Origin of the sequence: Nocardioides salarius (assembly GCF_016907435.1) — a bacterium.
GTDB classification, from domain to species: domain Bacteria; phylum Actinomycetota; class Actinomycetes; order Propionibacteriales; family Nocardioidaceae; genus Nocardioides; species Nocardioides salarius.
In genome coordinates this window covers 1,292,945-1,349,793 of record NZ_JAFBBZ010000001.1, presented here as the reverse complement: position 1 = coordinate 1,349,793, position 56,849 = coordinate 1,292,945, and the positions used below count along the sequence as shown (strand labels likewise).

The window sequence follows — 56,849 nt, the reverse complement described above, 5'->3', positions numbered from 1 at the left end:
GCCAGCCGTTCCTGAGCGGTGCGATCTCCAAGACCGTTAACCTCCCCGAGACCGCCACGGTCGAGGAGATCGAGGACATCTACTTCCAGTCCTGGAAGCTCGGTCTGAAGGCGACCGCCTGCTACCGCGACTCGTGCAAGGTCGGCCAGCCGATGTCGTCGGGCAAGGGCGAGAACAAGGGCACCGACTCCAACAAGGCGGCGGACTCCGCGGTGGAGACCAAGGTTGTGGAGAAGGTCGTCTACGCCCCCACCCGCAAGCGCCTGCCGAAGTCGCGGGTCTCGCGCACCACCTCGTTCACCGTCGGTGGCGCCGAGGGCTACATGACCTCGGGCGCCCACGAGGACGGCGAGCTCGGCGAGATCTTCCTCAAGCTCGGCAAGCAGGGCTCCACCCTGGCCGGCGTGATGGACGCCTTCTCGATCGCGGTCAGCATCGGCCTGCAGTACGGCGTCCCGCTGGAGACCTACGTCTCGAAGTTCACCAACCTGCGCTTCGAGCCCGCCGGTCTCACCGACGACGCCGACGTGCGGATGGCGCAGTCGATCATGGACTACATCTTCCGCCGCCTGGCCCTGGACTACCTGCCCTTCGAGGAGCGCGAGGCCCTGTCGATCTACTCGGCCGACGAGCGCCAGCGCTACCTCGAGACCGGCTCCTACGAGCCCGTCGAGGAGACCGGCGGCGCCGCCGAGCTGGTCACCCCGCCGGCGCCCGAGGCCGACGGCGAGACGGTGGTTGAGGAGGGCCGCCAGGCCCGTCTCGAAACCAGCCACGACACCGACGGCAGCAACCAGCGCGAGGTCCCGGCCCAGCGCGACACCTCCGGTGCCCACACCTCGGCCGAGCTGATGGAGAAGATCACCGGCACCGCCGTCGACTCGCCGCTCTGCTTCACCTGCGGCACCAAGATGCGCCCCGCCGGCTCCTGCTACGTCTGTGAGGGCTGCGGCAGCACCTCCGGCTGCAGCTGATCCGACGCCGTACGACTGCCCCGGCACCTCACGGTGTCGGGGCAGTCGGCGTTCGTCAGGGTTGTCGGCGGTGCCCGGTAGAAAGGGAAGGTCAGCGCACACCCCAGGGTCGGGACGGGAAGTACGCCATGGCCCAGCACGAGCCTGCCCCGACTTCGACGAAGGCGCCCCGTCGGCGCCGACCACCAGCGGCCGCGATCCTGCCCACGAGCATGATCTGGTGCCCGGGCTGTCAGCAGGAACGACCAGCGGTGGACTTCAACAGGGAGACGCGCCGTTTCAGCGGGTTGTCCACCCGGTGCCGCAAATGTCAGGCCGCCGCGCGTCAGACCCCGGAAGGTCGGGCGAAGACCAAGGAAAGCAACCGCCGGCGGTGGGCCAACCCGGACTACCGGCAGAGGGGGTTGGCCGCTGCCCGTGCGCGCCGCAAGGTCAAGGGGCAGGAGGACCTCCGCAAGGCACGGGCGCGGCTCCAAGCCGTGGTCGATACCTGGAAGGCGCAGGGCTGTGTCGATTGTGGCTACAGCGACATCCGGGCCATTGAGCCAGACCATCGGCCGGGCACGAGCAAGGTTGGCAACCTCAGCCGCATGGTCCAGATGTGCGTCGCCCTGGAGCGGCTCCGCGCCGAGCTGGCGAAGTGCGATCCGCGCTGCGCTCGGTGTCACCGCCTCATGACCATGAACCGCAGGCCGAACAAATGGCGGACCGCGCAGAGGCTTCCTGCTTCCTGGCAGTCCCGCCTCGACCGCCAGGACTTCAACGACCGGCTGAAGTTAAGACTGGGGTGCGCCGACTGCGGGTGGGCAGGGTGGGCAAGGGGCTTGGACTGGGACCATGCCCGCGGCCAGAAGCTTCACAACATCGCCACCCTGATCAACTTCGGGTGTCCGGCCGAGGAACTGATCACCGAGCTCGGCAAGTGCGATGTGGTCTGTGCAAACTGCCACCGGCTCCGCACCGCGTCCCGACGGTCTGACGTCAGTCTCGCGCGGCTGCGGCAGTGAGCCCCACGTGGTGACGGAAAAGGGAGTGCTGAATCGGCGCGCAGAGTGAAGGGAATGATTGTGGCATCGACGCCGGAGCCGACGCGCCTCAGAGGACCTAGTGGTTGCAGTTCAGGCGACCGGGGCGGCGAGGAATTCGACGTAGCGCTCCTCGAGTCTGTGCTCGTCGGGGTGTTCCAGGCGGTTGCGCGGCAGGATCGCAAGTCGAGTGTCATGGACGCCCTGGATGCCCCCCTTGAGCATCCACCCATCGACTTCTTCAAGCACGTCTTGTCGGATGTGAATCGTCAGATCGGGACGGATGCCGAGTAACTGATGGTCGAACGCGGCGTGATGAATTTTGCACAAACTTAACCCGTTGGGCACCACGGGATGGCCGTTGGGTCGGCCGTCGGCGACAATATGGGCGGCGTCCAATAGTTCGGCATGCCGGATCTTACAGATCGCGCAGCGACCGTTGTATGCCAGCAGGACCTGGGATCGAAATACGCGCTGGTGAAGTCGCTGCTTGGTTCGACCCTCGGCCCAGCGGCGGGTGTCCTCGTCCAGCCCAAAGTCTGGCCGGAGGAATCTTTGGCCTTCATCGACGGCCAGAGCGAACTGCAGCGCCTCTGGGTCGTCCCCGACAACCCAGACAGGGAAGATGGGCTCGTAGCTGCCGGGAGCGACTCCGACAAACCAAATGATCGGGAGCCCCATCTTCATGGCGTTACGTAGAGCAATATTCTCGGGATGCTGGGGGTCGTCTCCACGATATTTGTAGCGTTGCAGACCATCGTCTCCGATCGCGTCTACGTAGGGGGGCAGTTTGCCCGCAGCAGTGAACGTAGTGCGAATGGCGAGCGCCGCCTCGAAACCGGCGGGTTTGCGAATGCCTCGCTGCCGGTCCATGAGCGGAATGCGAGAGCCCTCGTACTCGAAGCTCGAAACCCAGGAGTAGTCGACCCGAGAATCAGGGCGCTTTTCGAGCCATTGCATCGCTGCTCGGCGGAAACCGTCAGGTTCAGTCACGAGCCTAGCTAAACACGGGAATCTGACGCTGCGCCGCTTGCCGAGCGACTGAGGGCGGCCGTCTCGGCTCCGGGCATCCCTTCGAAGCGCATCTGCCGGGTTCGTCCGGTCCCGTGTATAGAGACTTCGAGGTAGGCCGCTAGGTCGGCCCGATGGACCCCCAGGACCCCGTCGCCGGCACGCACCTGGACTTCGTCCTGGACGACACGGCCGGCGCCGTGCGAGGGCTGTACGCCGAGGGCAATCAGTGCACCTGCACTGCATGGCGGCTCAGTAGCGCACGCCCAGCGTGGCCGTCGCTTGCTCGGTGCTGCTGGGTCACGACCTCGAGGAGGCGCGCGGCGCCGTGCGACGCCCGCCGCCGAGCACGAAAGGTTCCGGTCTGGCGCGGGAAGCCGTGGCGCAGATGGCCCGCGCCTCCTCCTGAACGGGACGGCCCCGCCGCGTGGCGATGAGAAAGCGTGGAGCCCCGAACGCAACAGGTTCATCCAACCCTCCACACTCTGCCGTCCCAGTGGGTAAAGATGAGCGCCACCATGACCGACATCCCAGGCGTGAGTGAACCTGTAACCGCACCAGCCGACGCCACCAGCCCGGCAGCCTGGGAGTTCCGCCGGTGGCGACGCTTCGGGCACGACCGGCTGTACGTCGCCCGCGCGGACGGCACCGCACTCGGTCACTGGGACCTTGCGGCAGACGTCGGCTCTCCCGAGACGGAGGAGTCGAAAAAGGAGCTGCGTGCGGCTCTGACGAGGTGGCGAGCGGATCAGGGCGCGGCCCCGCCGGAGCCGGTTACGGCCATCGTCGAGCCGGTCGAGGACGCAGCTGTCGCGGCTCCCGTGCTCGCCGAGGCCGCCCCGACCGACCTGGCCGACGTACGCGCCGGCGCGGCTGCGCGGGCCGAGGCGCGGGCCGCCAAGGAGGCGGCGCCGGTCCGCACGATTCTTGCCAGGGTGCTGCGCGTGCACAACGACGAGCGAGCGTGGCGCATCGGTGCGGACGGTGAGGAGATGGTGGCGGCGCGACTCGCCAAGCTCGCCGGCAAGGACCCTCGGTGGAAGTTCCTGCACGCCGTCCCGGTCGGTGAGCGCGGCTCGGACATCGACCACGTCGTCGTCGGCCCAGGCGGGGTCTTCACGCTCAACGCCAAGCACCACCCGAAGGCGAAGATCTGGATCGGCGGGGACACGATGATGGTCAACGGCCAGCGGGTCCCGTACGTGCGGAACTCACGGCACGAGGCGAGCCGCGCCGCACGCCTGCTGACGGCCGCCTGCGGTTGGCCCGTCGAGGTGAGGGGAGTGGTCGTCCCGGTGAACGCCTCCGAGATCACCGTCAAGGCGGCCCCGCAGGACGTGGTGGTCGTGCCGCGGATGCAGCTGCACCGCTGGCTGCGCAAGCAGGAGGTCGTCCTCAGCGACGACCAGGTGAAGCAGGTGTACGCCGCCGCACGCCTCTCGACGACCTGGCAGCCCGCGCGCTGACCTCAGCCGCCACGCGTCACCGGCTCCCCGCAGGTCGGGCAGAGCACCTGCTCGACCAGCTCGCCCGGCCGGTTCCGGCCACGCTGCCCGCAGAAGTCACACACCCAGGTCTCCATCCGATGAGCGTCTCCGACGCCGCGGACAGCCCCGCGGGCGCCTCGACGTGACCTGCGAGCGGTCGCGACGCGCCGGGCCGATTCAAGCAATGCAGTAATCTCTATAAAGTTAGGTTACTTTGGTTACTCACTCATCTTGAAGTACTTAGGAGCACGCTCATGTGGTTGGTCGCAGCCTTCGCCCTCGCCGGCGGTTTGGCCCAGCTCGTCGACGGGACGCTGGGGATGGGCTTCGGGGTCACCTCGGCCACCGTGCTCCTGGCGCTCGGGGTCGCTCCCGCTACCGCCAGCGCGGCGACGCACGCCGCCAAGCTGCCCACGACGCTGATCTCGGGGCTCTCCCACTGGCACGTCGGCAACGTCGACAAGGCCGTGCTCATCCGGGTGGCGATCCCGGGCGCGATCGGCGGCTTCCTCGGTGCCGTGGTGCTGACCTCGATCAGCCTGGCGGCCGCCAAGAGCGGGATGGCGGCGCTGCTGCTGTTCTTCGGCGCGGTGATCCTGCTGCGCTTCGGCTTCGGCCTGCGCATCATCCCGACGCCCAAGTCGGGTCACACCGCGCGCTGGCTCGCCCCGATCGGGCTGCTCGGCGGCTTCGTCGACGCCACCGGCGGTGGTGGCTGGGGGCCGGTCGTCACGCCCAGCCTGATGACCGTCACCAGCCACGAGCCCCGCAAGGTCGTCGGCACCACCAACGCCGCCGAGTTCGCCGTGGCCGTCTCGGTCTCGCTCGGCTTCATCACCGGCGCGGCGCACCAGGACATCCCGTGGCTTCCGGTGCTCGGCCTGGTCCTCGGCGGCGTCATCGTGGCGCCCATCGCCGCCCGCCTGGCCGGCCGGCTGCCGCACGCCCCGATGGGCGTGATGGTCGGCGGACTGATCATCCTGGTCAACAGCGTCGTCGTCCTCGCGGCCTTCGCCGACCTCCCGCTGGCGCTCGACCTGGCCCTGATGGTGGGCTGGCTGCTCCTCGTCGGGCGCATCGCCCGGGCCGCGTGGCGCCGCGAGCGCGCCGAGCGTCTCGCCGCCTCGACCCCCGTGGCCGAGCCCGCGCTCGTCTGAGCCCTGCTGGGCCTCGTCCACAGGCCCGTGGTCACCGGTGAGCAGGTGTCGGCGCCCGCCTCTAGCGTGCTGAGCAGGAGGCCGACATGAAGGTACTGGTGGCAACGAGCAGGACACAGGGCGACGTGGAGGGGGACTACAGCTTCTGCGTCCCCGGAGAGCTGCTCTGGATCACGATGGTCTGCGACACGGACCGGTTGTACCCGGAGAGGGGGTGCGGCTGCGGGCGCGGCTTCGGTGGGCTGACCAGCCATCGCGCGACGACGACCGCGGAGGTGGCAGAACTGGACATCACCGAGACCCAGCTGCGCCTCGCAGTGACCACCAGCCTCACCGACCAGGGGTGGCTCGTCCCGGAGACGGCGGAGCTGCACCACGAGCTCGTGGCCGAGACCGTCGATCTGATCCACGAGATCGCCGAGCCTCTGCCTGCAGGCACGATCGTGCGTCGGTGGATCGACGACTTCCACGCCTTCCAGCCACCCGCGCCCCGATGAGCACGACCCGCCCGCGACGCCCCGGGTTCGCTGCAACCATGCGGGTTTGGGCAGACTGACGCAGTGCGCACCCCCGCCGCCGTCGAGGCCTTCGCGCCCTGGCTGAGCGCCGAGGGGCTGGCCTCCGTCTACGACCCGGCAGCCGTCGGGCGGGCGCGCGCGTACGCCTCGGACGGGTCGGTGCTCCGGCTCGACGTCGACGTGGTCGACAGCGAGTTCCTCGCGGTCGATGGTGAGGTCGCCGGAAGCGGTGCTCGGCTCTACCGCACGTCGGTCTCCATCGAGCTCGACCGGGGTCGGGCCGTCGTCACCGCGGACTGCTCCTGCCCGGTCGGCTGGGAGTGCAAGCACGGCGCGGCGCTGCTGCTCTGCCTGGGCCGGTCGCTGACGACCGACCACCCCGATCCCGGCACTCCCACCGACGACGGCTCCGCCGGCTGGGCCGGCGCGCTCGACACGGCGCTGCGCGACCTGGAGGCCTCCCGGGGCGGGGAGGCCGGGCAGGACGCCCTCGCGCTCCTGCTCGACCTGCACCTGCCGCGCCACGGTGGCTTCACCGGCCTGGCCCCGCCGGTGGTCCGGATGCGCCCGGTACGCCGCGGCGCGAGCGGGCGGTGGGTCCGCGGCGGCGCGGCCTGGAAGGACTTCACCCCCCACGGCGGCCACCTCGGGCGCACCCGTCACGACCCCGCCCACGTCGCCTCCGTGTGCCGGCTGCGCGCCCAGATGGGGATGGCGGCGTACTGGAACATCACCGACCTGCCGCCGCTCTCCGACTTCGGACCCCAGCTGTGGCACCGCCTGCGCCAGGCACGCGATGCCGGCGTGGCGCTGCTGCCCGGCTCGGGCCTGGCCGACGTGCAGCTGGTCGACGAGCCCGTCGAGGTCGTCGCCGACGTGCTGCGCGACGAGGCGGGGCCCGGCGCCGCCAGCCTCCGCTTCGGGGTCCGGTACGCCGACCGGTGGTGGCCGGCCGACCAGCTGCTGCTGGTCGGGGACGAGGCCCACGGCGTGGTGCTGCTCGACCGGGTGCCCACGGCCACCACCCGCGACACCACCGCCCTGCTGGCACCCCTCGCGGCGCCGATCCCTCCCGCGCTGGCCAGGCTCGTCAACGCCGGCGACACCGCCGTCCCGCCCGAGCACCTCGACGCCTTCGTCACCACCCGCCTGCCCCGGCTCACGCGGCACCTGCCGGTCACCTCGAGCGACGACTCGATCACCGTCCCGGCCCCACCGGCCCCGCGCCTGGTCCTCCTCGTCGAGTGGGACCGCACCCCGGCGGCCGCGCTGCGCTGGCAGTGGCGCTACCGGGTCGGCGACACCGACCTGGCGTGCGCCGCCGGCTCCGCCGACCGCCTCGACGGCGTCCGCGACCGCCCCGCCGAGCGGGCCGAGCTCGCCCGCCTGACCTCCGACGGCGTCCTGGACGCCGACGCGCCGGCGGCCGACCGCGACGTACCGACCAGCGGCGTGCTCGAGCTCGCCGACGAGCTGGCGCGCCTGCGGGAGGCCGGGCTCGAGGTGGAGGAGGTCGAGCGTCCTGACTTCCGTCCGGCCACCGGCCCGGTCGAGATCACGCTCGGTCCCGCGTCCGCCGACGCCCCGGCCGAGGCCGACGACGCGGCAGACGCCGGCGGAGCCACCGACTGGCTCGACCTGTGCGTCAGCGTCAGCGTCGACGGCGAGCAGATCCCGCTGTCCTCGGTGCTGGAGGCGCTCACGCTCGGCGAGGAGCGCATCGTGCTGCCCAGCGGGCTGCACGTCGACGCCACCGCTCCCGAGCTCGAGAGCCTGCGCAGCCTGGTCGCGGCCGCCGCCGAGGTGCGCGAGCCCACGCGCGACGACCGGATCGGCCTGGGCGGTCACGACCTGGGCCTGTGGGCGGCGGTCGGCGACCTGGCCGAGACCGACACGCTGCCCGCCCACGCCCAGGAGTGGGTGCGCCGCGCCCACGCGCTGCGCGACCTGACGGACCTGCCCAGCCCCGAGCCCGAGGGCGTGGTCTCCACGCTGCGGCACTACCAGCACGACGGGTTCCGGTGGCTGGCCTTCCTGCAGGACCACGGCCTCGGCGGCATCCTGGCCGACGACATGGGCCTCGGCAAGACCCTCCAGGTGCTCGCGGCCGTCGCCCGCGCCCGCGCCGGCGGCGCCGCGCCGTTCCTGGTCGTGGCGCCCACCAGCGTCGTGGCCAACTGGGCGCTCGAGGCCGCGCAGCACACCCCGGGACTGGTGGTGCGCACCGTCACCGCCTCGGCCCGCAAGCTCGGCACCCCGGTGGCCGAGGTCGCCGACGGCGCCGACGTCGTGGTGACGACGTACACGCTGCTGCGTCTCGACATCGAGGAGTACGCCGCCCTGCCCTGGGGCGGGCTCGTCCTCGACGAGGCCCAGCACGTGAAGAACCACCTCGCCAAGACCCACCAGGCCGCCCGCCGCATCGACGCGCCGTTCCGGCTCGCGGTCACCGGCACGCCGTTCGAGAACCGGCTGATGGAGCTGTGGTCGCTGCTGGCCCTCGTGGCGCCGGGTCTCTACCCGACGGCCAAGGGCTTCGTCGACCACGTGGTGCGACCGGTCGAGAAGGAGGGGGACGGCGCCGCGCTGGCCCGCTTCCAGCAGCGGCTGCGCCCCTTCCTGCTGCGCCGCACCAAGGAGCTGGTCGCCGCCGACCTGCCGCCCAAGCAGGAGCAGCTGCTGCAGGTCGACCTCGGCGCCCGGCACCGCAGGATCTACGACACCCACCTGGCCCGCGAGCGGCAGAAGATCCTCGGTCTCGTGGACGACTTCGACCGCAACCGGGTGGCGATCCTCAGCGCCCTCACCCGGCTGCGCCAGCTCAGCCTCGACCCGGCGCTGGTCGAGGCCGAGCACGAGGCCATCGGCTCGGCGAAGGTCGACGTGCTGGTCGACCACCTCCTCGAGCTGGCCGCCGAGGGCCACCGCGCCCTCGTCTTCAGCCAGTTCACCGGCTTCCTGCGCCGCGTACGCGCCCGGCTCGACGCCGAGGGCGTGAGCCACCACTACCTCGACGGGCGCACCCGCAAGCGTGCCGAGGTGGTCGAGGGGTTCCGCGAGGGCGACAGCACGGCGTTCCTGATCAGCCTCAAGGCCGGCGGGGTCGGGCTCACCCTCACCGAGGCCGACTACGTCTTCGTGCTCGACCCCTGGTGGAACCCGGCCGTCGAGGCGCAGGCCGTCGACCGGGTCCACCGGATCGGCCAGACCCGACCGGTGATGGTCTACCGGCTGGTCTCGCGGGACACGATCGAGGAGAAGGTGGTGGCGCTGAAGGAGCGCAAGGCCGCGCTGTTCTCCCAGGTCGTCGACGGTGACGGCGCCCTGGGCAGCGTCGTCGACGCCGCCGACGTGCGCGCGCTCTTCGACTGAGACCGACCGAGGTTGTCCACAGATCGAGGATCGGTGGTGTCGCCGGCCCGCGATCGCGGGGAGCCTGGGGACATGACCCAGACCCGGCCCACCCTGCCGCCCGTCGTGTACGCACCGACGCGCGAGCACGCCGACGCCACCCAGCGCCTGGCCATGCACCGCACCCACGACGAGCGGGTCGCCCTGTTCGTCTACTCCGCCCTCGACCGGCTCGCCGACTTCTACAGCCCCGACTCGCCCTGGGTGCTGCTCTCGGTGGCAGACCTGCAGGCCGCCCACGAGCAGGCGCCCTACGACCTGCTCTACCTCGACAAGCGCCCCAGCCCGGGCGCGGTGCTGGCGGGCCGGCGATGAGCGTCGAGCTGCGGTGGGCCACCGCCGAGGCCATCACCAGCGACCTCGAGCAGGCACGCGAGACGATCGAGCAGTGCGGGCGTCGCGCACCCCGCAGCGTCGACGCCGGAGAGCTGACGCCCCTGGTGACCGAGATGCTCGCGCTGGTGGCCTCGGCCGCCGCCGAGCTCAGCGCCGGGCTCCTGGGCGCCACCGACAACGTGCGCTGCGCCGTCCGGGGGCTGCAGTCGGCCGACAGCGCCACCCAGGAGGCCTTCACGAGCGGGCAGCGGTGGTGAGATGAGCATCGACACCGAGCTCAAGGGCTCGCCCGACTCCATCGCCGCGGCCGCCCGCTGGCTCGAGGACTCCCTGGTCGCCGCGGTCGGCGACGGTGGCGAGCGCGTGCTCGCCGCGCGCCGGGCCGCCTCCGCCGACTGGCAGGGCGCCACCGCCACCGGGTTCGTCTCGCGGATGGGCGTGGCCGTGGAGAAGATCGACCTCGTCCACGACAGCGCGTCCTCCGCGGCGCGCGAGCTGGCGGCGTACGCCGCGACGCTGCGGCGGCTGCAGGCGCGGATGGCCGAGATCTGCGCCAGCGCGCGCGCCGCCGGGCTCACCGTGTCGGCGTACGTCGTCGAGCCGCCCGGCGCCGCACCCAGCCACCCGGGCCCGGAGCCGGCCGGGCGGGTGAGCCCCACCCTCGTCGACGCCCGCGCCGCCGCCCTCGACGCGTTCGCCGCACACCAGGCGCGGGTCGAGGCCTACGAGCGGGCCGGGGCGGACGCGGCGGCCGTGCGCGAGGAGTGGCGCGGGGGCGTGCTGGCGCTGGAGGGCGAGTACCGCGGCCTGACCGGGCCGGGGATGGCGCTGACCGCGCTGGACATCGCCGGTGGGCTCGGGTCGAGCGCGGTGACGTTCCACGCCTCCCTCGTGAGAGCGACCGGTACGGAGATCGCTGACCAGGCCGCGCGCTACCTCGATCTGATCCCGCGCGAGCCCGGCGGGTTCGGCAACCACGACCTCGACCACTGGGACGCGGAGAAGATCAAGGGCGACGACATCGCCAGGCAGGCAGACGAGCTCGACGGCCGTGCCAAGGGGGCGTCGCTCAAGCTCGGCGGCGCGCTCGCGGTGGTCGGGGTCGGCCTCGACCTCGCAGCGGGGGAGAGCCCGACGCAGGCGGTGGTCTCCAACGGCGGCGGCTTCGCGGCCTCGGTGCTCGCCGGCGCGGGCACCGGTGCCGTCGTGGGCTCCTTCATCCCCGTCCCGGGGGTCGGCACGGCGGTGGGAGCCGTCGTCGGGGCAGGCGTGGGAGTCTTCACCTCGGGCGCCATCGACTCGCTCTTCGAGGGCGGCCCCGACGTGATGGAGGCCTGGGACGCGGGACTCGAGTCCCTGACCGACACCGGGGGTGCCATCGTCGACGGGGTCGGAGGCATCGTCGACGGCGTCGGTGGACTGTTCGACTGAGGAGGTCGCATGCGCAGCAACAGACAGAACGCCTTGTTGACCCTCTCCTACGTCTTCCTCGCCGTGCTGGGGACGGGCATCGTGGTCGCGGGCGATCTCGCGGTGGGGATGTTCGGCTCGTTGCTCCTGCTGATCGCCGTCGGAGGGTTCGTCATGGTCGGCTGCGACACCTACCTGCCCCGGCACCGACCGGCGGTCGAGGTCGGGACCGCGCCCTCAGGAGCGGCGGCGATGGTGTTCCCCTATCCCAGGGTCGCGCTGGTGCTGCCGGTGTTCTGGACGGCGGCCTTCCTCATCTGGGCGGCGGCGGGAGCCCTGCTCTTCCTGCGTGCGGACGCCCCGATCGGGGTCTGGCTGCTCGGCTCGATCGCCGCCCTGCTGCTCTGGCCGCTCGTCGCCGTCCTGCGCGGCAGGATCGCCGTCGGCGGGCTCTACCTCACCTCCACAGGCGTGGAGTACCGGCACGAGGGCATCAGCTGGTCCACCTCGTGGGAGTCGATCGCGTCCGCCGGCCCGATCGAGTCCCACCACTCGCGCGACTCGCTGATGATCGCGCTCACCAGCTGGCCGGAGCGCCACGACACGACCAGGGTCGTGTGGCGGCGCGAGGTGCGCCTGGACAAGCCGGTCATGGTCGTCTCCGCGCAGTACGTCGCCGGCGGCGCGAGCGTCATCGCCGATGTCCTGCAGCGCTGCGTGAGGCTGCCACAGTCGCGGGCCGAGCTGGCACAGCGCTACACCGTCGACCAGGTCAACGAGCTCGCCCGACTCGGGTCCTCGGGGTCCGCCACCGCTGCTCCCTGAGTCGGGCGATCGCCGCTCGGTCGCGTCGCGGCGTGACTGTCGGTGCCCACGCCTACGGTGGGTGGACGAGGTCGGTGGGGGCCGACCGGGTCGAGACACCGGGAGTGACGTGACGATCGAGCGGGAGCACGACGAGGCGTGGCGCGAGCTGCGGTCCCGGCTGGCCGACCACCTGGCCTCCATGGAGCCGGACGAGGAGGTCGGGCTCGCCGTCGACGACGGCTCCGGCGAGGTGCCGGCGTACGTCGTCGTGGACGCCGAGGCCGGGGGCCGGCTGCTCCTCGAGGCGGTCGGCGTCGGCGGTCTCGTCGAGCCGTGGGTGCCCGGTGCCGAGTACGAGGACGACGACCCCGTCTTCCACGCCGAGCTGGCCCAGCGCGAGTGCGACCTGGCGGCGGCGCTGGTGGTGGGGGCGCTGCGCGACCAGCGCGGCTGCCTGCACCCGGCGTTCCTCCTCAGCCGCGAGCTCGACCTCGGCGGGCTGCGCTGGGAGGCGCGGGCCAAGGCGCTGCCGCCCCGGCGCGCGAGGGTGCTGGGCGACGACGCACCGTTGGCCGTGCTCGTCGAGGACCGCGACCACCTGCAGCGGCTGGTCGACGCCACCCTCGCCGAGGTGCTCGACCAGCCGGTCGCCCACGACGAGGACGGCGACGTGCCCGTGCCGGTGGGGGAGAGCGTGGTGTGGGTGCAGGTGCTGCCCGACCGGCCCGCGGTGGCGCTCTTCGCGATCCTCGTCGACGACGTGGCCGACGCCGCCGGGGCCGCCCGCGAGGTCTCCGGGCTGCAGGCCCGGCTGCCCTACCTGCAGGTGCGCGCCACCGCCGACAGCATCGTGGTGCGCCACGAGATCTGCGCGGTGCCCTTTGCCCCGCGCCAGCTCGCCGGGGTGCTGGCCAGGTTGTGCTCCGAGATCGACGACATCGCCGGAGAGGTGGCCGAGCGGGTCGGCGGACGCCGGTTCCTCGCCGGGCTCGGCGCCGGCGACGAGGACGACGCCGACACCGACACGCACGAGCCGCTGCCCGGCGGCCTCGACGAGCACCTCGCCACCGTGCTCGAGCTGCTCCTCGACGGCCAGGTCGAGCCCGCGCAGGTCGCAGCGGCGTACGACGGGCAGCGCACGCTGCTGGTGCGCTCCCTGGTGGGCCTGCGCACCGGCACCGTCGTGGTGCCCGACGCCGACCTCGACCTGCTGCTGCACACCGTCCGCTCCGGGCTGCGCCACCTCGTCGACCAGGCCGCCCGTCGCGACGAGGGGCCCACCCGCCCCCGCGCCCCCCGCAGCCAGCAGCTCTCGCTGCTGCCCGACGACGAGCCCGGTCTCGACCTGCCCGGCTCCGAGCGCTGGGTCGGCTGAGCCGACGGTCGGTCACCTAACCTGAGGGCATGGCCGGCTTCGACGTGCCCGCGGACACCTACGACAGGTTCATGGGGCGCTTCTCCCGACCCCTGGCGCCCGTTTTCTGCGACGCTGTGCTGCCCGGGGGCCGGCTGCCGGCCAGCGTGCTCGACGTCGGCTGCGGCCCGGGGGCGCTGCTCGACGAGCTCGTGCGCCGCCCGCCGCACCCCCACGGCGTACGCCGCCTGGCGGCGATCGACCCGGCCGCGTCGTTCGTGGCTGCGGTCGCTGCTCGCTTCCCCGACGTCGACGTGCGCCGGGGCGGGGCGGAGGAGCTGCCGTTCGACGACGCGACCTTCGACGCGAGCCTGGCCCAGCTGGTCGTGCACTTCATGGACGACTCGGCGGCCGGGGTGGCGCAGATGGTGCGGGTGACCCGCCCGGGCGGGCTGGTCGCGGCCTGCGTGTGGGACCACGGCGGCGGGCGCGGACCGCTGTCGCCGTTCTGGTCGGCCGTCGAGTCGCTGGCTCCCGGCCAGGCAGCGGCGCCGTCGACGGGCTCGACCCGGGGTGACCTGCAGCGGCTGTGGGAGGGCGCCGGCCTCGTCGGCGTGCAGGAGCAGGAGATCCGGGTCCGGGTCGGCTTCGACTCCTTCGACCGCTGGTGGGCGCCGTTCACCGAGGCCGCGGGATCGGCCCGGGCGTTCCTCGACGGCGTCGACGACTCGACCGTCGAACGGCTGCGTTCACGGCTGCGCGCCGACCTCGGCGACGGTCCGTTCGAGATCGACTCCGTCGCGTGGTGCGTCAGCGGGACGAGGGACTGAGTCGGGTCAGACCGGGGCGCCGCCGGCGAGCGGCGCGGCCGCGAAGCCGCGGAGCAGGTCGTGGGTGCCGGTGAGCTTCATCAGCCGCAACGCGGCCGGGCTGGCCTCGTCGACGACGCAGGCGAAGCCGGCACGCAGCGCGTGCTGGCGGCACCACATGACGGCGCCGAGGCCGGCGGCGTCCATGAAGGTCACGCCGCCCAGGTCGAGGTCGAGGCCGGGGCGAGCGACGTCGGAGCTGTCGAGGGCGGCCGCGAAGCCGCTGCGCAGCCGGTGCACGGCGGCGACGTCGAGGTCGCCGGTCACGGTGTGGCGGGTCTGCAGCGGCGTACGCGCCGCGGTGGAAAGAACGGTGTCGTTGCCCATGTCGGGCCCCCAAGCTGGTGGTGCAGCACCGAGTCCCGGTGCCTGTTCACTCCTTCGACTGTAGGCGCAGACCCCTCGTACGGCCAGGCAGCTCTCCACAAACGCCCTCAGGGGTGGTCTGTGGGGCGCGCCCGCCCGGTGGTCCGAGCCTCTGCCGTCCTGACGTTCCTCACCGTGACACGCCGCGGTGGCGTGCGGGACGTCAGGACCGTGCCCGGTCGTGGGGCCGGCCGTCCACAGGCAGCCGCGGCTCGGCGGTCGCCGTGTCGGTGGGGCCTGCTGGCATCGACTCACGACGAGACGACGACCAGGAGACAGCCATGACGAGTGCCCACGACAACGTGAAGGTGCGGTTGCGCTACAGGGAGGACGAGGAGCAGGGGCCCTGCGGAGAGACGATGTGGGCCGAGCCGGTCGACACGAGGGACACAGGGGGCACCTATCGCCTGGCGAACAACGCGTTCTTCGCCCCACTTGTCGTCGGCGACCTGGTGGAGGCACGCCTCGACGCGACCGGCTTCCTGCAGGTCGTCGACGTCGTCGAGCCGGCCGACTCCATCCTCACCCTGGTGGCCTTCGACCCGTCCCAGGCAGACGGGGTGTGCGCCATCGCTGACGGGTGGCGACAGCAGGGCGCGCAGTGGTCGGAGGGCTCAGGTGCGTTCTTGTGCACCAGCTGGCCGGGACTGTCCACGTGTGACGTCCTGACCGTCGTCACCCCGGCCGTGGTCGCCGGCCACGTCGAGCTGCTCGAGCTGCTGACGACTCCGGAGCGGGAGGACTGGGCCGGGCACGTCCTGGACCTCCGACTGGACCTCCCGTTCTCGCACCGCGCGCCGCGGCGGTTGAGGTCGGTCCGACAGGAGCGGCCGCGCGGGTAGCGTGCTCGCGTGCAGGTGCTCCCCGATCTCGTCCCCGACGAGCCTCTCGTGGTCTTCTGCGGCCTGGCGGGAGCAGCGAGCACCAAGCACCGCGACCACTACTACGAGACGCCGGGCAACAGCTTCTACGAGTCGTTGCACCTCTCCGGGCTCTCCCCGCGCCGGCTGCAGCCGCACGAGGACCACCTCGTGCCCGAGCTCGGCCTGGGCCTGACCGACCTGGTCGGTCACTGGGACCCGCGCTGGGTCGAGATCGACGACCTCGCTGCCAAGTGCGAGCGCTGGCAGCCGGAGTGGCTCGCCTTCACCAGCAAGGGCGTCGCCCACGAGGCCTCCCGGGCGATGGGGCGGCGGGGGAGGCCCGGCCTCGGCGTCCAGGACTGGTACGTCGGGCCGGCGCAGGTCTACGTGCTGCCCGGCGTCTCGGGGGCCAACCAGCGCCACGACTACGACGGGCGCCCCAACCGGCTCTCCTGGTGGCGCGACCTGGCGATGATCTGCGGAGCCTGAGCCACGGTCGTCCTGACGACTCTCACCACGACACGCCGCGAGGGCGTGAGGCTCGTCAGGACGACGGCTGGTCGAGCGCCTCGAGCACCTCGGCCGTCGACACCACGGTGGCGAACTCGCCGTGCAGGTTGGTGGCGGTGGCGCGGGCCAGCTCGGCCGCGGTCAGGGTCGTGCCGTCGGGGCCGGTGCGGTCGAAGGTGTGGGTCGCGTCGAGCACGAAGGTGACGGCGTACCCGAGGTTGCCGGCGACCCGGGCGGTGGTCTCGCAGCAGTGGTTGGTGGTGATCCCGCAGACGACGACCTCGCCGATGCCCTCGCCGCGCAGCCACGCGTCGAGGTCGGGGGAGCCGTGGAAGGCGGAGTTGACCTGCTTGGTGACCAGCAGCGCCGGCTCGAAGCCCTCGAGGTGCTCCTTGAGCGCGTGGCCGGGCTGGCCCGGGAAGAGCGGGCTCTCCGGGCTCAGCGACGAGTGCTGCACGTAGACCAGCGGGCGCCCGGTGGTCGCGAACGCCTCGAGCAGGGCCGCGACGTTGTCGTCGCAGGCGGGGTTGTCGCGCGGACCCCACCACGGCTCGTCGAAGCCCTCCTGCACGTCGACGACGACGAGGGCGGCGTCGGGTCCGATCACGAGAGGGGCGCCGGTGCGCTGGCGGGTCACCTGGCGGACGCTAGCGCCGTCGGGCCGCAGGACGCGTCACCCCCGGGTGTTTACCCCCACGCGCCGTCCGGGCAGGGTGACGCCATGGCTGATGCTCCGCACGGACTCGTCTTCCCCGTCGACCCCGCCGACAGCGAGGGGCGACGCAGCACCACCGCCACCGGCCGCGGCGTGGCGGCCGACGCGCTGCGCCCGGTCGACGCCGTCGGCGCCCGGGCCGTCGAGCGCGAGACGGCCTGGCGCACCCAGTACCTCACCTGGTTCCGCCGCCTCGTCGAGGCCGGCCTGGCCACCCCCGACGACGCCGTCGCGGTCGCCCGCGCCGGCCTCGACTCGCTGCACTCGCGGATGCGGGTCGTCGAGCGGGAGGGCGACGTGCCGCTCGCCGACTGGCCGCGCAGCAGCGCCGGCTTCGGCCAGGTCGAGATGCACGGTGCCGGCGAGCGGGTCGAGGAGCTCGTGCTGCCCTACCGGGGCGAGCGGTTGCGCGGCGACGACGTACGCCGCCAGGTCGAGCGGTGGGTCGAGGCCGGGGTCGTCGAGCCGACGATGGCCGAGGCGGTCGACGCGGTCGTGGCGCACCCCGAGTGGCTGCGCCTCGAGGACCACACCGTCGCCGTCGTCGGCGCCGGCTCCGAGATGGGGCCGCTGCAGGCGCTGACCCGCTGGGGCGCCCGCGTCGCGGCCGTCGACCTGCCCCGCGAGGACGTGTGGGCGCGCGTCAGCGACACCGCCGTCGCCGGCGCCGGCACCGTGGTCGCTCCCGCCGTCGACGGCCGGCCCGGCGCCGACCTGCTCGCCGACGTGCCGGCGCTGGCTGACTGGCTCGCCGCCCAGCCCGGCACCCTCGTGCTCGGCAACTACGTCTACGCCGACGGCGCCACCAACGTGCGCGTCTCCACCGCCGTCGACGAGCTCAGCCGCCGCCTCCTCGAGGCCCGCGACGACACCGCCCTGGCCTTCCTGGCCACCCCCACCGACGTCTTCGGCGTGCCCGGCGAGGCCGTCGACCAGGCCCTGGCCCGCTACGCCGGCCGGGGCCGGGCCAGCAAGGGCCTGGGCCGCCCGCTGCGCACCCTCTCCGGCGGCCGCCTCCTGCAGCGCCCGTACGCCGGCCCCGCCGACCCCGGCCTCAACGACTCGCTGGTGCCCCAGCAGGGCCCCAACTACGCGCTGGCCAAGCGGCTGCAGCGCTGGCGCGCCACCACGGCGCGCTACGACGGCCGCCTGGTCTCGATGAACGTCGCGCCCCCGACCCGCACCCGCTCGGTGGTCAAGAACCGCGCCCTGGCCGCGGCGTACGCCGGGGCGCACCGCTTCGGCGTCGAGGTCTTCGACCCCTCCACCTCCAACGTGCTGATGGCCGCGATGCTCGTGCACGACCTGCACACCGGCGGCGGCCCGCGCCACGAGCACCCCTGGCAGGACGAGGCGTACGCCGCGGCCCACGGCGGGCTGTGGCGCACGGCGTACTCGCCGCGCAGCGCCCTGGGCCTGGCCGCCCTGCTGGGCGTCGGCGGCGCCCGTGGCTGAGGCCCACGGGGTCGGTGACGAACCGCCGCCCGTGGTCGCCCTCGTCGAGCACCACCGCCGCAAGGCCGGCGACCGGGCCGCGCTGGTCCACCTCGGCGCCCTGGAGCGTTTCCGCTCCTGACCCGCCCGAGGCTGCTTGACTGTGGCCGCCGTCACGCGGGCGGTGGCACAGGATGCTCCACGTCGAGCCGGGAGAGTGGTCGTGAACGACTCCGCACTGATCAGCGTCGGGCTGCCCGTCGCGCTGGCCATCATCATGTTCGGCCTGGGCCTCTCGCTGCAGGTCGACGACTTCCGCCGGGTCGCACGCAGCCCCCGCGCGGTCGTGGTCGCGCTGACCCTGCAGGTGCTGGTGCTGCCCGTGATCGCCTTCGGGCTGGTCATCGGCTTCGGCCTCGACCCGCTGCTGGCGGTCGGGGTGATGCTGCTGGCCGCCTCGCCGGGCGGCACCACCGCCAACCTCTTCAGCCACCTCTTCCACGGCGACGTGGCGCTCAACGTGACGCTGACGGCCATCAACTCGGTGCTCGCCGCGTTCACCATCCCGCTGATCACCAACCTGGCCATCGGCTACTTCGACGCCGACGGCGAGCTGGGCCTGCAGGTCGGCAAGGTGCTGCAGGTGATCGCGATCGTGCTGGTGCCGGTCGTGCTGGGCATGCTCGTGCGCAGCCGCCGCCCCGCCCTCGCGGCCCGCTCCGACAAGCCGGTGCGGGTCTTCTCGATCGTGGTGCTGGTCGTCGTCGCCGTCGGTGCGCTGCTCGGCGAGCGCGAGAACCTCGCCGACTACGTGCGCCAGGTCGGGCTGGTCACCGCGATCTTCTGCGCCGCCAGCCTCTCCCTCGGGTACGCCGGCGCGCGGCTGCTGCGCCTCGAGCGGGCGCAGGCCGTGGCCAGCTCGATGGAGGTCGGCATCCACAACACCACCGTCGCGCTGACCATCGCCCTGAGCGTGCTCGGCAGCACCGAGGTCGCCATCCCCAGCGCCGTCTACTCGATCATCATGTACGTCTTCGCCACCGGCTTCGGCTTCCTGGTCACCCGCGGCGCGCGCAGCCCCCGCGGCCGGGAGCCGGCCCGCCTAGCCTGAGCAGGCTGACCGGGCTGAGCGGGCGGCGTACGCCGCTCAGGCGGGGGAGACCAGGCCCGGCCTGCTGGGCACGTCGAGCCAGCCCAGCTGCTCGGGGTGGGCGGTCAGCGCCACGATGCGGTGCACCGCCGCGCTGGCCCGGCGCACCACGCACACCAGGTCGAACTCCTCGACGAGGTCGTGCAGGTCGAGCAGCGCGTCGAGGCCGGCGCTGTCCATGAAGGTCACGCCCGACAGGTCGACCACGAACACGCTCCCGGCGGGCAGGGCGAGCTCGGCGAGCTGCTGGCCGCAGTCGGCGACGAGCTGGTCGGCGATCGCGATGTCGATCTCGCCGTGGCACGACAGGCCCGTGGCCAGGTGGACCACCATCGTGCCTGCGTGCGTCGTGATGATGGTGCTCATGCGTCGGCCCCCAGGTGCTGCGTCGTCGACCAGTCAACGACCGGGGGTGCCACGGGGTCAGCGGCGCGGGGCGATCCTTTGCCCGGGCCGGGCCGATACCACCCCGACGGGCCATGCCCCGCGCACGACCGGGCCATCCGGCGGCGCCCGCGGGTAGCCCGATCAGGCGGGCTGGACGGCCTCGGCCAGTGCGCGACCGGCCGGGGCGGGGCAGGTCAGGGTGTCGTGGGTGCCGGTCAGGAGCAGGATCCGCTCGACCGCCGGGCTCAGCGCCACCACCTGGCACGCCGCTCCGGCCGCCAGGGCCCGCTGGCGGCACCACACCAGCGCCCCGAGACCGCCGGCGTCGAGGAAGGCCACGCCGTCGAGGTCGAGGTCGAGGCGCTCGGTGGCCGCCGGGAGCGCTCGGGCGAGCGCCCCGTGCAGGAGCGGGGCGGAGCCCAGGTCGAGCTCGCCGCGCACCTGCAGGCGGACGTGGCCCGGCGCCACCGAGGCGGCCCGGACCGTGAGGTCGGTGTGCACAGCGTTCCCTCCCCGGACGGCTGCGTACGGCGCCGGGTCCCCGGCGCTGCGACCACTCAACGCGCGTGCGGCCAGAAGGTCCCGCCCTCGGGCCGGAACAGTCCCAAGATGGCCCGTTCGGACTAGACCGTCGGCCCGTGCTGGCCGGGGCTGGCCCGTGCTGGCCGGGGCTGGCCGGGGCTGGTCGGGGCTGGCCGGGGCTGGCCGGGGCTGGCCGCGCCCGTCGGGGCTCAGCCCAGCAGCCCCAGCCGCTGCGCCTCGACGCGCAGCTCGTCACCGTCGTCGCCGTACCCGGTCGCGGCGCCTGGCCCGGCCTCCTGCGCCCTGGTGTCGAGGTGGCCGTAGCGGGCGACCTGCTCACCCAGGCTGAGCCGGCGGATCAGCACCGCCTCGACCCGGTCGGGGTGCTCGGCGGCGGCCTCGGCGTAGATCTCCGGGTCGTGCTGTCCGTCGTCGCCGACGAGGACCCAGCGCAGCTGCGGGAAGTCCTCCACGAGCCGGCGCAGCCCGGTGGTCTTGTGCCGCTGCCCCGAGCGGAACCACCCGCGGGGGGTGGGGCCCCAGTCGGTCAGCAGCGCCGGGCCGGGCGGGTAGTCGTGGCGGGCCAGGAAGCGCCCGATCGCCCCCGCGACGTTCCAGGCGCCGGTCGAGAGGTAGACCACGAAGGTGTCGGGCCGGTGGGCCAGCAGGTCGCGGTAGAGCCCCGCCATCCCCGGCACCGGCAGGCGGTCGACCTCGCGGGTGACGAAGGCGTTGCGGAAGGCGACCAGCGGGCGCGGCAGCATCGTGATCATCACGGTGTCGTCGATGTCGCTGACCAGGCCGTGGCGGGCGTCGGCGGCCACCACCCGCAGCTGGGCGGTCGTCTCGGGGCCGTCGTGGCCCTCGACCGCGAGCCGCGCCGTGGCCCAGCCGGGCGGCAGGTCGGCAGGCAGCCGCACGTCGAGGTAGCCCTCGCGGTCGGACTCCACCCGGGTGCGGACCCCGCCGACCTCGATCGTGACCGGCACGCCGGCCGCCGACTGGGTCACGAAGCGCCGCCAGCCGCGGGCGTCCTCGGGGTGCCGCGCGGCCAGGCTGTCCTCGGGCACCAGCACCACCCGCCCCAGCACCCGCACCCACGCGCTCTCCAGGCCGTAGCCCACGTGGGCCACCACCCGCGGCACCCAGCCGGCGCGGCGCAGGCCCCCGCCCACCAGCCGCTGCACGGCGTCCTCGGCGCGGATCGCGAGGTGGTCGACGCGCTCGACCGGACCGGGCTCCCTGCTCATCGACCCAGCGAAGCACACCGGGGCCCTCCTGGGGCACCCCTGGCTACGCTGCGCGGGTGCCGGACCCCCAGACGCTGCTGCTCGTCGGAGCCGGCCACACCCACCTGCACCTGCTGCGCCACGCCGACCGGCTGCGCGCCGCCGGCTGGAGGGTCGAGCTGCTCGCGCCGCGCTGGTTCGACTACAGCGGCGTCGGCTCCGCGGTCGCCACCGGCGCGCTGCCCCTGGAGGCCGGCCGGCTCGACGTGGCCGGCCTGGCCGCGCGCCGCGGCGTACGACACCACGAGGACACGCTGGCGGGCCTCGACCCGCGGGGCCGGGTCGCGACGACCGCGACCGGGCAGCGGCTGGGCTACGACGTGGTCTCGCTCGGGATCGGCTCGGTGACCTCCGACCTCGGGGTGCCGGTCGGGGCCGGCGTGGTCGGGGTCAAGCCGCTCGCCGGCCTTCAGACCCTCGCCGACCGGCTGCCCGACGAGGGGTCCGCGGTCGTCACCGTGGTGGGCGCCGGCCCGTCGGGGCTCGAGCTCGCCGCCCAGCTCTCGGTGCGTGCCGGGGTCGGCGCCGTGCGGCTGGTCGACGGTGGCGACGTGGTCGGCCCGTCGCTGCCCGCCGGTGCCCGCCGCCACGTCGAGCGGGTGCTCGCCCGGCGCGGGGTCGAGGTGGTGCTGGCAGCCCGGGTCGAGCGGCTCGACCCCACGAGCGTGACGCTCGCCGACGGGCGGGTGCTCGAGCACGACCTCGCCGTGCTCGCCGGCGGCCTGGCGGCGCCGCCGCTGGTGGCCGACCTCGGCCTCGGCGACGAGCGCGGGGTGCCGGTGCGAGCCACCCTGCAGCACGTCGAGCACGACGACGTGTACGCCGTCGGCGACTGTGCCCGCTTCACCCCCCGCCCGCTGCCGCGGATCGGGGTGCACGGGGTGCGGCAGGCGCCGGTGCTGCTCGCGGCCCTCGAGGCCCGCGGACGCGGCGAGGACACCAGCGGCCACGTCTACCGCCCGCGCGAGCACCTCCTCTCGGCGCTCGACCTGGGCGCCGGTCGCGGCCTGGCCACCCGCGGGCGCTGGTGGTGGGGCGGGCGCGGTGCGCTGCTGCTCAAGCGCCGCATCGATCGGCGCTGGATCGGGTCCTACCGCGCCGCCGGTGGCTGAGGACCGCCTGCCGGCCGCTCCGCCGGCCTACTGCTCGGCCGGCCCGATGTTGACCAGCCAGAGGATCCCGAACCGGTCGGCGCACTGGCCGAACAGGTCGCCCCACGACTGCTTCTCGAGCGGCACGTGCACCTCGCCGCCCTGCGAGAGGGCCTCGAACCAGCCGCGCAGCCGGTCCTCCTCGTCGCCGGAGAGGCTCAGGCGCACCGTCGTGCCGGGCTCGACCACCTCGCCCGGCGGGATGTCGGAGGCCATCAGGGTCAGCCCGTCGGGCGTGGTGAGGTGGGCGTGCATCACCTTCGCGGCCAGCTCGCCCTCGGCGCCCATGTCGCCGAAGGTCATCACGCTCAGCTCGCCGCCGAGGACGGACCGGTAGAGCGTCATCGCCTCCCGGGCGGTGCCGTCGAGGGTCAGGTAGGGGTTCAGCAGCACGGCCACGGGTCCTCCAGGAGTCGATCGATCACGGGGTACCTGCTCCGACCGGCCCCGGGCGCGGGACTCATCGGCGCCCGAGCGGACGAAACGGTGTCCTTCGTTCGGGTGAACTTCGCCGACCCCGTGGTGGGGTGAGCCCCCGCCGCCTACAGTTCATCCTGCGGGCACCGGGGCCCGCCGGACGAGCGGAGACACCACGTGCGGGCCGGCATCCACCAGCGCATCGCGGCGATCGGCGCCGCTGCCTGCGTCGTGCTCGCGAGCGGTGCCGCCGGCGGGACGAGCGGGGGCGCGGCCAGCGCCGCCGTGCCCACCACGCGCACCGCCCCCACCCAGCAGAGCACCGTCGTCGTGCGCGGGCTCGCCTTCCCCGAGGGCCGGGCCATGCGCCTGGGCCTGGTGGGCTGCGACGACGTCTACGAGCGGGTCGCGGAGTCGCCCCAGGCGATGATCGGCACCGGCCCGGGCAGCGCCCCCGCCGGCGAGCGGGTGCTGCGCTACGACCTCGTCGGCGGCAACGCGCTGGGCCCGCTGAGCTACGTCTCGTCGGTGGCGCTGACCCAGAGCGCCGGGCTCACGGCGTACGCCGAGCAGGGCACCACGGGCGTGGTGTGGGCCGGCTACCAGGAGCCCGCCGACCGGCGCACCGGCCGCGTCTGGTTCGGGCGTGCCGAGGTGGTCGTGCCGGCCGGGCGGTGGACCCGCATCGAGGCCACCGACCTGACCTACAGCTGGAGCAAGTGGGACATGTACGCCCAGGCCCCCGTGGTCGACCAGGAGGGCGACGAGGGAGCCGACGACGCTGCCGAGGCGACTGTTGAGGAGACCGTGCCCGACGGCACGCTGGCCGACATGGTGGTGCGCCACCGCGGCGACGGCGCCGGCTTCGTGATGACCGGGCTGGGCTGCGACGGCAACGAGTTCGCGATCGACGCGCTGCGCCTGCACACCGCCGGCACCGCGACGACGTACGACATCGAGGGCCTGGAGACCAGCGTGGGCATGCCGGCCCCGCCGGTGCGGCGCGCCGAGGCCGGGCAGCCCGTCGAGCTGCGCGGCACGCTCGCCGACGGCACCGGCGCCCCGCTGAGCGGGGTGACGATGCGCCTGGAGTCGCGTGCGGTCGGCGCCACCGGCTGGAAGCTCGAGCGGGTCGTCGACGTCGTCGACGGTGCCGCCGTGGCGCGCGTGCAGCCCGAGCGGGCCACGAGCTACCGCTGGCGCTTCGTCGACCGGCCGATGGCCGAGGGCAGCGTCTCGGCGGCGGTCACGATCGAGGCGGCGTCAGGGGCCTCGGGGAGCCCCAGCGCGAGCCCGAGCCCGAGCCCGAGCGGCGGCGCCGACCCGACGCCGAGCCCCAGCCCGACCAAGAGCGCCGAGCCGACCAAGAGCGCCAGCCCGACGAAGAGCGCGCAGCCGAGCACGAGCCCCAGCCCGACGAAGAGCGCCGAGCCGACGAAGAGCGCCGAGCCGACCAGGAGCGCCGAGCCGAACACCAGCCCGAGCACCAGCCCGAGCGCCACGACCCCGCCGGTCGACCCGACCTGAGGCCCCACCGCCCGCAGCGAGCAGGCCCGGCTCACCCCACAACGACGACGAGCGCCGGCGAGGGGTGCCTCCTCGCCGACGCTCGTGCCGCGTGCTGACCGGGTGTGTCAGACGCGGGTCTTCCCCTTCGACGACATGCCCTCGGCGACGCCGATGAGCAGCACGCCGGCGACCACCGCCACGACGAAGCCGAGCACGTTGAGCTCGAAGATGTCGCCGGTGCCGAGCGCGCTGGCCACGATGCCTCCGATGAGGGCGCCCACGACGCCCAGGGCGAGCGTGCCGAGCAGGCCGAGCGCCTGCTTGCCGGGCTTGATGAGCCGGGCGAGCGCGCCGATGATCAGGCCCACGACGAGCAGTCCGATGATGTTGAACATGGTGTGTCCCTCCTAGTCGTCCGTTGGTCGGACGGCGAGGCGACGCTACGCGGTCGCGTCGAGCCGCAGGTTCACCCGTTCGGGCTGCCACACTGGCGGGGTGCCGGAGGACTTCCTCATCGCCCGCAACCCCGACCCGGGCTCGTCGCTGCCCTACCTGCTGCGCGTCCCGCTCGGTGACGACGGCATCCTGCTCAAGGCCAAGGACACCTGGCCCCGCACCGCCAAGGTCTACTGCCACCGCGCCGAGGAGTGGCCGGCCGAGCCCGAGCTGGTCGAGCGGGTGCCGGTGCGCAGCTGCGTACGCCGCGGCGCGGCCATCGACCTGGTGCTCGACCGGGGCCGCGAGAACCGCTCCCAGCTGGTGCTGACCCAGGTGCGCGGGCGCCAGGTGATCTTCTGGCAGAGCGCCCGCACCGCCAAGCAGGCCCGGCCGTCGGTGGCGGTGCCCAGCGCCCGCGCCGCCGGGCTGGTCGACCTCGAGGTGGTCGTCGACTCCCACGAGCGCTACCCCTACCGCTTCACCGACCAGCAGGTCACCACCACGCGGGCCGCCCTGCCGGCCGGCGACTACGGGGTGCTGCGCGACGGGCTGCCCCACGCGGTGGTCGAGCGCAAGAGCGTCGGCGACCTCGCCTCGTCGCTGACCAGCGGCCGGCTGCGCTACCAGCTCGCCGACCTGGCCCGGCTGCCGCGCGCAGCGGTCGTCGTCGAGGACCGCTGGTCGGAGGTCTTCCGCCAGCAGCACGTGCGCCCGGCCGTGCTGGCCGACGGCATCGCCGAGTGCCAGGTGCGCTGGCCCTCGGTGCCGATCGTCTTCTGCGAGTCGCGCAAGCTCGCCCAGGAGTGGGTCTACCGGTTCCTGGCCGCGGCACTGACCCACGCCGACGCCGACGAGGGCGCCGAGGCGTTCATCGGCGCCCTGGCGCCCGGCTCGCCGGTGCCGCCCGCCGAGGCCACGGCCGCCCAGGTGCGGGCCTGGGCCGCGGCGCAGGGCATCGAGGTGGCGGCCAAGGGCCGTGTCCCCGCGGCGCTGCGGGCGGCTTACGACGACGCGCACCGCCCCGGCTGACGGGTCCGGCCGCGTAGGCTCGCGCCCCGTGCAGTGCGACTACTTCGACGCCGGCGCGTGCGCCTCGTGCACGTGGATGGGCCGCGCCTACGCCGACCAGGTCGCCGACAAGCAGCGCCACGTCGAGCAGCTGCTCGCCCCCGCGCTGGCCGGCCGGCCGCCCGTGGCCTGGCTGCCCCCGGCGACCGGGCCCGAGGAGGGCTTCCGCAACAAGGCCAAGATGGTCGTCGCCGGCACCGTCGAGGCCCCCACCCTGGGCATCCTGGGTGCGGGCGGGCGGGGCATCGACCTGCGCCACTGCGGGCTGCACGAGCCGGGGCTCCACGACGCCCTGCCGGTGCTGGCCGAGCACGCGGCGCGCGCCCGGCTGGCGCCGTACGACGTCGGCAGCCGTCGCGGCGAGCTCAAGCACCTGCTGGTCACCCGCTCGCCCGACGGCGAGCTGATGGTGCGCTGGGTGCTGCGCTCCACCGAGCCCGAGGCGCGCCTGCGCAAGCACCTCGGCTGGCTGCTCGAGCGGCTGCCGGTCGCGGTGGCCTCGATCAACGTGCAGCCCGAGCACAAGGCGGTGCTCGAGGGGGAGCGCGAGATCGTGCTCACCGAGCAGGCGACCCTCGCGATGCGGCTCGATGTGGGAGTCGACGTGGGGGACGACGTGGGGGACGGGCTGCGGCTGCACCTGCGACCCCAGTCGTTCTTCCAGACCAACACCACCGTCGCGACCGCGCTCTACGAGCAGGCCCGGGCCTGGGTCGCCGAGACCGCCCCGGCCTCGGTGTGGGACCTCTACTCCGGCGTCGGCGGCTTCGCCCTGGCGCTCGCCGGCCCCGGCCGGTCGGTCACCGGCGTCGAGATCGCGCCCGAGGCGGTCGTCTCGGCGCAGCTGTCGGCGGCCGAGGCGGGGCTCGACCGGGCGCGCTTCGTGGCCGCCGACGCCACCGCCTGGGCGCTCGAGCAGCCCCCGGCCGCGCACCCCGACCTGGTCGTGGTCAACCCGCCCCGGCGCGGCATCGGCCCCGCCCTCACCGGCTGGCTGGAGTCGTCGGGGGTGCGCGAGGTCCTCTACTCCAGCTGCAACGCCACCAGCCTGGCCCGCGACCTCGCCGCGCTGGCGTCGTACGACGTCGAGGCCGCCCGCCTGCTCGACATGTTCCCCCAGACCACCCACCACGAGGTGCTGGTGCGGCTGCGCCGGCCCTGACCAGGGGCGACGGGGGAGTTTCATCGGGCACCCGATGAAACTGGCGCCGCCTGACTGAAGGTTCATCGTGGTGGCGAGAGTTCTGTCGGGTACCCGATGAAACTCCCGCGGCCGCCGTGCGCCACGTCTCGTCCACAGGGGAGGTCGGGGCGGGGGGCTGCACAGGGGGAGGGGTGCGTGGGTACGGTCGGGTGGTGAGCGCCACCGACTACTGCGACCTGTGCGACCTCCCGCTCTCGACCTGCGTGCACGGGATGCCCAAGCCCGTGGAGCCGCCCCCGCCCGCCAAGAAGGCGCCGCCGAAGGCCTCGCCCGTCACCCGGCGGCGTACGACGCCCGCGAGCTCCGGTGGGGCCTTCGGCTCCAGCGCGCCCGCGGCCCCGGCGCGCCCGCGGCGGCGTACCCCCGCGGTCGACTTCAAGCCCTGGATCGTCAAGCTGCTGCAGGAGGCCGGGGGACAGGCGGAGTCCGACGACCTGCTGAGCGACCTCGAGCAGCGCCTGGGCGACGTGCTGCGCCCCGGCGACCTCGAGAGCGGACCCACCGGTGAGCTGCGCTGGCGCACCGCGGCCCGCACGGCGCGCAAGGAGCTCGCCGACGACGGCCTCCTGCTCGCGCCGCGCCCCGGCACCTGGGCGCTGACCGACCGTGGTCGCGTCGAGTGGGTGCCCGACCTGCCCTCCGCCTGACGCACCCCTGAGTCGTGGCCTGAGTCGTGGCCTGAGTCGTGGCCTGGGTCGTGGCCTGGGTCGTGGCCTCTCGCCGCGCCCTGGCGCGTCCTCAGGCACACGACCCGGACCACGACCCGGACCACGACCCGGACCACGACCCGGACCACGACCCAGGGTTAACGACGTGACCTGAGCGCCCAGAACCCGGACAATGGTCGCTCGTGGGTCATGTGGATGTCGCCGGTGTCAGGTACGAGCTCCCCGACGGTCGGGTGCTGCTCGACGACGTGTCGTTCCGGGTCGGTGAGGGCGCCAAGGTCGCGCTGGTCGGCGCCAACGGCGCGGGCAAGACGACGCTGCTGCGCATCGTCACCGGCGAGCTGGTCCCGCACGCCGGGGTGGTGACCCGCTCGGGAGGACTGGGCGTGATGCGCCAGGACGTCAAGGCCGGGCTGCGCGAGGGCGCCACCGTCGCCGACCTGCTGCTCAGCGTGGCCCCGCCGCGGGTCCGCGAGGCCGCCGCGCAGGTCGAACGGCTCGAGCTCGCGCTGATGGAGACCGACGACGAGGCCACCCAGATGCGCTACGCCGAGGCGCTGGCCGAGTACGCCGACGCCGGCGGCTACGACGTCGAGGTCACCTGGGACGTGTGCGCCACCGCGGCGCTCGGGCTGTCCTTCGACCGCGCCAAGTACCGCGAGCTGAGCACGTTGAGCGGCGGCGAGCAGAAGCGGCTGGTGCTGGAGTTCCTGCTGCGCGGCCCCGACCAGGTGCTGCTGCTCGACGAGCCCGACAACTACCTCGACGTGCCCGGCAAGATCTGGCTCGAGGGCCGCATCCGCGAGTCCGACAAGACGGTGCTGATGATCAGCCACGACCGCGAGCTGCTCGACAACACCGCGACCCGCGTGGTCACCGTCGAGCTGGGCAGCGGCCACGGCGTCGGCAACAGCGTGTGGACCCACCCCGGCGGGTTCGCCTCCTACCACCAGGCGCGCACCGACCGGTTCGCCCGCTTCGAGGAGCTGCGCAAGCGCTGGGACGAGGAGCACGCCAAGCTCAAGGCGCTGGTGCTGCGGCTGAAGATCAAGGCCGAGTACAACGACGGCATGTCCAGCCAGTACCGCGCCGCCCAGACCCGGCTGCGCAAGTTCGAGGAGGTCGGCCCGCCGACCGAGCAGCCCCGCGAGCAGCAGGTCGCGATGCGCCTCAAGGGCGGGCGCACCGGCAAGCGCGCGGTGGTCTGCGAGCAGCTCGAGCTGACCGGGCTGATGAAGCCCTTCGACCTCGAGGTCTGGTACGGCGAGCGGGTGGCCGTGCTCGGCTCGAACGGCTCCGGCAAGTCGCACTTCCTGCGGCTGCTGGCCGCCGGCGGCACCGACCCCGACGTCGAGCACCGCCCGGTCTCGGAGGTCCCCGTGAAGCCGGTGCCGCACACCGGCAAGGCCAAGCTCGGGGCCCGGGTGCGCCCCGGATGGTTCGTGCAGACCCACGAGCACCCCGAGCTGGTCGGGCGCCCCCTGCTCGACATCCTGCACCGCGGCGACGGCCACCCCGACGGACGCCGCGGCCTCGGCCGCGAGCAGGCCGCGCGGGTCCTCGACCGCTACGAGCTGGCGCACGCCGGCGAGCAGACCTTCGACTCGCTCTCGGGCGGGCAGCAGGCCCGCTTCCAGATCCTGCTGCTCGAGCTGTCGGGCGCCACGCTGCTGCTGCTCGACGAGCCCACCGACAACCTCGACGTGCAGTCGGCCGAAGCGCTCGAGGAGGGACTGGAGGCCTTCGAGGGCACCGTGCTCGCGGTCACCCACGACCGCTGGTTCGCCCGCGGCTTCGACCGGTTCCTGGTCTACGGCGCCGACGGCGAGGTCTACGAGGCGCCGGGCCCGGTGTGGGACGAGGGCCGGGTGGTCCGCGCCCGATGAGCACGGACCGCGGTGGGCTGCGCATCGAGGCCCTGGACCCGTTCGACGACGAGGCCTTCGACACCTGGCACGCGGTCTACCTGGCCTCCCAGCGCCATGGTCGCGAGCCGGCGGCGGTCACCGCCTGGACCCGCGAGGAGATGCGCGCCCAGCTGCAGCGGCCCGGGCGGCGCTCCTGGGCCGGGGTCTTCCTGGGCCGCGTCGACGGCGAGCCGGTGGCCACCGGCCACCTGCTCACCCCGCTGCTCGACAACCTCGACCAGGCCCAGGTCTCGGTCGACGTGCTGGCGGCGCACCGCCGCCACGGGCACGGCACCCGGATGCTGGGCCACCTCACCGAGCAGGCCCTGGCCCGCGGTCGCCGGCTGTGGATCGCCGAGGCCAGCTGGCCGATGACGGCGCCGGCCGACGGGGCGGGGGAGCCGGGGCCCGGGCTGCTGCGCGGCCACGGCTTCACCCTGGGCCTCGTCGAGGTGCTGCGGGTGCTCGACCCGCCGCCCGACCCCGGCCACCTGCGGGCCCTGGCGGCCCGCGCGGCGCCGCACCACGCGGCGTACGAGGTGCGGTCCTTCGTGGGCCGGGTGCCCGACGACCTGCTCGCGGGCTGGGCCACGGTCACCGCGAGCCTGAGCACCGAGGCGCCGATGGGCTCGCTGAGCCTGGAGGCGGAGGTCGCCGACCCCGCGCTGGTGCGCGAGGAGGAGGAGCTGCTGGCCCGCCAGGACCGCACCCGCCACGCCGCGGTCGCGCTCGACCCGGACGGTCGGGTGGTCGGCTACACCGAGATCGTCACCACCGGCCACGAGCCGGGCCTGGCCTACCAGTGGGGCACCGTCGTCGACCCGGCGCACCGCGGGCACCGGCTCGGGCTGGCGCTCAAGGCCGCCGCCCACCTGCTGCTGCACGAGCACGTGGGCGACCTGCGGATGGTGCGCACCTGGAACGCGGAGACCAACGACCACATGGTCGCGGTCAACGACCTGCTGGGCTACCGGCCGATCGAGCGGTACGGCGGGTTCGAGCGGCGCGCGTGACCCGGCCCGTACCTCCCCTCGGGAAGTACGGGCCGGGTCGACGCGAGATCTGGGCCGGGTCAGGGCGTGGCGTCGGTGTCGAGCTCGAGGTCGACGCTCCGCTCCTCGCCGTCGCGCAGGTAGGTCACCGTGACGGTGTCGCCGGGGCGGTAGGAGCGGATCGTGGCGACCAGGGAGTCGGAGCTGGTGATCATGGTGTCGTCGACGCGGATGATCACGTCGCCCTCCTCCAGGCCGGCCTGGCCGGCGGTGGAGCCGTCGCCGACCTCACGCACCAGCGCGCCGTCGATCACCGCCGCGCCGGAGGGGTCCTCCGGCACCACCGCGGAGCCGTCCTGGGTGCCGACCTCGACGTCGGTCACCGAGATGCCGAGCCGGGCGTGGGTGGGCTCCTCGCCGGCGGCCATCTGCTCCACGATCGGCAGCACCTCGTCGATCGGGATCGCGAAGCCCAGGCCGATCGACCCGCCGCTGGCGGACTCGCCGAACGGCGAGGACGAGCCGGCGGTGCGGATCGAGGAGTTGATGCCCACCACGTTGCCGAAGGTGTCGACCAGCGGCCCGCCGCTGTTGCCGGGGTTGATCGCGGCGTCGGTCTGGATCGCGGGGTAGACCGTGGCGTTGCCCTGCTCGTCGGCGGCCACGCCGACCGGGCGGTCGAGCGCGCTGACGATGCCGCTGGTGACGGTGGCGTCGAGACCGAAGGGCGAGCCGATCGCGACGACCGACTGCCCGACCTGGAGGTCCCCGGACTTGCCGATCGTGGCCGGGGTCAGCCCCTCGACGCCCTCGGCCTCGATGACCGCGGTGTCGGTGAGCGGGTCGGAGCCCAGCACCGTGGCGCTGGCCCGCGAGCCGTCGTCGAAGGAGACGCTGATCTCGGCGCCGTCGCCGGCCGCCGCGATCACGTGCTCGTTGGTGAGGATCTGGCCGTCGGAGGAGAGCACGATGCCCGAGCCCGAGCCGCTCGACTGGCCGCCGCGCACGTCGATGCGCACCACCGAGGGCAGCACCGTGGCCGCCACGTCCTGCACCGAGCCGGGCTCGAGGTCGCCCTCGGGGGTGTCGACGACCTGCGAGGTGGTCACCGCGGGGCTGCTGCTCGACGAGGCGGGGTCGTCGTCGAGGGCGCTCCACGCCGCGGCGCCGCCGACGCCCGCCGCGCCGCCGACCACCAGCGAGGCGGCCACCACGGCCGCCGCGAAGCCCTTGCGACCGCGCGCGGGCGGTGCCGCCGGGGCTGCCGGGGCTGCCGGGGCTGCCGGGGCCGGCGGCACCGGCGCCTGGGCGGCGGTCTCGTCGCCCGGCGTCCAGGCCGGCTGCGGGCCCAGGTCGTAGGACCGGGTCTCGTCGTACGGGCTCGTCTCGGGGCCCGTCTCGGGGCCCGGCTGCTCGTCGCGGGGGTCTCGGGGCGTCGAAGTCATGTCCCCATGGTGCCCACCGACACTGTGAGCCACCTGAGACCCCGCTGGACGCCGGGCAAGAAGTGGGGCAGGAAGTCGGGCACGAAGTCGGGCACGGAGTCGGGGTGAGCACACCTCTTGAGACGCCCTGTTGAGAGTGGCTGTGCCCTCGGTCACACTCTGCCCATGACTGCCACCCCGACCGACACCACCCCCACGACGCCGGGCCCCGCGCCCGGCCCGACGCCGCGCTTCGTCGACGACCGCCTGGCCCACTGGGCGGCCACCAAGCCCGACGAGGAGGCGATGACCTACCTGGGCCGGTCGTGGACCTGGGCCCAGTGGGACGAGCGGGTACGCCGCTGCACCGGCATGCTGGCCGAGCTCGGGGTCGGCCGGGGCGACGTGGTGGCCTTCCTCGACAAGAACCACCCGGCCTGCGTCGAGCTGAGCCTGGCCGCGGGGGCGCTGGGAGCCGCCAACGCGATCATCAACTTCCGCCTCGCCGGCGAGGAGATCGACTACGCCGTCAACGACTCCGGGGCCACGGTGCTGCTGGTCGGCTCCGAGCTCAAGGGCCAGGTCGAGCAGATCCGCGACCGGCTCACCCACGTCGAACACGTCATCGAGGTCACCCCCGAGGGCGGCGGCGAGAGCGGCCCCGACGACTACGAGACCCGGTTGGCCGCGGCCACCCCGACCGGTCGCTCCAGCGACGTCGAGCCCGACGACACCTGCCTGGTCATGTACTCCTCAGGCACCACCGGGCACCCCAAGGGCGTGATGCTGACCCACGCCAACATGATCGCCCACACCATCAACTCCCACGACGGCTGGGGCTTCGAGCCCGGCGACAAGTCGATGGTCGCGATGCCGCTCTTCCACGTCGGCGGGTCGTCGTACGTGCTCTTCGGCCTGCACGACGGCATCCCCAGCATCATGACCCGCGACCCCGACGGCGCCTCGCTGGCCGGGGCGATCCTCGCCGGCGCCAACCGCACCTTCCTGGTGCCGGCGGTGCTGGCGCAGGTGCTGCAGTCGGGCCCCGACGCGATCAAGCTCTTCGGGGCGCTGAAGACCTACACCTACGGCGCCGCGCCGATGCCGCCGCCGCTGCTGCGCGCGGCGATGGAGGCCTGGCCCGACACCGACTTCATGCAGGTCTACGGCCTGACCGAGGTCTCGGGCGTGGCCACCCACCTGATGCCCGAGGAGCACCGCACCGCGATCGCCGACGGCCACCCCGAGCGGCTGGTCTCGGCCGGGCGCGCGGTGCCCGAGGTCGAGGTGCGCATCGTCGACCCGGCCACCCTCGAGGACCTGCCCACCGGTGAGCACGGCGAGATCTGGCTGCGCACCCCCCAGCTCTTCAAGGGCTACCTCAACCGCCCCGAGGCCACCGCCGAGGTGATCACCGACGACGGCTGGTTCCGCACCGGCGACATGGGCAAGGTCGACGCCGAGGGCTACGTCTTCGTCGAGGACCGGCTCAAGGACATGATCATCAGCGGCGGCGAGAACATCTACAGCCCCGAGGTCGAGCGGGTCCTGGCCGAGCACCCGGCGGTGATGGAGGTCGCGGTCATCGGCATCCCCGACGACACCTGGGGCGAGTCGGTCAAGGCCGTCGTCGCGCTCAAGGAGGGCGCCTCGGCCACCGAGCAGGAGATCATCGACTACTGCCGCGACCACCTGGCGCACTTCAAGTGCCCCAAGAGCGTCGACGTGCTCGAGATGCTGCCGCGCAACCCCACCGGCAAGATCCTCAAGCGCGAGCTGCGGGCGCCCTACTGGGCCGACCGCGACCGCGGGGTCTGAGCCCCCGGGCCTGCGATCCGTACGTCGCACCGGGCGCCGCCGGGGGACCCAGGTCCTCGGGCGGTGCCCGGTTCGTCGACGCAGCGGTAACGACTCCTCCACAGCCGTCCCAGCGCCCCCGACCGCCCCCTAGCGTCGGCCCGGGGTGCCGCGCGGCGCCCCGGAGGGGCGGGGACCGACCATGCAGCACCAGCAGCAGCACCACCAGCGCGTACGCCGCAGCACCAGGACGGCCGGTGCGTGCCTGGCCGCCGCTGCCGTGGCCGTCGCGGGGGTGCTGGTCGTGCCGGGCCTGTCGGGCTCCGCGGCCGGCACCGGCACGGGCGCCGCGGAGGGCTGCGAGACCCTGACCCACCCGCTGGGCGACGCGACGCCGTACACCGAGTTCGTCGAGACGCACGGCGTGCGCGGCTCGGAGTCGGAGGGCGCGATCGCCTACGGCGGCGACCTGGGCGCCAACGGGATGACCGTCGGCACCCGGCTCACCTCGGCCGCGTCGGCGCCCACGCTGGTCGTGGGCGGCTCGCACGGGCAGTGGTTCAACCTGCAGCGCGGCAGCGCGTGGGTGGTGCCGCGCAGCGGCGTCAACTTCAACGGCGGCGGCTCCTACCTCGACGCGAACCCGCTCGACATCACCACCGCCTTCACCGGACTGCGTGCCCTGGCCGCGCGGATCGCCGCGACGCCGAGCACCGGCACGGTCCTCGAGAACACCGAGATCAGCGCCCAGCCCAGCCTCGTGCTGCGCGGCACCGACCCCGTCCTCAACGTCGTGCGCCCCACCGCGGCGCAGCTCGCCTCCGGGCGCAACATCGGGTACGACGTGCCGGCCGGCTCGACGCTGCTGGTCGTCGTCGACGGGGCCGAGGTCCGCGTGAAGGGCCAGGTCTGGGTGCGCGAGGGCGGTGGCTGGCAGCAGGCGAACGACTCGACGATGGCCACCCGTCCCGGGGTGCTCTGGAGCCTCGCCGGGGCCACGTCGGTGACCATCGACGTCGGCAGCGCCTGGGGCGGCAGCATCCTGGCCCCCAGAGCCCACGTCGTCGTCGAGCGCGCGGGCCACACCATCGGCCAGGTCCTGGCCGCCCGGTTCAGCTCGGGCTACGAGACCCACCAGCGGCTCTTCTCCTCCTCGCTGTGCCTGCCGCCGCTGACCCCGCCGACCAGCGCCCCGCCCACCAGCGCCCCGCCCACGAGCACGCCCCCGACGAGCACGCCCCCGACCAGCACCCCGCCGACGAGCACCCCGCCGACGAGCGCGCCCCCGACCAGCACCCCGCCGACCACGGCCCCGCCGACCACGCCGCCGAGCGGCGGGACCACGGACGTGACGGTGACCAAGAGCGCGTCGGCGACGTCGGTGCACGGCGGCGAGCGGGCGACGTACACGCTCACCGCCCGCAACCTCGGCAGCGCGACCGCGACCGGGGTCGTGGTCCGCGACCAGCTGCCGGCGGGGGTGGGCCTGGAGTCCGCCAGCCCCGGGTGCTCGGCGGTCGCGGACGTGGTGACCTGCCAGGTCGGCGACCTCGCGGCCGGCGCCGTGCACAGCGTGCGGCTCGACGTGCTCGTCGCCCCCGTCGCCGGGGCCGGCCGCACCCCGCACCCGCAGGCCCACCACCACCTCACGCCCACCAAGACCGAGGTGCACGTCGACCTCGAGGCCGGGCAGACCCGCTCGGTGACGCTGAGCTGCCCCGGCGGCACCGTCTCCGACGGCGCGGTCCGCGTCGACCACGTCGACCAGGGCACCGGCACGCTCGCCGACGTGCACGTGCTGTCGGCGCAGAGCACCGGGGTGGAGACCTGGAAGGCCGTGCTGCGCAACGACGCCGCCGGCCGCGCCCAGGCCAAGGCCTTCGGGGTCTGCCTGCCCGGCAGCACCGAGCCCGCCGACCGGCAGACCGGGCACGGCGACGGCCACGCCCACGACCTGGTCGCCGACACCGCGCTGGTCACCGAGACCCGGGCCCTGGCGCCGGGACGGCACAGCACCAGCCTGACCTGCCCCGAGGCGACGATGCCCGTGGCCCCCGGTCACGACCTCTCGGGCGGCGCGGCCCGGCTGGTGGCCTCCGAGCCCACCGCGACGGGCTGGCGCCTCGACGTGCTGGTGCAGGAGGCGACCACGCTGACCGCGTCGGTGCGCTGCCTGCGCACCGCCACGACCGCCGTGCAGGGCCACACCCACCAGCTGCGCACCACCCACGTCGAGCGCCGCGTCGTGGTGCCGGCCGGGACGGTGGTCGAGGAGCAGGTGATCTGCCCCGACGACGCCAAGGGGGTGGTGGCCACCTTCGACCTGCCCGACGACCTCGTGGGCCTGGGCCACGACCCGCGGCTCAAGACCCGCGCCTTCCGGCTGCTCAACCCCACCGGCACGCCGCAGGAGGCGCTGCTCGACCTGGTCTGCCTGCACGACCGCACCGAGGTCGAGACCCCCGGCACCGACGACCCGGCCGAGCTCGTCAACACCGCCACCGTCACCTCGACCTCGACCGACGTCGACTTCACCAACAACTCCGCGAGCGCCACGATCACGGTGCTGCCCGGCTCGGCCACCCTGGCGCTGCCGCGCGCCGCGACCCGCACGGGGCGCAGCCTCGAGCTGCGGGTGCTCAGCTCGCTGCCGGGCTCGGCGAAGGTCACGGTCACCGCGCGTGGCACGAAGGGCCGGGTGGCGCGGGGCCGCGTCCGCCTCGACCCCGACCGGGCCCGCGCGAGCGACGTACGGCTGACGAAGCGGGGGGCGCGGCTGGTGCGCGCGGGCCGGGCCGACCGGCTGCGGGTCACGGTGGTGCCCTCCCGGGGCCGCCGGGCGCGCGGCACGGTGGTGCTGGACGGCTCCTGACGGCGCGCCGCGGCCTCAGACGGGCAGGCCCAGGCCCCGCAGGTCGGCGCGCAGGGCGTCGGCGCCGGTGAAGACCAGGCCGGCCATGCCCAGGGCGCGGGCGGCCTCGACGTTGTCGGGGCGGTCGTCGACGAAGACCAGGCCGGCCAGGGGGCGGCCGGTGCGCGGGACCAGCAGCTCGTAGACGCGCGGGTCGGGCTTGGCCAGGCCCTCGGTGCCGGAGACGACGACGTCGTCGAGCAGCGCGAGCACGTCGAACATCCGTGGGGCGTGCGGGTAGAGCTCGTGCGACCAGTTGGTCAGCCCCCACTGCGGCACGCCGGCGGCGTGCAGGGCGCGCACCAGGTCGGCGGTGCCGGGCACCTCGCCGACCAGCGAGGCGGGGAAGTGCGCCCGGTAGGCCCGGCAGTGCGCGAGCCAGTGCGGGTGGCTGCGCGCCACCTCGGCCTCGGCGGCGTCCCAGTCGAGCCCGGAGTCGGGGCCGTGGTTGTAGGCGCGGAAGTCGAAGTCGTCGGCGGCCAGGAAGCGCGCCGCCTCCGCCTCGCCGACCCCTGCGGCGATCGCGCGGGAGGCGTCCCAGTCGACGAGGACGTTGCCCAGGTCCCACACGACCCCGGCCCCCACGCGGGGGACCGGGGTCGTGTCAGGACCGTGCGTGGGGCTCAGGCCCACCGCTCCGAGGCCGGGGTGAAGTCGAGACGACGCTCACCGGTGTAGATCTGCTTGGGGCGGGCGATCTTCTGCTCCTTGTCCTGGGTCAGCTCGAGCCACTGCGCGAGCCAGCCCGGGGTGCGCCCGATGGCGAAGAGCACCGTGAACATCTCGGGCGGGAACTGGAAGGCCTCGTAGATCAGGCCGGAGTAGAAGTCGACGTTGGGGTAGAGCTTGCGGGAGATGAAGTACTCGTCCTCGAGGGCGATCTTCTCCAGCTCCTTGGCGATCTCGAGGAGCGGGTTGACCCCGGTGACCTCGAAGACGTCGTCGCAGGCCTTCTTGATGATCGTGGCGCGCGGGTCGTGGTTCTTGTAGACCCGGTGGCCGAAGCCCATCAGCTTCTCGTTGCCGTTCTTGACGCCCTCGATGAAGGCGGGGATGTTCTCCTTCGAGCCGATGCGCCGCAGCATCCGCAGCACCGCCTCGTTGGCGCCGCCGTGCAGCGGGCCGTAGAGCGCGCCGATGCCGGCCGAGACCGCGGAGTAGGGGTCGACCTGCGAGGAGCCCACCGAGCGCACCGCGTTGGTCGAGCAGTTCTGCTCGTGGTCGGCGTGCAGGATGAACAGGATGTCGAGGGCCTTGACCAGGCGCTCGTCGGCCTCGTACTTCGACTCGCTCATCTTGAAGAGCATCGAGAGGAAGTTCGCGGTGTAGGAGAGGTCGTTGTCGGGGTAGATGTAGGGCTTGCCCTGGGCGTGGCGGAAGGACCAGGCGCCCAGCGTCGGCATCTTCGCGATCATCCGCACGATCTGCATGTGCCGGTTCTCGGGGTCGGAGATGTTGCGCGCGTCGGGGTAGAACGTCGACAGGGCCCCCGTCGACGCCATCAGCATCCCCATCGGGTGCGCGTCGTAGCGGAAGCCCTGCATGAACGTCTTGACGTTCTCGTGCACGAAGGTGTGGTAGGTGATCTCGTGCACCCACGCCTCGTACTCGGCCTTGGTCGGCAGGTCGCCGTGGATCAGGAGGTAGGAGACCTCCAGGAAGTTCGACTTCTCGGCGAGCTGCTCGATCGGGTACCCGCGGTACTCGAGGATGCCCTTCTCGCCATCGATGTAGGTCACGGCACTGCGGCAGGAGGCGGTGTTGACGAAGCCGGGGTCGTACACGGCCAGGCCGGGAGTCTCCTCGTCGGCCTTGATCTTCCCGATGTCGGCGGCCTTGATGGAGCCGTCGGTGATCGGGACGTCGTACTCCTGTCCGGTGCGGTTGTCACGGACTGTCAGAGATTCGGTCACGCTTCGCGACTCTAGCCCGCGTCCTCGGCGAGCGTTAACCCGGCGTCCGCGGACCGGGCGGGCCCGCATTTGGTCGTACGCCGCGCGCAGCCGTAGTCTTGCCGGTCGCGACCCCTGCCGCGCCCCGACTCCTCGTCGAGGTGCTGATCCGGACGTGAGCCGAGCCCCACCCAGACCATCCGTGGTCCGGGGCTGGTCGGTGCGAACCGGGCCGTGTTCGTCAGAGGCCGTGCTCCACCACCCCGTCGAGACGCTCGACCGGGGACCAACGAACGAAGAGAGTAGATCAGCCGTGCGTACCTTCAGCCCGAAGCCTGGGGACATCCAGCGCGAGTGGCACGTCATCGACGCCACCGACATCCGCCTGGGCCGCCTGGCCGTCCAGGCCGCCACGCTCATCCGTGGCAAGCACAAGCCGACCTTCGCCCCGCACGTCGACGGTGGTGACTTCGTCATCATCATCAACGCCGAGAAGGTGTCGCTCTCGGGCGACAAGGCGACCAAGAAGATGGCCTACCGCCACTCCGGCTTCCCCGGTGGTCTGTCCGCGACGCCGATCGGCGAGGTCCTCGAGAAGGACGCTCGCCGTGCGATCGAGATGGCCGTGTGGGGCATGCTCCCCAAGAACAAGCTGGGCCGCCAGATCCTGAAGAAGCTCAAGGTGTACTCGGGTCCCACGCACCCGCACCAGGCCCAGCAGGCCGCTCCGTTCGAGATCAGCCAGATCTCCCAGTAATCGTCGTCGTCGAGAAAGACTGAGTGAGGAACATCGTGGCTGAGACCACCGAGAACGTGACCGAGGTCGAGGAGACCTTCACCCCCGACGAGCAGGGCGTCGCCTACAGCTCCGAGAGCGCCCCGAGCGCCGAGGCTGTCGCCGAGCGTCCCGCGACCATCGCCCCCGGCGCGGCCACCGGCCGTCGCAAGGAGGCCGTGGCCCGCGTGCGCATCGTCCCGGGCACCGGCGTGTGGACCGTCAACGGTCGCACCCTGGACTCCTACTTCCCCAACAAGCTGCACCAGCAGGTCGTCAACGAGCCCTTCGCTGCGCTGCAGCTCGAGGGCCGCTTCGACGTCATCGCCCGCATCCACGGCGGCGGCATCACCGGCCAGGCCGGCGCGCTGCGCCTGGGCGTGGCCCGTGCGCTCAACGCCATCGACGTCGACGCCAACCGCGCGACGCTGAAGAAGGACGGTCTGCTGACTCGTGACGCCCGCGTCATCGAGCGCAAGAAGGCCGGTCTGAAGAAGGCGCGCAAGGCGCCGCAGTTCAGCAAGCGCTGATCAACGAGGGCGCGTGAGCACTTCTGTGACACGCCTCTTCGGCACGGACGGGGTCCGGGGTCGGGCCAACGGTGTCCTCACCGCTGGCCTGGCCCTGGACCTTTCCGTTGCCGCGGCGCGCGTGCTGGGCGACGCCGGCGAGTTCGAGGGCCACCGGCCCCGGGCCGTCGTGGGTCGCGACACCCGCATCTCCGGGGAGTTCCTCGAGGCCGCGGTCGTGGCCGGGCTGGCCTCCGCCGGGGTCGACGTCGACCTCGTCGGCGTGCTGCCGACCCCCGGGGTCGCGCACCTGACCGACGCCCTGGGCGCCGACCTGGGCGTGATGATCTCCGCCTCGCACAACCCGATGCCCGACAACGGCATCAAGTTCTTCGCCCGCGGCGGGCTCAAGCTCGACGACGCGCTCGAGGAGCAGATCGAGGCGCGCCTGCACTCCGACGAGCCGCTGCCCACCGGCGCCGCGGTCGGGCGGGTGCGCCAGCACCCCGAGGCCGCGCAGCGCTACGCCGACCACCTGGTCTCCACGCTGCCGGCCGGCGACGGGGCGCGCCCGCTGGCCGGGCTGCGGCTGGTGCTCGACTGCGCCGAGGGTGCGGCGTACGACGCCGGGCCGCGTGCGCTCGAGGCCGCCGGCGCCACCGTGGTCGCGATCCACGCCAGCCCCGACGGGCTCAACATCAACGACGGCTGCGGCTCCACGCACCTCGAGCCGCTGCGCAAGGCGGTGCTCGAGCACGGCGCCGACGCCGGCTTCGCCCTCGACGGCGACGCCGACCGGATGCTGGCCGTCGACGCGGCCGGCGACGTGGTCGACGGCGACCAGGTGCTGGCGATCCTGGCGCTGGCCGGTCGCGAGGCCGGCTCGCTGGTCGACGACACGGTCGTGGCGACCGTGATGAGCAACCTGGGGTTCGTGCAGGCGATGGAGGCGGCCGGCATCACCGTGGCCACCACCAAGGTCGGCGACCGCTACGTGCTCGAGCAGATGCGCGCCCAGGGCTTCGTGCTCGGCGGCGAGCAGTCGGGCCACGTGATCATGAGCCGGCACGCCACCACCGGCGACGGGCTCCTCTCGACGCTGCACGTGGCCGCCCGGATGGCCGCCACCGGCCGCTCGCTCGCCGACCTGGCCGGCGTGATGACCCGCCTGCCGCAGGTGCTGGTCAACGTGGCCGACGTCGACAAGCACCGCACCGACGACGAGGTGCTCGCCGCCGCCGTCGCCGAGGAGGAGGCCGCGATGGCCGGCTCCGGACGGGTGCTGCTGCGCGCCTCGGGCACCGAGTCACTGGTGCGGGTGATGGTCGAGGCGCCCTCCCTCGAGCTCGCGCAGGACGCCGCCGACCGCCTCGCCACCGTGGTGCGCGAGCGGCTCTCGCTGGCCTGAGCCGCCGCCGACACCCCCGCGGGCACCTAGGGACCCCGTCTGGAAAGGTGGGCCCATGATCGACGCGCCACCGCTGGTCCTGGAGGGACTGGGCAAGAGGTTCGGTGCGGTGCAGGCGGTGCAGGACCTCTCCTTCACCGTCGCGCCGGGCCGGGTGACCGGGTTCCTGGGCCCCAACGGCTCGGGCAAGACCACCACGCTGCGGATGCTGCTGGGCCTGACCCGGCCCACCACCGGCCGGGCGCTGGTGGGGGACCGGCCCTACGCCGAGCTGCCCGTGCCGGGCGCCGTCGTGGGCGCCGCGCTCGAGCCGGGCTTCCACCCCGGCCGCACCGCCCGCGGCCACCTCGAGGCGTGGGCGCCCCAGGTCGGCGCCACCCGGGCCCGCTGCCGCGAGGTCCTGGCGATGGTCGGGCTCGACCAGAGCGCCGAGCGCCGCGTCGGCGGCTTCTCGCTCGGCATGCGCCAGCGCCTCGGCCTGGCCACCGCCCTGCTGGCCGACCCGCCCGTGCTGGTGCTCGACGAGCCCGCCAACGGCCTGGACCCCGAGGGCATCAAGTGGCTGCGCGGGATGCTGCGCCACCTGGCCGGCGAGGGCCGCACCGTCCTGGTCTCCAGCCACGTGCTCGGCGAGGTGCAGCACACCGTCGACGACGTCGTCGTGATCGCGCAGGGCCGCCTGGTGCACGCCTCCTCGTTGGCGGGCCTCGCCGAGCTGGCCGAGCCCCGCACCTACGTCGAGTCGCCCGCTCCCGACCGGCTCACCGCCCTGGTCGCCGAGCAGGGCTGGGCCACCTCGCCCGCCCCGCGCGGCGCCACGGGGGTGCTGGTCGAGGGGGTCGACGCCGCCCGGGTCGGCGCCGCCGCGCACGCCGCCGGCCTCGAGCTGCACCAGCTCGCCTCGCAGGGCACCGACCTCGAGGACGTCTTCTTCCACCTGGTCGAGACCGCCCAGCGCCAGGACCAGCACCAGGACCAGCGCCAGCAGGACCAGCAGCAGGAGGTCGTGGCATGAGCCGGATGCGTGCCGCCCTGGTCGCCGAGCACCGCAAGCTCGTCAGCACCCGCATGTGGTGGATCCTGGCCCTCGCGATGGCCGCCTACCTCGCGTTCATCGGCGGGGTGCTGGCCCTCAGCGCCACCGTCACCCCGCCCGGCGAGGGCTCGCCCCAGCTGGGCGGCATCGACGCGGCGCTGTCGACGTACGGCGTGATCAACGCGATCGGCTACGTCTTCCCGCTGGTCGTCGGCACCCTGGCCGTGACCACCGAGCACCGGCACCGCACCATCGAGCAGACCTACCTCGCCGAGCCGCGTCGCGGCGTGGTGCTGGTGGCCAAGCTGCTCGGCACCGTGCCCGTCGGGCTGCTCCTCGGCGTGGTCGGCACCCTCGGCCTGGTCGCCACCGCCGCGCCCGTGCTGGCCTGGCAGGGCGACGGCGCCTACCTCGACAGCGGCCGGGTCTGGCAGACCTTGCTGCTCGGCGTCGTGGTCACCGCGCTGTGGGCCGTGCTCGGCGCCGCCTTCGGTGCGGTGCTGACCAACCAGGTCGCGGCGATCGTGGTGGTGCTGGCCTTCACCCAGTTCGTCGAGCCGGTCGCCCGGGTCGCGCTGGGCGCCTTCGAGCCGGTCGCGGGGGTGGCGGCGTACCTGCCGGGCGCCGCGGCCGACGCCCTGGTCGGCGCCAGCCTCTTCAGCGGCTTCGGCGGCGGCGACCTGCTGCCGCGCTGGGGCGGCGCCCTGGTGCTCGTGGCGTACGTCGCCGCGCTGGCGCTCGTGGGCTGGTGGCGGGCCCGCTCCAGCGACGTCTGAGCGGGAGCCTCTCCACAGCCGCCGCGCTCGCCGGGTGTGCGACCGGGCCGCCCCGGGTAGTCGTCAGCCATGCCCACCCGCACCGACCGCCCGCCGGCGTCGCTGCTGGTGCTCGCGGCGGTCACGACCGCGCTGGTGCTGGTGACCAGCGGGGTGGTCGCGGCCGGCTGGGCCGGTCGGCTCGGCGACCGGGCCCTCTCGCGCGCGGACCGGGCGGCCGGCGGGGCGCAGGTCGTCACCGGCGGTGAGCACGACGCGGCCGTCTTCGAGGTCGGCGACGGGTGGACGCTGCGCCCGCGTGGCACCTCGATCTTCTACACCGACGCCGAGGGCCGCATCCGCGCCGGCCTCGACGGCGCGGCCGTCTTCCGCGACGGCGCCTGCGCGGCGGGGCAGGGCGCCTCGAACCGGGCCTTCGCCGGCTTCGGTCGGCCCTCGCGGCTGCCGGCACGGCGCACCAGCCGGGTGCTGGCCCGGCAGTGGCGCGACGCGCTGGCCCACGACGACCGCACCGCCACCACCCACGAGGCCGGTGCGCTGCGCACCCGCGAGGTCGAGCTCGACGACGGGTCGAGGGCCGTGCGCACCGACGTCGGCCTGCGGATCACCGATCCCAGCGCCTGCGAGGCGGCCCGGGTGCGGGCCAGCGTGGTCAGCCTCGAGACCGGTGGCTGGACCTCGAGCGTGGTGCTGGTGCGCGACCTCGGCGTGCCCGACGCGCTCGACGACGCGGACGCCGAGCGGCTGCTGGCGAGCCTGCGACCGACCGGCCGCTGAGGATTCAGAGCTTGCGCAGCCGCACGTAGCGCACCGAGTGGTCGATGTCCTTGCGCAGCACCAGCGTGGCGCGCGAGCGGGTCGGGAGCACGTTCTGCACCAGGTTGGGCCCGTTGATGGTGTCCCAGATCCGCTCCGCCTCCGCGACCGCCTCGTCGTGGCTCAGCGCGCCGTACTTGGCGAAGTAGGAGCCCGGGTCGCGGAAGGCCGTCTCGCGCAGCCGCAGGAACCGGTCGACGTACCACTGGCGGATCTTGTCGCGCCCCGCGTCGACGTAGACGCTGAAGTCGAAGAAGTCGCTGAGCACCAGCCCGGCGGTGCCGTCCTCGCGGATGCGGGGCGGCTGCAGCACGTTGAGGCCCTCGATGATCACGATGTCGGGGCGCTTGATGACGACCTTCTCGTCGGGCACCACGTCGTAGACCAGGTGCGAGTACGTCGGCGCCTCGACCTCGTCCTTGCCCGACTTGATGTCGACCACGAAGCGCAGCAGCGCGCGCCGGTCGTAGGACTCGGGGAAGCCCTTGCGCTGCAGGATGCCGCGGCGCTCGAGCTCGGCGTTGGGGTAGAGGAAGCCGTCGGTGGTCACCAGCGCGACGTTGGGGTGCTCGGGCCAGTGCGCCAGCATCTGCTGCAGCACCCGCGCCGTGGTCGACTTGCCGACCGCCACCGAGCCGGCCAGCCCGATCACGAACGGGGTGCGCGGCGGGGTGCGGCGGTGCAGGAAGTCCTCCTGGCTGCGGTGCAGCTCGCCGGCCGACTCGACGTACAGGCTCAGCAGCCGCGAGAGCGGCAGGTAGACCTCGCGCACCTCGTCGAGGTCGAGCTCGTCGCCCAGCCCGCTGAGCTCGTGGACCTCCTCCTCGGAGAGGGGGTCGGCGGTCGCGGTGTCGGCCAGCGCCGCCCACGCCGAGCGGTCGAGCTCGATGTAGGGGGAGGTCTCGCGGCCGTTGTCGTCGTGGCCGCCGTTGAGGTGGCCCCGGCCAGGCGAGGACATGACGGCGATTGTTGCAGCCGCCGCGCCGTGCGCGTCGGTCGGTCCGCGCCTCGATAGACTCACCGGCCATGTGCGGGATCGTGGGGTACGTCGGGCAGCGCCCCGCCGAGCTGGTCGTCATCGAGGGGCTGCGGCGCCTGGAGTACCGCGGCTACGACTCGGCCGGCATCGCCCTGGTCGACGGCGGCACCCTGGTGACCCGCAAGAAGGCGGGCAAGCTGGCCAACCTCGAGAAGGTCGTCGACGCCGACCCGCTGCCGCCCTCGACGACAGGCATCGGGCACACCCGCTGGGCCACCCACGGCGCGCCCAACGACGTCAACGCCCACCCGCACCCCGGCTCGACCGGGCGGGTGGCGATCGTGCACAACGGCATCATCGAGAACTTCGACGACCTGCGCGCGCGCCTCGAGGACGACGGCCACCAGCTGGTCTCCGAGACCGACACCGAGGTCGTCGCGCACCTGCTGGAGCTGCAGGTGGTCTCGGGGGTCGACCTGACCACCGCCATGCAGCGGGTGTGCAGCCGGCTCGAGGGCGCCTTCACCCTCGTGGCCGTCGACGGCGAGACCCCCGGCCTGGTGGTGGCCGCGCGCCGCAACAGCCCGCTGGTGGTCGGCCTCGGCGAGGGCGAGAACTTCCTCGGCTCCGACGTCGCCGCCTTCATCGAGCACACCCGCGAGGCGCTCGAGCTCGACCAGGACCAGGTCGTCACGCTGACCCCCGAGGGCGTCAGCGTCTCCGGCTTCGACGGCACCCCCGCCGAGGGCCGGCCCTACCACGTCGACTGGGACCTCTCCGCGGCCGAGAAGGACGGCCACGACTGGTTCATGCGCAAGGAGATCCACGAGCAGCCGCGCGCCGTCGCCGACTCGCTGCTGGGGCGGCGTACGCGGGAGGGGGCGCTGCACCTCGACGAGATGCGCCTGTCGGACCAGGAGCTGCGCGACGTCGACAAGATCATCATCATCGCGGCCGGCACCTCCTTCTACGCCGGCATGGTCGCCAAGTACGCCATCGAGCACTGGTGCCGCATCCCCGTCGAGGTCGAGCTGTCCAGCGAGTTCCGCTACCGCGACCCGATCCTCGACTACTCCACGCTGGTGGTCGCGATCAGCCAGTCCGGCGAGACCGCCGACACCCTGCAGGCGATCCGGCACGCGCGCACCCAGCGCTCGAAGGTGCTGGCGATCTGCAACACCAACGGCTCGACGATCCCGCGCGAGTCCGACGCCGTCATCTACACCCACGCCGGCCCCGAGATCGGGGTCGCCTCCACCAAGGGCTTCCTGACCCAGCTGGTGGCCTGCTACCTGCTCGCGCTCTACCTCGCGCAGGTCAAGGGCACCCGCTACGGCGACGAGATCGCCGAGGTGATGAGCCAGCTCGAGGAGATGCCCGGCCACATCGAGACCGTGCTCTCGCGCGCCGACGACGTCTACGCGCTGGCCGCCGACCACGTCGGCACCCGCTCGGTGCTCTTCCTGGGCCGCCACGCCGGGTTCCCGGTCGCGCTCGAGGGAGCGCTCAAGCTCAAGGAGCTGGCCTACATCCACGCCGAGGGGTTCGCCGCCGGCGAGCTCAAGCACGGCCCGATCGCGCTGATCGAGCAGGACCTGCCGGTGCTGTGCGTGGTGCCGCCCCGCGGCCGTGACCAGCTGCACGGCAAGATGCTCAGCGGCATCCAGGAGGTCCGCGCCCGGGGTGCTCGCACGATCTGCCTGGCCGAGGAGGGCGACCCCTCGATCGCGTCGTACGCCGACGTGCTGATCAGCCTGCCGCGGGTGCCGGTGCTGCTGCAGCCGCTGGTGGCGGTCGTGCCGCTGCAGCTCTTCGCCTGCGAGCTGGCCACCCTGATGGGCCACGACGTCGACCAGCCGCGCAACCTCGCCAAGTCCGTCACGGTCGAGTGAGCGCGTCGTGCCCGTGATCGGCGTCGGCATCGACGTCTGCGACATCGAGCGGTTCGCCGAGTCGCTGGAGCGCACCCCGGCGCTGCGCGAGCGGCTCTTCACCCCGGCCGAGGCCGAGCGTCCACTGGCCTCGCTGGCCGCCCGCTTCGCCGCCAAGGAGGCCCTGGCCAAGGCCCTCGGCGCGCCCGTCGGGATGGCCTGGCACGACTGCGAGGTGGTCAACGAGTCGTCGGGCCGACCGCTGCTCGAGATCCGCGGCAGCGTGCGCGCCCGGGCCGACGAGCTGGGGGTGGCGCACCTGCACCTCTCGCTCTCCCACGACGCCGGGATCGCCTCGGCCGTGGTGGTCCTCGAGAGCTGATCAGCGGCTCGTGTGAGCCAGGTCTCGCCGGGTCCGGCGGGGTTTAACACGGCGGACACCGTGGCGGTGAAGAACTGTCTCATCGCGTAACACGAGGGCGCGAGGGTTCACCTGCCAACCGGCCCGTTCGAGAGGACCAGCGTGAACAAGCCCAAGACCCGCCGTGCGTCGATGCTCGCCGCAGGCTCGATGGGGATCGCCGCACTCGCGGTCGGCCCCACCGCCACCCTCACCTCGTCGGCGGCTCCCGCCCCCGACGGTGGCACCGCCTCCTACCTCGCCCCGTACTTCACCGCCGCCGACCTGACCGGCGACCGCCAGGTCACCGTCGCCGACCTCGACCTGCTCGTCGACGCGATGGGCGCCACCGGCGCCGACGCCGGCTGGGCCGACGTGGCCGCCGCCGACCTCGACGGCGACCTCGTCATCACCGTGGCCGACCTGGCCGCGCTGTCGCAGCGGGTGCTGCACGACGACGGCGACTTCGCCCTCGTCGAGGCCAGCGCGGTGGAGATGCAGAAGGCGATGAACGCGGGCGTCGTCACCTCGGTGCAGCTCACCCAGGCCTACCTCGACCGGATCGCGGCCTACGACCGCACGGTCGTCGACACCTCGCCGACCGGTCGGGCGCTGGCCGCGATCATCGCCACCAGCGACGTCGCGCTCGAGGCCGCGGCCGCCAGCGACGCCGCCCGCGCGGCCAACGGCGGGCCCTCGAGCATGCTCGACGGCATCCCGGTGCTGCTCAAGGACAACTACGACACCGTCGACATGCCCACCACCGCCGGCTGCGGCTGCTGGGAGGACAACCAGACCGACGACGACGCCGCGATGGTCGAGGGCCTGCGCGCCGACGGGGCGATCATCCTCGGCAAGGCCAGCCTCGACGAGTTCGCCTTCGGCTTCACCTCGCAGTTCAGCGCCGGCTCCGAGCCCGGCGACACGGTGTACGTCGCCAGCCCCTACGCCACCGACAAGACCGCCGGCGGCTCCAGCGGCGGCACCGGCGCCGCGATCGCGGCCAACCTGGGCGCGATCGGCTTCGGCACCGACACCGGCGGCTCGATCCGGGTGCCCTCGAGCTACAACCAGCTCGTGGGCGTGCGGCCCACGATCGGGCTGGCCAGCCGCGACGGCATCGTGCCGCTCGCGCTGAGCCAGGACACCGGCGGTCCGATGACCCGCTCGGTCTCCGACGCCGCCATCGCGCTCGACGCCGTCGTGGGCAGCGACCCGGCCGACCCGGTCACCGCCGAGGCCGACGACCGTGCGCCGGAGTCCTACACCTCCTACCTCGACCCCGAGGCGCTCGCCGGCACCAGGATCGGCTACCTCGCCTCGATGCTGCCGGCCGACGTGACCGTGCAGCGGCTCTGGGCGCAGGCCGTGGCCGACCTCGAGGCGCAGGGCGCCACGGTCGAGGAGATCACCATCGAGGGCATCGACCCGGTGCTCGGCGAGGGCAGTGGCTCGACCAACGAGTTCAAGCACGACCTCGACGAGTACATCGCCGCGCACCTCGGCGACAGCGTGGGGGCGCGCTCGCTGCGCGCGATCATCGACACCGGCCACATCGTGCCCTCGCGCGCCTCGACGTACGACCGTCGCGAGCAGGTCACCGAGGAGGAGTACGACGCCTGGATGGAGTCGCACACCGCGGTGCTGGCCGGAGGGCGCGAGCTGGTCACCGGCGCGCTCGACGACAACGGCCTCGACGCGCTCGTCTACCCCTCGGGCCGTCCCTACGGCACGCACAGCACCAACATGCGGCTCAGCCCCAACACGGGGCTGCCGGCCGTGACCGTGCCGATGGGCCAGGCGGTCGCCACCGACCTGTCCGTCACCGGGGCCGGGGTCAACCTGGAGTTCCTGGGCCGCGAGTTCGCCGAGGGCGACCTGCTCGGCCTGACCTACGCCTACGAGCAGGCCACCGCGCACCGCACCAGCCCCGAGCTCTACGGGCCGCTGGAGGGCGACGTGGTGGAGGGCACCGGCGGCGACGAGACGGCGGAGCCGGGCGACGGCAGCGTCACGGTCTCGGCGCCGGCCAAGGTCACCGCCGGCCAGGAGTTCACCGTCACCGTCGAGCAGTCGGCCGCCGACCTCTACGCCTACGACCTGAGCGTCGGCTTCGACCCCGACACGGTGACCTACGTCGTCGACAGCGCCGCCACCGACGACACCGGCAGCACCTATGAGTCGACCGGCGCGGGCGAGGTGGGCGTCACGCACACCAACCTCGGCACCTCGCCGGCCACCTCGGGGGAGACCACGCTGGCCACGCTGACCTTCGTCGCCACCGCGAGCGGGTCCACCGGCATCTCGGTCGAGGAGCTGGAGACCGTCACCACCGACGGCACCACCAGCACCGTCAGCGACGTGGCCGCCACCGAGGTCGGGGTGCGCAAGGCCCGCACCACCACCGAGGTCGACCTGTCGAGCGCGAAGGTGGCGAAGGGCTCGAAGGTCTCCCTGGTCGCCACCGTCGACGCCGACGGCGAGCTCGCCCCGACCGGCAAGGTCAAGGTGCTCGTCGACGGCGACGTCGTACGCCGCGCCAATGTCGTCGACGGGGTCGCCCGGACCCGGTTCAAGGCCCGGTCGCTGGGGCGCACCAAGGTCCTGGTGCGCTACCTCTCCGACGACCCGTTCAAGAAGAGCAAGGGCCGGGCGGTCTTCCGCGCCGTCCGCTGACCTGGGTCGTGGTCTGAGTTGTGGTCTGAGTTGTGGTCCGGGTCGTGGCCCGTGGGCGCGCTATGCCGCGTCCTCGGGTGCACGACCCGGACCACGACCTGACCCACGACCCGAGCCACGACCAGAGCCACGACCCGGCTCGGCCCGCGCGGGGAGGGTGGGGACGCCGAGCGCGCGGAGGTCCGCGGCCAGCTCGGCGTCCTCGTGGCGCACCTCGTACGCCGTGCAGCCGACCACGGTGAGTCCGGGCGAGGCCAGGCGGCGCCCGCGCTTCTTGTCCTCGGCCCACTGGCGCACCTCCATGTGGAACGACCCGTCGATCTCCAGCAGCAGCACGCCCCCGCCGGGCAGGTCCCACTCGCAGTCGGTCCAGCGCCGGCGGCCGCTGGAGTCGGTGCGGGAGCGTTGCCGGGCCGGTGGCACCAGCCCGGCCCGCCGGCACATGACGGCGACGTCGAGCTCGGCGCCCGAGTGCGCTCCGCCCGCGACCTCGCTGAGCAGCCGCTTGAACGGCTTCGCGCGGCGCAGCGGCCGCAGCTGGTCGATCCACTCCACCAGCCGCTCCGCGGTGGTCAGACGCTGCTGGACCGTCGCGGCGAGCAGCGCGCACGCCGGCCGCATCGGGGCGTCGTACGCCGAGTGGAGCAGCGCGGCGGGCTCGACCCGGGCCACGGGCAGCCCCTTCCTAGGGTGGCGCAGCAGGTCGAAGGGGCGACGGGTGCGGAAGAAGTCGACGCCGTCGACCGGCTCGAAGGCCAGCGGGGCGTCGACCCAGACCGTGACCCGGTCGCGGTCCCAGCCGCTCAGCCCGTGGAGGGCGGCGGCGCTCAGGCCGCCGATCATGCTGCGCGGGCCGGCGTGGAGCACGGCGAGCCAGCGGCGCTGCTCGTCGTCGAGGGTGCCGGTGACGGTGCTGACCACCCGTGGGGTGCGGGCCACCCACCGGCGGGCCGCGACGTTGTTGCGCACGGTGTCGGCGTCGATGCCCAGGGCGGTCAGCTGGCGCCGCGCCACCATCCCCGCCTGGTCGGCGAGCAGGGCGTCGAGCGTGTCCTCGGTGTCGGTCATGGCCAGCAGGTTGCCCGGTGCCGGCGTACGGCGTGCTCGTCATCCACAGGCACTCGAGGGCACCCGCTCATCCGGGTCGTGGCCTGGGTCGTGGCTTGGGTCGTGTGCCCCTGGACGCGCCAGGGCGCGTCCACGACCCACGACCCGGACCACGACCCGGACCACGACCCGGACCACGACCCGGACCACGACCCCCGGGGGCGAGCCGGGGAGCAGCCCGGCGCACTAGCCTGCGACGACATGAGGCAGGCGCACACGGTGGAGCAGGTCCGGGCGGCGGAGGCGGCGCTGATGGCGCGGCTGCCGGAGGGTGCGCTGATGATGCGCGCCGCGCACGGGCTGGCGCACGCGGTCGCCGACTGGCTGGGCTCGACGTACGGCCGGCGGGTGCTGCTGCTGGTCGGCTCGGGCGACAACGGCGGTGACGCCCTGCACGCCGGCGCGCTGCTGGCCCGCCGCGGGGCCGGGGTGGAGGCGTGGCTGCTCTCGGAGACCGTGCACGACGCAGGCCTGGTCGCGCTGCGGGCGGCGGGTGGGCGGGTCGTGCCCGCCGACGCGGCGCAGGAGCTGCGCCCCGGTGCCCGGCCCGACGTCGTGGTCGACGGCATCGTCGGCATCGGCGGCAAGCCCGGCCTGCGCCCGGCGGCGCAGCAGGCGCTGGCGCGGCTCGAGGGGGTGCCGGTGGTCGCGGTCGACGTGCCGAGCGGTGTCGACGTCGACACCGGCCAGACCCCCGAGCCCCACGTGCGCGCCGACCTCACCGTCACCTTCGGCACCCACAAGCCGGCCCACCTCGTCGACCCCGCGGCCGGCGCCTGCGGGGTGGTGCACCTCGTCGACATCGGGCTCGACCTGCCCGAGCCCGGCCTCGAGAGCCTGCAGGCCGCCGACGTCGCCCGGCTGCTGCCGCGCCCCGCCGACGACGCGCACAAGTACACCCGCGGCGTCGTCGGGGTCCGCGCCGGCTCCGAGACCTACCCCGGCGCCGGGCTGCTCAGCGTCGCCGGCGCCGCCACCGGCTTCGCCGGCATGGTCCGGTACGTCGGCGACGTCGCCGTCGGCGACCGGGTGCGGGCCGCGCACCCGGAGGTGGTCGGCGCCGGCCGCGTGCAGGCCTGGGTCCTCGGCTCGGGGGCCGGCGACGGGGCGGCCGCCACCCTGGCCGAGGCGCTCGCCGACGCCCGCGAGCACGACCTGGCGCTGGTCGTCGACGCCGACGCGCTGCAGCACCTCGAGGCGCCGCTCGACGTGGCGGCGGTGCTCACCCCGCACGCCGGCGAGCTGGCCCGGATGCTGGGGGAGGAGCGCGCCGACGTCGAGGCCCGCCCGCTGCACTTCGTGCGCGCGGCCGCGCGCCGCTACGGCTGCGTGGTGCTGCTCAAGGGCCACCACACCCTGGTCAGCACTCCCGGCGGACGGGTGCGCGCCACCACCACCGGCACGCCCTGGCTGGCCACCGCGGGCGCCGGCGACGTGCTCGGCGGGATGGTCGGGGCGCTGCTCGCCGCGGGGCTGACCCCCTTCGACGCCGCCAGCGTCGGGTCGTGGCTGCACGGCGCGGCCGCGACCACGGTCTCGCGCGGGGCCCCCATCGTGGCGGGCCAGGTCGCCGGCGCCGTCGCCGACGTCGTGCGGACCCTGCCCGCGCCGTGAGCCGCCGGGTGCGAGGATGGTGGTGATGAGCCTCCAGCACGACGCACGGCGCGCCGAGATCGTCGTCGACCTGGCGGCGGTCCGCCACAACGTGCGCCGGCTCGCCGCCGAGGTCGGGCCCGACGTGGCCCTGATGGTGGTCGTCAAGGCCGACGCCTACGGCCACGGCCTGCTGCCGGTGGCCCGCGCCGCCCGCGAGGCCGGGGCGCCGTGGCTCGGGGTGGCCACCCTCGACGAGGCGCTGGCGCTGCGCGCGGGCGGCGACACCGGGCGGCTGCTGGCCTGGCTGACGGTGCCCGGCGAGGACTGGGCGCCGGCGGTCGCCGCCGACGTCGACGTGACGGCGTACACCACCGGCGAGCTCGACGACCTCGTCGACGCCGTCGCCCGCGCCGGGCGCCCCGCGCGCCTGCAGCTCAAGATCGACACCGGCCTCAACCGCGGCGGCTGCACCCCTGCCGACTGGCCCGCCCTGGTCGCCGCCGCCCGCGAGGGAGAGCGCGCCGGGCACTGGCGCGTCACCGGGATCTGGTCGCACCTCGCCGTCGCCGACGAGCCCGAGCACCCCGCCAACGACGCCCAGGAGCAGGTCTTCCGCGAGGCCGTCGAGACCGCCGAGGCCGCCGGCCTCGACCCCGAGGTGCGCCACCTGGCCAACTCGGCCGGGGCGCTGCTGCGGCCCTCGGCGCGCTTCGACCTGGTGCGCGCCGGCCTCGCCTCCTACGGCCTCGATCCCGCCCCCGGCCGCACCCCCGACATCGGCCTGCGCCCCGCGATGACCGCGACCGCGACCGTGGCGATGACCAAGCGGCTGGTGCCCGGCGACGGGGTCTCCTACGGCCACACCTGGGTCGCCGAGCAGCCGGTCACCGTCGGCCTGCTGCCGGTGGGGTACGCCGACGGCGTGCCGCGCCACGCCGGCAACACCGCCCACGTCGGCGTCGCCGGCGTACGCCGCCCGGTGCGTGGCCGGGTGTGCATGGACCAGCTGGTCGTCGAGCTGGCCGGCCCCGGCGAGGAGCCGGCCGTCGGCCCGGGCGAGCGGGTGGTGCTCTTCGGGAGCGCCCCCGACCCGACCGCGCAGGACTGGGCCGAGGCGTGCGGCACCATCTCCTACGAGATCGTCAGCCGGATCGGTGGGCGCTTCGCCCGCCGCTGGACCGACTCCGACCCCGAGACCGACACCGACTCCGACCCCGAGGAGCAGCCGTGAACATGCGTCGTCGCGTGGCCGGCCTGGCCGGCGCCCTGGCGGGCGTCGCGGTGGCCGGCACCGCCGCCGAGGTCGCGCGCCGCCGCCGGGTCATCGCCCGCCGGGGCGCCGGAGACCGCACCCCGCTGGGCTCGCTGCGCGCGGTCGCGCGCACCGTCGTCGCCGACGACGGCCTGCCCCTGCACGTCGAGGTCGACGAGCCCGACGCGCACGACCCGGCCGACCCGACCGGGCCGGGCCACGACCCGCTGACCGTGCTGTTCGTGCACGGCTACGCCCTCAACCTCGACTGCTGGCACTTCCAGCGCGCGGGCTACCGCGGCCTGGTGCGCACCGTCTTCTACGACCAGCGCTCCCACGGCCGCTCGGGCCGCTCCTCGCTCGAGCACGCCACCATCGACCAGCTCGGCCGCGACCTGGCCCGGGTGCTCGAGGCCGAGGTCCCCGAGGGCCCGGTCGTGCTGGTGGGCCACTCGATGGGCGGGATGACCATCATCGCGCTGGCCGAGCAGCACCCCGAGCTCTTCGGCGACCGCGTCGTCGGCGTCGGCCTGGTCTCCACCACCGCCGGCGGCCTCGACGTCGGGCGGCTGCTGCTGCCGGTGGTGCCGGCCAAGCTGGCCGGGCCGTTCCTGGGCCGGGCCGTGGGCCGGGTCATGGTCCCCCTCGCCCGCGGGCACCGGTTCATCGACCTGGCCCGGCGCCTCGGCGGCTCGGTGGCGCTGGTGGCCACCGACCTGTTCGCCTTCGGCGGCGACGTGCCCGAGTCCTACGTGCGCTACGTCGACCAGATGCTGGCCCGCACCCCCTTCGAGGTCGTGGCCGAGTTCTTCCCCAGCTTCGAGTCGCTCGACAAGTTCCACGTCGTCGAGGGGCTGAGCCGGGTGCCGGTCTCGATCATCTGCGGCACCGCCGACCGGGTCACCTCGATCGGGCACAGCCGCAAGCTGCACGCCCACATCGAGGGCTCGCGCCTGGTCGAGGTCGAGGGTGCCGGGCACATGGTCGTCATGGAGAGCCACGACCAGGTCAACGCCGAGCTCGACCAGCTGATCGCGGCCGCGACCGAACGGGCGGGCCAGCGGTGAGCGCGGCGCGCGAGGAGACCCGGGCACGCCCCGCGGTCGTCGTACGACGGGTGGGGCCGGAGGCGGCCGAGCAGGTGATGCACGTGGTGCACGAGGCGTTCTCGGCGCGCCCGCCGCTCGACCCGCCGCCGGGGGCGCTGAAGGAGACGGTGCACACCATCCGCGGCAAGCTCGCCGACGGCGGCGGGCTGCTGGCCTGCATCGACGAGGAGCCGGTCGGCACCCTGATCCTCGACCCGATCGGGTCCTCGACCTACATCCGCCGCTTCGGCGTCGTGCCGGGCCAGCAGGGCCTCGGCATCGCCGGGCGGCTGATCGACGCCGCCGTCGACGCGGTGGCCGACTCGGGCCGCGGCACCGACGACCTGATCGTGCAGGCGCGCGAGGAGCTGCCCCAGACGGTGCGGTTCTGGGACCGCCAGGGCTTCCGCGAGATCCGGCGCTACTCGCCGCTGGTCGAGATGCGCCGCCCGCTGCGCACCGCCGTCTTCCAGGCGCCCACCGCCGACGCGATGCGCGGCATCGGCCGCTCGCTGGCCGGCCAGCTCACCCACGGCGACCTGGTGGTGCTCACCGGCGACCTGGGCGCCGGCAAGACCACCTTCACCCAGGGCCTGGGGGCCGGGCTGGGCGTGCGCGGCAACGTCACCTCGCCCACGTTCGTCATCGCCCGGGTCCACCCCTCCACGGTCGGCGGGCCCGAGCTGGTGCACGTCGACGCCTACCGCCTCGACGGGCTGGAGGAGCTCGACGACCTCGACCTCGACACCTCCCTCGAGGAGGCCGTGACCGTCGTCGAGTGGGGCGAGGACCTGGCCGAGGGCCTCTCGGAGTCACGGCTGGAGATCCGCATCGTGCGGGCGATCGGCGACCCCGCCGAGCAGGCCGACCCGTCCTCGCCCTTCGACCCGCGGCGGGTCGAGGTCACCCCCGTCGGGCCGCGCTGGCACGCGCTGTCCTTCCGCGCGCTGGGCTGAGCGGGGCGGAGGAGGGCCGTGGCCGGCGTCGAGGTGCTCGAAGGGCCCGGCGACGCGCCCCGCGACCCGCGTGTCGTACGCCGCCGGCGGCTGCTGGCCGGTGCGCTCGCGCTGCTGCTCGTGGCCGGCCTGGTGCTGGCCGCCGTCGACGCCCGGCGCCGCGACAGCGAGACCGCCCGGGTCGAGGCGTGCGGCGAGGCCGCCCGGGCGGCCACGCGGCGCTCCGACACGGTGCTCGCGGCGATGGTCGACTACCTGCGCCCGGCGCTGGCGGCGGTCCCCGAGAGCAGCGGGCGCGACAGCTTCTACGCCCTGGTCGCGGGCGAGGCGGCCCGGGTGCGTCCGGGCCTGCAGCGCGCGCTCGGGGAGTGCCGCGCCGTCGAGGTGTGGTCGTGGCACGACGACCTGCGCGAGCAGCGCGCGGCGTACGTCGCCCACCTCGCCGCCCAGGTCGGGCTGACCGGCGAGGTGGCCGCCGACGGCCGCGAGCTCTACGCCGACGACCCCGAGCGCGCCGACCGGCTCGCCGCGCTGCGGGAGCGTGCCTTCGGGTCCCGTGGGTGACGGTGCTGGCCGAGCGGCATGACAATCACGGCCCTGGCACCGGCTGGTTGACGCTGGCCGACCCGGA

At 73.9% G+C, this 56,849-nt stretch carries 53 protein-coding genes (1 of these 53 cut by a window edge); 40 read left to right on the top strand and 13 right to left on the bottom strand.

The window, feature by feature from the left end; translation table 11 throughout:
• Window positions 1-974: the end of a vitamin B12-dependent ribonucleotide reductase gene (locus tag JOE61_RS06555; RefSeq protein ID WP_193670112.1), read on the top strand. Its footprint begins 1,948 nt before the window's first position; 974 of the gene's 2,922 nt are visible here — the last part of the coding sequence; its start codon lies off the left edge, out of view; its stop codon occupies window positions 972-974.
• 128 nt (window positions 975-1,102) lie between these two features.
• A complete protein-coding gene (locus JOE61_RS06550; RefSeq protein WP_193670111.1) occupies window positions 1,103-1,981 on the top strand; it encodes a hypothetical protein in 879 nt (292 codons plus the stop codon).
• A 111-nt stretch (window positions 1,982-2,092) separates the two neighbouring features.
• Here the strand turns inward: JOE61_RS06550 and JOE61_RS06545 are convergent, their stop codons facing one another.
• Window positions 2,093-2,992 carry an HNH endonuclease gene (locus JOE61_RS06545; RefSeq protein WP_193670110.1) on the bottom strand — a complete coding sequence of 300 codons (900 nt, stop codon included), beginning with the start codon at window positions 2,990-2,992 and terminating at the stop codon, window positions 2,093-2,095.
• Window positions 2,993-3,453: 461 nt separating this feature from the next.
• Here JOE61_RS06545 and JOE61_RS22070 point away from each other — a divergent pair, with 461 nt between their 5' ends.
• From JOE61_RS22070 to JOE61_RS06495, 10 genes are all read left to right on the top strand, one after another.
• Window positions 3,454-4,476 (top strand): nuclease-related domain-containing protein, encoded by a 1,023-nt coding sequence (locus JOE61_RS22070; protein ID WP_204797166.1) that lies wholly within the window; start codon window positions 3,454-3,456, stop codon window positions 4,474-4,476.
• Window positions 4,477-4,751: 275 nt separating this feature from the next.
• Window positions 4,752-5,654 carry a sulfite exporter TauE/SafE family protein gene (locus tag JOE61_RS06535; protein WP_193670109.1) on the top strand — a complete coding sequence of 301 codons (903 nt, stop codon included), beginning with the start codon at window positions 4,752-4,754 and terminating at the stop codon, window positions 5,652-5,654.
• 86 nt (window positions 5,655-5,740) lie between these two features.
• Entirely contained in the window at window positions 5,741-6,151 is a 411-nt protein-coding gene (locus JOE61_RS06530; protein ID WP_193670108.1) for a DUF7715 family protein, read from the top strand.
• Between the two features lie 63 nt (window positions 6,152-6,214).
• The gene (locus tag JOE61_RS06525) at window positions 6,215-9,544 is read left to right on the top strand and encodes a DEAD/DEAH box helicase (protein ID WP_193670107.1); all 3,330 of its coding nucleotides are present in this window, start codon (window positions 6,215-6,217) and stop codon (window positions 9,542-9,544) included.
• A gap of 72 nt (window positions 9,545-9,616) precedes the next feature.
• Window positions 9,617-9,898, top strand: a complete 282-nt coding sequence (locus tag JOE61_RS06520) for an SAV_915 family protein (RefSeq protein ID WP_193670106.1) — start codon at window positions 9,617-9,619, stop codon at window positions 9,896-9,898.
• On the top strand, window positions 9,895-10,176 hold the full coding sequence (locus JOE61_RS06515; protein ID WP_193670105.1) for a hypothetical protein: 282 nt from the start codon (window positions 9,895-9,897) through the stop codon (window positions 10,174-10,176). Before JOE61_RS06520 ends, JOE61_RS06515 begins: the two co-directional genes overlap by 4 nt.
• Window position 10,177: 1 nt before the next feature.
• The gene (locus tag JOE61_RS06510) at window positions 10,178-11,350 is read left to right on the top strand and encodes a hypothetical protein (RefSeq protein WP_193670104.1); all 1,173 of its coding nucleotides are present in this window, start codon (window positions 10,178-10,180) and stop codon (window positions 11,348-11,350) included.
• 9 nt (window positions 11,351-11,359) lie between these two features.
• Window positions 11,360-12,154: a hypothetical protein gene (locus tag JOE61_RS06505; RefSeq protein WP_193670103.1), complete on the top strand. Its 795-nt coding sequence runs from the start codon at window positions 11,360-11,362 to the stop codon at window positions 12,152-12,154.
• 109 nt (window positions 12,155-12,263) lie between these two features.
• Window positions 12,264-13,511, top strand: coding sequence for a T3SS (YopN, CesT) and YbjN peptide-binding chaperone 1 (locus JOE61_RS06500; protein WP_193670102.1), 1,248 nt, complete (start codon window positions 12,264-12,266; stop codon window positions 13,509-13,511).
• Window positions 13,512-13,540: 29 nt separating this feature from the next.
• A complete protein-coding gene (locus tag JOE61_RS06495; protein WP_193670101.1) occupies window positions 13,541-14,320 on the top strand; it encodes a class I SAM-dependent methyltransferase in 780 nt (259 codons plus the stop codon).
• Between the two features lie 6 nt (window positions 14,321-14,326).
• Here the strand turns inward: JOE61_RS06495 and JOE61_RS06490 are convergent, their stop codons facing one another.
• Entirely contained in the window at window positions 14,327-14,686 is a 360-nt protein-coding gene (locus JOE61_RS06490) for an STAS domain-containing protein (protein ID WP_193670100.1), read from the bottom strand.
• Window positions 14,687-15,006: 320 nt separating this feature from the next.
• On the opposite strand from JOE61_RS06490, the gene JOE61_RS06485 reads away from it, so the two are divergent.
• Both JOE61_RS06485 and JOE61_RS06480 read left to right on the top strand, forming a co-directional pair.
• On the top strand, window positions 15,007-15,567 hold the full coding sequence (locus JOE61_RS06485) for a hypothetical protein (RefSeq protein ID WP_193670099.1): 561 nt from the start codon (window positions 15,007-15,009) through the stop codon (window positions 15,565-15,567).
• Window positions 15,568-15,576: 9 nt separating this feature from the next.
• On the top strand, window positions 15,577-16,077 hold the full coding sequence (locus JOE61_RS06480; RefSeq protein WP_193670098.1) for a mismatch-specific DNA-glycosylase: 501 nt from the start codon (window positions 15,577-15,579) through the stop codon (window positions 16,075-16,077).
• A 55-nt stretch (window positions 16,078-16,132) separates the two neighbouring features.
• On the opposite strand, the gene JOE61_RS06475 is transcribed toward JOE61_RS06480, so the two are convergent.
• Window positions 16,133-16,735 (bottom strand): cysteine hydrolase family protein, encoded by a 603-nt coding sequence (locus JOE61_RS06475; RefSeq protein ID WP_307822847.1) that lies wholly within the window; start codon window positions 16,733-16,735, stop codon window positions 16,133-16,135.
• Between the two features lie 84 nt (window positions 16,736-16,819).
• Here JOE61_RS06475 and JOE61_RS06470 point away from each other — a divergent pair, with 84 nt between their 5' ends.
• The 3 genes from JOE61_RS06470 (at window position 16,820) to JOE61_RS06465 (ending at window position 19,358) form a co-directional block, all read left to right on the top strand.
• A complete protein-coding gene (locus JOE61_RS06470; protein ID WP_193670097.1) occupies window positions 16,820-18,268 on the top strand; it encodes a hypothetical protein in 1,449 nt (482 codons plus the stop codon).
• Window positions 18,261-18,389, top strand: coding sequence for a hypothetical protein (locus JOE61_RS22065; RefSeq protein WP_264675513.1), 129 nt, complete (start codon window positions 18,261-18,263; stop codon window positions 18,387-18,389). The genes JOE61_RS06470 and JOE61_RS22065 overlap by 8 nt, the downstream gene beginning before the upstream one ends.
• Window positions 18,390-18,470: 81 nt before the next feature.
• Complete coding sequence (locus JOE61_RS06465; RefSeq protein ID WP_193670096.1) at window positions 18,471-19,358, top strand: bile acid:sodium symporter family protein; 888 nt, start codon at window positions 18,471-18,473, stop codon at window positions 19,356-19,358.
• Between the two features lie 36 nt (window positions 19,359-19,394).
• Here JOE61_RS06465 and JOE61_RS06460 read toward each other — a convergent pair whose 3' ends face one another.
• The 3 genes from JOE61_RS06460 to JOE61_RS06450 all read right to left on the bottom strand — a co-directional run bounded on the left by JOE61_RS06460 (window position 19,395) and on the right by JOE61_RS06450 (window position 21,556).
• Window positions 19,395-19,763, bottom strand: coding sequence for an STAS domain-containing protein (locus JOE61_RS06460; RefSeq protein WP_193670095.1), 369 nt, complete (start codon window positions 19,761-19,763; stop codon window positions 19,395-19,397).
• Between the two features lie 162 nt (window positions 19,764-19,925).
• Window positions 19,926-20,285, bottom strand: a complete 360-nt coding sequence (locus JOE61_RS06455) for an STAS domain-containing protein (protein WP_193670094.1) — start codon at window positions 20,283-20,285, stop codon at window positions 19,926-19,928.
• A 230-nt stretch (window positions 20,286-20,515) separates the two neighbouring features.
• Complete coding sequence (locus JOE61_RS06450) at window positions 20,516-21,556, bottom strand: App1 family protein phosphatidate phosphatase (RefSeq protein ID WP_193670093.1); 1,041 nt, start codon at window positions 21,554-21,556, stop codon at window positions 20,516-20,518.
• 56 nt (window positions 21,557-21,612) lie between these two features.
• On the opposite strand from JOE61_RS06450, the gene JOE61_RS06445 reads away from it, so the two are divergent.
• On the top strand, window positions 21,613-22,707 hold the full coding sequence (locus JOE61_RS06445) for an NAD(P)/FAD-dependent oxidoreductase (RefSeq protein ID WP_193670092.1): 1,095 nt from the start codon (window positions 21,613-21,615) through the stop codon (window positions 22,705-22,707).
• 27 nt (window positions 22,708-22,734) lie between these two features.
• Here the strand turns inward: JOE61_RS06445 and JOE61_RS06440 are convergent, their stop codons facing one another.
• Window positions 22,735-23,139 carry a VOC family protein gene (locus JOE61_RS06440; protein ID WP_307822846.1) on the bottom strand — a complete coding sequence of 135 codons (405 nt, stop codon included), beginning with the start codon at window positions 23,137-23,139 and terminating at the stop codon, window positions 22,735-22,737.
• A 201-nt stretch (window positions 23,140-23,340) separates the two neighbouring features.
• On the opposite strand from JOE61_RS06440, the gene JOE61_RS06435 reads away from it, so the two are divergent.
• Window positions 23,341-24,690: a hypothetical protein gene (locus JOE61_RS06435; RefSeq protein ID WP_193670090.1), complete on the top strand. Its 1,350-nt coding sequence runs from the start codon at window positions 23,341-23,343 to the stop codon at window positions 24,688-24,690.
• Between the two features lie 107 nt (window positions 24,691-24,797).
• Here the strand turns inward: JOE61_RS06435 and JOE61_RS06430 are convergent, their stop codons facing one another.
• Window positions 24,798-25,067 (bottom strand): GlsB/YeaQ/YmgE family stress response membrane protein, encoded by a 270-nt coding sequence (locus JOE61_RS06430; RefSeq protein ID WP_227492069.1) that lies wholly within the window; start codon window positions 25,065-25,067, stop codon window positions 24,798-24,800.
• 100 nt (window positions 25,068-25,167) lie between these two features.
• On the opposite strand from JOE61_RS06430, the gene JOE61_RS06425 reads away from it, so the two are divergent.
• From JOE61_RS06425 to JOE61_RS06405, 5 genes are all read left to right on the top strand, one after another.
• Window positions 25,168-26,139 (top strand): ERCC4 domain-containing protein, encoded by a 972-nt coding sequence (locus tag JOE61_RS06425; RefSeq protein ID WP_193670089.1) that lies wholly within the window; start codon window positions 25,168-25,170, stop codon window positions 26,137-26,139.
• A gap of 28 nt (window positions 26,140-26,167) precedes the next feature.
• The gene (rlmC, locus tag JOE61_RS06420) at window positions 26,168-27,340 is read left to right on the top strand and encodes a 23S rRNA (uracil(747)-C(5))-methyltransferase RlmC (protein WP_193670088.1); all 1,173 of its coding nucleotides are present in this window, start codon (window positions 26,168-26,170) and stop codon (window positions 27,338-27,340) included.
• A 194-nt stretch (window positions 27,341-27,534) separates the two neighbouring features.
• A complete protein-coding gene (locus JOE61_RS06415; RefSeq protein ID WP_193670087.1) occupies window positions 27,535-28,029 on the top strand; it encodes a hypothetical protein in 495 nt (164 codons plus the stop codon).
• A gap of 203 nt (window positions 28,030-28,232) precedes the next feature.
• A complete protein-coding gene (locus JOE61_RS06410) occupies window positions 28,233-29,936 on the top strand; it encodes an ABC-F family ATP-binding cassette domain-containing protein (protein ID WP_193670086.1) in 1,704 nt (567 codons plus the stop codon).
• Entirely contained in the window at window positions 29,933-30,970 is a 1,038-nt protein-coding gene (locus tag JOE61_RS06405; RefSeq protein WP_193670085.1) for a GNAT family N-acetyltransferase, read from the top strand. The genes JOE61_RS06410 and JOE61_RS06405 overlap by 4 nt, the downstream gene beginning before the upstream one ends.
• Before the next feature lie 59 nt (window positions 30,971-31,029).
• Here the strand turns inward: JOE61_RS06405 and JOE61_RS06400 are convergent, their stop codons facing one another.
• A complete protein-coding gene (locus tag JOE61_RS06400; RefSeq protein ID WP_193670084.1) occupies window positions 31,030-32,394 on the bottom strand; it encodes a S1C family serine protease in 1,365 nt (454 codons plus the stop codon).
• Between the two features lie 165 nt (window positions 32,395-32,559).
• On the opposite strand from JOE61_RS06400, the gene JOE61_RS06395 reads away from it, so the two are divergent.
• Window positions 32,560-34,191 (top strand): long-chain-fatty-acid--CoA ligase, encoded by a 1,632-nt coding sequence (locus JOE61_RS06395; protein WP_193670083.1) that lies wholly within the window; start codon window positions 32,560-32,562, stop codon window positions 34,189-34,191.
• A gap of 181 nt (window positions 34,192-34,372) precedes the next feature.
• Window positions 34,373-37,042 carry a choice-of-anchor A family protein gene (locus JOE61_RS06390; protein ID WP_193670082.1) on the top strand — a complete coding sequence of 890 codons (2,670 nt, stop codon included), beginning with the start codon at window positions 34,373-34,375 and terminating at the stop codon, window positions 37,040-37,042.
• A gap of 15 nt (window positions 37,043-37,057) precedes the next feature.
• Here the strand turns inward: JOE61_RS06390 and JOE61_RS06385 are convergent, their stop codons facing one another.
• Both JOE61_RS06385 and JOE61_RS06380 read right to left on the bottom strand, forming a co-directional pair.
• Entirely contained in the window at window positions 37,058-37,666 is a 609-nt protein-coding gene (locus tag JOE61_RS06385) for an HAD family hydrolase (protein WP_193670081.1), read from the bottom strand.
• Between the two features lie 38 nt (window positions 37,667-37,704).
• Window positions 37,705-38,994 (bottom strand): citrate synthase, encoded by a 1,290-nt coding sequence (locus JOE61_RS06380; RefSeq protein ID WP_307822845.1) that lies wholly within the window; start codon window positions 38,992-38,994, stop codon window positions 37,705-37,707.
• Between the two features lie 292 nt (window positions 38,995-39,286).
• Here JOE61_RS06380 and rplM point away from each other — a divergent pair, with 292 nt between their 5' ends.
• From rplM to JOE61_RS06350, 6 genes are all read left to right on the top strand, one after another.
• Entirely contained in the window at window positions 39,287-39,730 is a 444-nt protein-coding gene (rplM, locus tag JOE61_RS06375) for a 50S ribosomal protein L13 (protein WP_193670079.1), read from the top strand.
• Between the two features lie 32 nt (window positions 39,731-39,762).
• Window positions 39,763-40,278, top strand: coding sequence for a 30S ribosomal protein S9 (rpsI, locus tag JOE61_RS06370; protein ID WP_372440096.1), 516 nt, complete (start codon window positions 39,763-39,765; stop codon window positions 40,276-40,278).
• A 25-nt stretch (window positions 40,279-40,303) separates the two neighbouring features.
• A complete protein-coding gene (glmM, locus tag JOE61_RS06365; RefSeq protein ID WP_193670196.1) occupies window positions 40,304-41,665 on the top strand; it encodes a phosphoglucosamine mutase in 1,362 nt (453 codons plus the stop codon).
• A 55-nt stretch (window positions 41,666-41,720) separates the two neighbouring features.
• Window positions 41,721-42,680, top strand: coding sequence for an ATP-binding cassette domain-containing protein (locus JOE61_RS06360; protein WP_204797165.1), 960 nt, complete (start codon window positions 41,721-41,723; stop codon window positions 42,678-42,680).
• A complete protein-coding gene (locus JOE61_RS06355; RefSeq protein ID WP_227492068.1) occupies window positions 42,677-43,477 on the top strand; it encodes an ABC transporter permease in 801 nt (266 codons plus the stop codon). Before JOE61_RS06360 ends, JOE61_RS06355 begins: the two co-directional genes overlap by 4 nt.
• A 69-nt stretch (window positions 43,478-43,546) precedes the next feature.
• The gene (locus JOE61_RS06350; protein ID WP_193670077.1) at window positions 43,547-44,254 is read left to right on the top strand and encodes a DUF8017 domain-containing protein; all 708 of its coding nucleotides are present in this window, start codon (window positions 43,547-43,549) and stop codon (window positions 44,252-44,254) included.
• 4 nt (window positions 44,255-44,258) lie between these two features.
• Here JOE61_RS06350 and coaA read toward each other — a convergent pair whose 3' ends face one another.
• Entirely contained in the window at window positions 44,259-45,251 is a 993-nt protein-coding gene (coaA, locus tag JOE61_RS06345; RefSeq protein WP_193670076.1) for a type I pantothenate kinase, read from the bottom strand.
• A 68-nt stretch (window positions 45,252-45,319) separates the two neighbouring features.
• On the opposite strand from coaA, the gene glmS reads away from it, so the two are divergent.
• The 3 genes from glmS to JOE61_RS06330 all read left to right on the top strand — a co-directional run bounded on the left by glmS (window position 45,320) and on the right by JOE61_RS06330 (window position 50,219).
• Window positions 45,320-47,164, top strand: coding sequence for a glutamine--fructose-6-phosphate transaminase (isomerizing) (glmS, locus tag JOE61_RS06340; protein WP_193670075.1), 1,845 nt, complete (start codon window positions 45,320-45,322; stop codon window positions 47,162-47,164).
• 7 nt (window positions 47,165-47,171) lie between these two features.
• Window positions 47,172-47,525: a holo-ACP synthase gene (locus tag JOE61_RS06335; protein ID WP_193670074.1), complete on the top strand. Its 354-nt coding sequence runs from the start codon at window positions 47,172-47,174 to the stop codon at window positions 47,523-47,525.
• Between the two features lie 141 nt (window positions 47,526-47,666).
• Window positions 47,667-50,219, top strand: a complete 2,553-nt coding sequence (locus JOE61_RS06330; RefSeq protein WP_193670073.1) for an amidase family protein — start codon at window positions 47,667-47,669, stop codon at window positions 50,217-50,219.
• A gap of 60 nt (window positions 50,220-50,279) precedes the next feature.
• Here the strand turns inward: JOE61_RS06330 and JOE61_RS06325 are convergent, their stop codons facing one another.
• The gene (locus JOE61_RS06325; protein WP_193670072.1) at window positions 50,280-51,287 is read right to left on the bottom strand and encodes a PDDEXK family nuclease; all 1,008 of its coding nucleotides are present in this window, start codon (window positions 51,285-51,287) and stop codon (window positions 50,280-50,282) included.
• Window positions 51,288-51,527: 240 nt separating this feature from the next.
• Here JOE61_RS06325 and JOE61_RS06320 point away from each other — a divergent pair, with 240 nt between their 5' ends.
• From JOE61_RS06320 to JOE61_RS06300, 5 genes are read left to right on the top strand one after another with little or no spacing between them, the layout of a single operon-like run.
• Entirely contained in the window at window positions 51,528-52,940 is a 1,413-nt protein-coding gene (locus tag JOE61_RS06320) for an NAD(P)H-hydrate dehydratase (protein WP_193670071.1), read from the top strand.
• A gap of 25 nt (window positions 52,941-52,965) precedes the next feature.
• The gene (gene alr, locus JOE61_RS06315; protein WP_193670070.1) at window positions 52,966-54,153 is read left to right on the top strand and encodes an alanine racemase; all 1,188 of its coding nucleotides are present in this window, start codon (window positions 52,966-52,968) and stop codon (window positions 54,151-54,153) included.
• 2 nt (window positions 54,154-54,155) lie between these two features.
• A complete protein-coding gene (locus tag JOE61_RS06310) occupies window positions 54,156-55,241 on the top strand; it encodes an alpha/beta fold hydrolase (RefSeq protein WP_193670193.1) in 1,086 nt (361 codons plus the stop codon).
• Window positions 55,238-56,218 carry a tRNA (adenosine(37)-N6)-threonylcarbamoyltransferase complex ATPase subunit type 1 TsaE gene (gene tsaE / locus JOE61_RS06305; RefSeq protein ID WP_307822844.1) on the top strand — a complete coding sequence of 327 codons (981 nt, stop codon included), beginning with the start codon at window positions 55,238-55,240 and terminating at the stop codon, window positions 56,216-56,218. The genes JOE61_RS06310 and tsaE overlap by 4 nt, the downstream gene beginning before the upstream one ends.
• A gap of 18 nt (window positions 56,219-56,236) precedes the next feature.
• Window positions 56,237-56,782: a hypothetical protein gene (locus JOE61_RS06300; protein WP_193670069.1), complete on the top strand. Its 546-nt coding sequence runs from the start codon at window positions 56,237-56,239 to the stop codon at window positions 56,780-56,782.
• Window positions 56,783-56,849 lie beyond the last annotated feature (67 nt).

Excerpts from the sequence above, each read along its gene's own strand:
- JOE61_RS06550 (WP_193670111.1), top strand. The coding sequence starts at position 1,103 with ATGGCCCAGCACGAGCCTGCCCCGACTTCGACGAAGGCGCCCCGTCGG.
- JOE61_RS06535 (WP_193670109.1), top strand. The coding sequence starts at position 4,752 with ATGTGGTTGGTCGCAGCCTTCGCCCTCGCCGGCGGTTTGGCCCAGCTC.
- JOE61_RS06530 (WP_193670108.1), top strand. The coding sequence starts at position 5,741 with ATGAAGGTACTGGTGGCAACGAGCAGGACACAGGGCGACGTGGAGGGG.
- JOE61_RS06520 (WP_193670106.1), top strand. The coding sequence starts at position 9,617 with ATGACCCAGACCCGGCCCACCCTGCCGCCCGTCGTGTACGCACCGACG.
- JOE61_RS06515 (WP_193670105.1), top strand. The coding sequence starts at position 9,895 with ATGAGCGTCGAGCTGCGGTGGGCCACCGCCGAGGCCATCACCAGCGAC.
- JOE61_RS06510 (WP_193670104.1), top strand. The coding sequence starts at position 10,178 with ATGAGCATCGACACCGAGCTCAAGGGCTCGCCCGACTCCATCGCCGCG.
- JOE61_RS06505 (WP_193670103.1), top strand. The coding sequence starts at position 11,360 with ATGCGCAGCAACAGACAGAACGCCTTGTTGACCCTCTCCTACGTCTTC.
- JOE61_RS06495 (WP_193670101.1), top strand. The coding sequence starts at position 13,541 with ATGGCCGGCTTCGACGTGCCCGCGGACACCTACGACAGGTTCATGGGG.
- JOE61_RS06490 (WP_193670100.1), bottom strand. The coding sequence starts at position 14,686 with ATGGGCAACGACACCGTTCTTTCCACCGCGGCGCGTACGCCGCTGCAG.
- JOE61_RS06485 (WP_193670099.1), top strand. The coding sequence starts at position 15,007 with ATGACGAGTGCCCACGACAACGTGAAGGTGCGGTTGCGCTACAGGGAG.
- JOE61_RS06470 (WP_193670097.1), top strand. The coding sequence starts at position 16,820 with ATGGCTGATGCTCCGCACGGACTCGTCTTCCCCGTCGACCCCGCCGAC.
- JOE61_RS06460 (WP_193670095.1), bottom strand. The coding sequence starts at position 19,763 with ATGAGCACCATCATCACGACGCACGCAGGCACGATGGTGGTCCACCTG.
- JOE61_RS06450 (WP_193670093.1), bottom strand. The coding sequence starts at position 21,556 with ATGAGCAGGGAGCCCGGTCCGGTCGAGCGCGTCGACCACCTCGCGATC.
- JOE61_RS06430 (WP_227492069.1), bottom strand. The coding sequence starts at position 25,067 with ATGTTCAACATCATCGGACTGCTCGTCGTGGGCCTGATCATCGGCGCG.
- JOE61_RS06405 (WP_193670085.1), top strand. The coding sequence starts at position 29,933 with ATGAGCACGGACCGCGGTGGGCTGCGCATCGAGGCCCTGGACCCGTTC.
- JOE61_RS06400 (WP_193670084.1), bottom strand. The coding sequence starts at position 32,394 with ATGACTTCGACGCCCCGAGACCCCCGCGACGAGCAGCCGGGCCCCGAG.
- JOE61_RS06395 (WP_193670083.1), top strand. The coding sequence starts at position 32,560 with ATGACTGCCACCCCGACCGACACCACCCCCACGACGCCGGGCCCCGCG.
- JOE61_RS06390 (WP_193670082.1), top strand. The coding sequence starts at position 34,373 with ATGCAGCACCAGCAGCAGCACCACCAGCGCGTACGCCGCAGCACCAGG.
- JOE61_RS06360 (WP_204797165.1), top strand. The coding sequence starts at position 41,721 with ATGATCGACGCGCCACCGCTGGTCCTGGAGGGACTGGGCAAGAGGTTC.
- JOE61_RS06355 (WP_227492068.1), top strand. The coding sequence starts at position 42,677 with ATGAGCCGGATGCGTGCCGCCCTGGTCGCCGAGCACCGCAAGCTCGTC.
- JOE61_RS06350 (WP_193670077.1), top strand. The coding sequence starts at position 43,547 with ATGCCCACCCGCACCGACCGCCCGCCGGCGTCGCTGCTGGTGCTCGCG.
- coaA (WP_193670076.1), bottom strand. The coding sequence starts at position 45,251 with ATGTCCTCGCCTGGCCGGGGCCACCTCAACGGCGGCCACGACGACAAC.
- glmS (WP_193670075.1), top strand. The coding sequence starts at position 45,320 with ATGTGCGGGATCGTGGGGTACGTCGGGCAGCGCCCCGCCGAGCTGGTC.
- JOE61_RS06325 (WP_193670072.1), bottom strand. The coding sequence starts at position 51,287 with ATGACCGACACCGAGGACACGCTCGACGCCCTGCTCGCCGACCAGGCG.
- JOE61_RS06320 (WP_193670071.1), top strand. The coding sequence starts at position 51,528 with ATGAGGCAGGCGCACACGGTGGAGCAGGTCCGGGCGGCGGAGGCGGCG.
- alr (WP_193670070.1), top strand. The coding sequence starts at position 52,966 with ATGAGCCTCCAGCACGACGCACGGCGCGCCGAGATCGTCGTCGACCTG.
- JOE61_RS06310 (WP_193670193.1), top strand. The coding sequence starts at position 54,156 with ATGCGTCGTCGCGTGGCCGGCCTGGCCGGCGCCCTGGCGGGCGTCGCG.